The following is a 54,981-nucleotide window of genomic DNA, read 5'->3' as shown; positions in this document are numbered from 1 at the left end:
CCCGGACCACGACTCAACCTGCTCAACCGTCAGCGACTCTTCACACTGTCAGAACAACGAGCAGCAAGGCCGACCGTCACGCCACATGCGGTTGCGGTATTAGGACTCAGGGGCCCGCAACGCGGGCGCACTCGGAGCCCGGGCATCAGGTTCACCGACGTGCACAGCGATCGCCATGCGCGGTGTGGGCACGTCACCCGGTTTCTGCCCGCCTGGTCTCGAGCGGTTCGGTACTCAACCTCCGACGAGAATCGCTCAGCCTTCACTGCGACAGGTCAGGTGCGGCGGCGTGGCCGCCGTGCCGGGGTCCCAGTTTGGGAGCGTGCTTGCTGCCGTGGGATCGCGGGCCCCGGGCGGTGGACGAACTCGGTAGCCACGGTGAGGACCTGCTCCTTGATCTCAGGTCCTGTCATGATGACCACCGCCTGGGACAGCCGGGCGATGTTGGCCTCTGCACGTCCCGCACAGGGCTGCATCAGAGCAGCGGGCCCGCGAACTCGCGGCCGCTGCACGCCATCCTGTACGGAGACCCGGAACCGCTGGCCCGCGCCGCACCCACCGACTCCTTCTGACGCACGAGGGCAACGCCATCACGGAGAGGAAGTCTCCACGGCAGGCCCGGCAAGCGGTCCCGGCATCGGCGCGCTGGCCTTTGCCGCGTTCCAGTCCATGAGGAACCGGGGCACGCAGGTCCCGGCGGTCGACCAGGCGAATCGCTGTAGACGCTGTCCGCGTCCGCGCGCTCGAGGAATCCGCGCGCCGTGAGTCGCTCGATGGAATCGACGGCACAACTCGACTCACGACTACCTCCCGACAAGCCCTCCGACGGAGTGCGCGCTCTTGGCGAGCACGATGCGACAACGTGGGCGGAACCCCGAGATCACCGGTTGTCGGCCGACCGGGCACCGAAGCGGCAGCCACCGCTGCGGGCATTGCACGTGACGCCAGACGGCGATGCCGCGCTCGCGGGCTAGGGACAACCCCCGCGCGGGCGGGGACCACCGCGTCCGTGACAGGGCTGCCGCCGGCCGCTTCGGACAACCCCCGCCCGCGCGGGGGTAGTCCGGCGGACTGGGTGGACCTTCACTCGACAGCGCTGTCGTCCCCGCCCGCGCGGGGGTAGTCCCACGCTCGGCCTCCATAGCCGTCTCGCTCTTGTGTCGTCCCTGCCCACGCGGGGTGCTCCGTCGGGGCGGCGGGCTTTCCGGTCTTGGCCTGCGTCCTCCCCTCCGACGCGGGGGTGTGCGGAAGAGGAACTCGGCGGCACGGCGGCCCGCCGCGTCCACGGCCTGCTCAGCAGCCCCTTGGGCACCGCGGCCGCAACGCCGAAGGCACGCCTCGTACGCGGCGTCGGCCTTCGCCACCGCCTCTTCCGACAGGCGAACCTGGCAGTAAGTGCGGCTCGGGTAGCTACTCTTCGAACGTGGATCAGGCGTGGGTAGCGGTCATCGGGGCGGCTGTGGGTTCGGTTGGCGCAACAGGGGCCGCTTTTGTCACAGCCTGGGCAGGTCGCCGACAAGCATCCATCCAGGCAACAAGTCAACAAGAGCAGTGGCGGCGCCAGTTGAGGCGCGACACATACGGTGCTCTCCTCCGTGCCGGCGCAGAGGCCCGGGACGAACTCGGGTCTCTTTACACCAACCTGCGGGGCCAACGGACTGCGGAAGACTCAGAGCGACTCGTGACGCGCCTGAACGAGACGAAACCACTCATCAACGCCGTACGGCTCGCCACCGCCTCGGTCTTTGTTGAGGGCCCTCCCTCCGTCCTTCCAGCCGCCAAGCGCGTGGAAGAGGGATTGGTCCTTTTCCACACAGCGATGACGGCAGTCGCCACAGGAACAGCCGGCACCGGCGACGACACGGTCGCTGGATACCTCGCCATCTGCGGACGGCAGCGCGTCGGTGTCCGAACCGCTCTGATGGACTTCGCTTCGGCAGCGAGGGGGGTGCTGGACGGCGACTCCAGCCAGGAGCTCTCTACCGAGCTACCCCCAGCACAGGACTGCACCGAAGAATTGTCCTGGCTCCTGGACGGCATGGAAGAGGCACTTGGACTTCAACGGTCCCAGTTGGATGCAGATGTGACGCTCTCGGAACACGGGCTCGATTCCCTAACGGCTTTGCACCTGGGACACCATCTTCGCCAGAGACACGGCCTCGTCATGGAGGAGAGCTGGTTCCTCGGAATGGGCGATCAGACCGTGCGGCAGGTCGCAGGCCATATCGCCAAACTGCGGGCGAGCGGCAGTTGAGCATCACCTGAACTCCTCAAGGAAGACCACTGCTGCCCCATCAGACGCGCTGTACCTGCTGAACACGGCTCAGCCCGTACGAGCCGAGAGGCAGCTCTCCGTTACGCAGCGTCCACCGTCATCCTGCCTGCGGCCGGACACGCCATGGCCGCACGCTGGCGGACAGCATGCAGCTCGCCAAGGCGCTGGCGGAGGAGGAGCTCGGCAGCTCGGCGGCCCGCAGTGACCGCGGCCTGCTCAGCAACGTCTTTGGCTCTGCGGCCGCCCCGCCGCAGGCACGCCTCGTACGCGGCGTCGGCCTCCGCCACCGCCTCTTCCGATCCCAGCAGTCGGCGCAGCGCGGCTGCGTGCCGCTCGTCCCGGATCCGCTGCGCCACCTGCGGCGCGGTGAACGCGACCAGAGCCGGATCGGCGTCCGAACCGCAGGCCCGCTCGCACGCCGTCGCCAGCAGGGCGCGGGTGTCCGTCTCGCACTGCTGGGTGAGCTCGGCGACCCCGGCCGCGTCCGACAGGTCAGCCCGCACAGCGACCGCCTCCCGCACCAGTCCCTCGGTACGCCGCCGGGAGGAGCACACCGGACACAGGCCCGCGGATTCGGGCAGAGCCCGCAGTCCGCACACGGCGCCTGCCTGTGGGCCAGCTTTGCGTCCTCCTTGAGGGCACGGCGCCGAGCGATCACCTGCCGACGCTGCTCAACCTCACGCTCGGCCCGGGCCCTGCGCCCGCTGCTCCTCGAGGACGGTCTCCTCGCGCAGTCTCCGCTCGACCTCGGCCCGGCGCGCGGCCGGATCGCTGTACGGCATCTCCGCCTCCACCTGGGCCGCGACCCGAGCCCGCAGAGTGCACCGCGTGTGGACGATGTTCCCGCAGGCCGGGCAGTCGGTACCGGTGTCGAGACGGACGCTGTCATCGCACCTCAAGTCCGGGCAAGCAGGGCGCTGAACCAGCCCCCGACCTAGCAGCCGGCCCATCGGATCGCGCACCAGAGTCTCACTCCCGACCTCCTCTAGCCGGTCGGTGAGCCGAGCCGCGAGCACCCGCGGCGCTGCCTTCGGATCCACGATCCCAGACAGGGCCTCCAGGGCCCGCGCAGCAGCGCGAAGGGCGACGACCTGCTGACCGCCGCGGAGCCGCCCCCACAGGTAGGCCACCGGAGCCAAAGCGACCCGCAAACGAAGATCGCCAAGGTCAGCCACCCTCCGCCGTTGCTGCTGCCGTCCACGAGCACCATCCCACAACCGTCAGCTGCGAACAGACCCCCCGAGCGCTCCGTCGCCAATCCTCCGCCCTGACCATCTCCTCGGTTTTCCTCGCGAAGCGGGTCATCCCCATCGAGGGCCCGCTGGAACGATGCAACCAGGGCGTCCTCGGCCTGGTCCTCTCCACGCTCTCCGGCGGCGAACGGCAGCGCATCAAACTGGCCACGCGACTGCACCGGACGGGCGCGGTCTACATGCTCGACGAACCGACGACCGGCCTGCGCATGGCGGACGTGGCGGGCCTCGTCGCCCTGCTGGACCGGATCGTCGACTCGGGTAACACGGTCATCGTCGTCGAGCGCAACCTCGACGTGTCGCCCGGGCCGACTGGGTGATCGGCCTCGGTCCGGACGGCGGCGAGATCGTCTTCGAGGGGACGCCCACCAACTCCTGCAGGCAAAGGGGTCGTTCACCGGGGAGCACTTGCGGCGGGCGGTTCGGGCGGACGTCAACGTGCCGACGTGAGCTCCCCGGTGAGCGGTACGCCCGGATGTACGCGGTTGCTGACGACGGCGAGCCGGGGGCCTTCTGCGCCGTGGTGCCACTGTCCGCCGACCAGAGGGAGGAGGGCGATGTTGGGCGTCGGCCCCCGGGTCCAGTCGAGGCGCCCGGCGATGGTGTCGAGGCTAGTGCCGGCGAGGGCCTCCGCGACGGAGGCCCGGTCGGTGGGGTCGTCCGCGACGGCGAGAGCGTGGTGCGCCGTCTCCAGGAGGGCGTGGGCCAGGCCGAGGGGCTGGAGCCAGGCCGCGCCGGTGTCCTGCTGGTAGGCGTGGGCGAGCTCGGCACACGTGGTGCCGTCCAGGCTGGAGCGGTAGGGGTGGCCGGGGCTCCAGTAGACCAGGGTGGCCACGCCCGCGTCGGCGAGTTCACTGTGGACGTCGGGGGCGGGGGCGGTGTGGGTGTGCGGGTAGGTCAGCCAGCGTGAGCAGGTGATCAGCCGCGGACGCAGCCCTGCCTCGCGGGCCTGGCGGTGGAAGAGGGCGAGGTCGGTGGCGGTGGCGGCGCTGGTGATGAGGTCGGCGCCGTGCTTCCGCATGCGGCCGACCTGCGCGTGGAAGCCGTCGGCGGGTTCCCGGTAGGCGCCTAGGTCGACCAGGGTGTGCCCGCGCGGGGATGTCACCGGGGCGAAGCCGTACCGGTCGTGACGCAGCAGGCCGCCCTGCAGGTCGTCGTTCCAGAGGCACCCGACGGCGCCCCGCCCGTCGACACGATCCCACAGGTCGGCGAAGACGGCCGCGATGTCGTCCAGTCCCCACGCGAAGTGGTACGTCCACCGGAAACGGTGCCCGGGCCCGGCGCCGCGTGTGTGGACGTACGCCTGCCAGGGGAACGTGGTCGACACACAGGGGACCCGGGCCTCTTCGCAGGCGTCGGTGACGGCGGGCAGGACCCGGGTGCCGGCCATGGTGAGCACGACGTTCGCGCCGTCGGCATCGGCCAGGTCGCGCACGGCCTGCCGGGCCGCGTCAGGATCCGAACGGCTGTCGCGCACGACGATGGTCACGTCGTGGCGGCGGCCACCGTTGCGAATGTGCGCGAGCCGGGGTGCGAGCCGGCGCAGAGCGTACGACAACGGTGACCCGAGAGGGGCCAGTCGACCCGTCAAAGGCGCTACTACGCCCACACACAGGGAAGTTGACGACATCGTGCCCCTCTCTTCACTGAACCGGTGTGGCTGCTCAGTGGCCGGAGCGGTCCGCGGTGACGCAGGTGGTCTTGCTGAACACGGCCACCGTCTCATTGCCGCAGTTGTTGCTGTGTCCCGAGGCGTTCCGGGCGAAGAGCAAGTTGGACAGGACGCCGCCGCTGGGGCCCGCCTGGTCGCCGCCCCCCTTGCCGTCGTCCTCGGCCACACAGGTGCGCTCCTTGAAGAGCGCCACCTTGCCCGTCCCGCAGAGGTTGGCGTGGCCGGAGGAGTTCCGGCCGGAGAGGTTGGACAGCACACCGCCCGCCCCCACGTCGCCGTCACCGGCATGGGCCGTGGCCATGCCGGCGGGAACAGCCATGAGCATCCCCACAATCGAGGCCACTACCGTCATGCGCCGCGTGCCGTACATCTGTGTCGGTTTCCTTCCGCTGGATCGGTTGCCGGCCGTCCCGGCCGGAGCACTACGACTAACGACACGTCGGAAGATCGGCACGGTCTTAGAGGGGTGAATGATCCGCAAGACCGTTGATCAGGTACTGCGACGGGATGCCGGCCGCGTGGGCGTTGACACGTCAAGGAGCGGTCCGCACTGTGAGCCGATGGGGTGGTTTGACCGGCTGTCGGCCGATCATGCGTGCGGAGTCCGCGAACACTGGATGGGGGGGTGGCGCGGGCCACCGGGGAAGGGGGACGGCATGGCCGACGGCACAGTTTTGGTGGCGGTGGCGGAGCATCCGGAGGACGGGGCGCCACCGCTGGGCAGTTGGCGTGCATCGCCGAGGGAATCCGGGCGCGCGGCCTAGATCGGCGAGCGGGATCGGGATACTCCCGGGCCAGCGTCTCCAGTTCCTCGGCCTGCGTGGCGTACATCCGCGCGGCAGGGGCGGATTGCTGCGGTGTTGTTCGGCGGCGCTTGCGGGACGTACGGCCACGCTATCGGTGGGAGGCCGCCGGGCTCGGGCGGCGTGGCACAATGTCGGTCCATCCACGGGGGTCGGGGGCTGTTGTGGTTGAGCGTCGGACACAGCGGTACGACGCTTTCGTCACGTACGCGCATGCGGATACCTCCATCGCCGACGCCGTCGCGCGCGGCCTCCAGGTCTTCGGTAGGGCGTGGTATCAGACGCGGGTACTGCGCGTGTTCCGGGACACCACGTCCTTGGCAGCCTCGTCATCCTTGTGGTCGGCACTGGAACAGGCGCTGCTGTCGTCCCGGTACTTGATCGTTTTGCTGTCTCCGGCCGGGGCAATGTCTCCCTGGCTGAACCGGGAGGTCACCACTTTCCTGCAGCAGCATGACGCCGGGCGCATACTGCTTGTCGTCACCGACGGCGAGGTCGTGTGGGACGCCCAGACAGGCGACTTTGCTCAGGATCGGAGCAGCGCCGTTCCCCAGGCGTTGTTTGGAGTGTTCGCAGATGAGCCGAGGTGGGTGGATCTACGCTGGGCCAGAGGTGAGCACCAGCTGACCCTGCGGGACCCCAGGCTGATGGACACGCTGGCTTCGCTGGCGGCGGTCCTGCATGGCGTTCCGCTCGATGAGCTCGCTGGGGAGCACGTTCGCCAGCGCCGAAGGACCCGCTATCTGGTCTTCGGCATCGTTGCAACGCTGACGCTCCTTGTCTTGCTGAGCTCGACGTTGGGCGTGCTGCTGTGGCGGGAACAGCACAGCCGTGTGGACTGGCCTGTCCTGGTGGGAGTGGTCGCCGCAGGTGGCGGGGCGCTGCTGGCGATCGTGACGGTTCGCAGTGGCTGGCGAAGACTGGTAAGTCGCGCGCACCGCGCGCCGCCGGACACCGGGGATCCGCTGACGTACCAGGGCATGCATGCGCCGGCTCCGCCGTTCCCGCTGTTGGAGTACTTTCGCGGCCGGTTGCGCAGGTGGCGGGAGATTGACTTGTACGTCGGTCCGGTCGCCGACGCCGACCGCGATATGGCTCTTCAGCTCGCCGATACCGTACGCCGGCTTGGACAGCCTCGCCTGCGGCGCGGACAGCTGCGTGTGGTGGTCGACATGCGACCCGCTGATGAGGTCGACAACCTGTCTGACTCCTATGAGGCGGCATTGCGCGCCCGCCACTATCTTCACCTTGGCAGCCCGGATACGGTCGGTGCGGAGGCCGGGAACCTCATCCTTCAGGAGTGGTTGCGCGTCCATCCGCGAGAGCGACTTCTTCTCGGAGTGGCTCGCCTTCGTGAGGATTCGGGTCAAGAAGAGCGAGTAAATCTGGCTGCCGAGGCGGTCCTACCGCAGGTCCTGCGGGGCGGCTCAATTGACATGTCAGGCCGGGTGTTCGACCTGCGTGTATCTGCCACGGGGCGGGCCGGAGGGCAGGGCGCTCGGGACTTGTCCGAGCTCGCCCGCCTCGTTGGCCGATTGCTGGGCGTGGACCCGCATCTTGTCACCAGCGGGGGCCTGAGGGCCCTTCGAGTGGCCAGGCGCCGGTCACGGATCGAGGAGCCACTGGAGCGGTGGAACCTGTCCGAGACGGTGCAACTTCGCGCTCATGCCGAAATCGCGGTTCACCTGCCCGAGATGCAGTCGGCCATGGCCGCCCTCGGGCAGTCCCCCCTGGCCTACTTTCTCGAGATACTCGCCAATGAGGACGAGCTGATTTCGCGGGAGGTGGTCCCCCGAGCAGCAGAACTGCTCGCGCAGGCAGAGCGGAATGCGGCCCGCGAGACCTGGATCAGGATGGGACAGCCCCGTCGGCGCGGAAAGACAGCCGAATTCCTCGGGCCCTGCGCCATGACGGCGACGACGGTGGGCCTGGCAGCTCTGGCCGGCTCTGCGGTGTCCAGATCGGCTGCAGTACTCTATCCCGCCCTGGTCGTCACGGTCTCAGGCGTCAGTGCTCTGGTGGGGACACTGTTGGCGAACCGGCGGGCGGCCGGGTTCGAGGTGCGCCGGCAGAAGGCGTTCATCTCCAGGTACGCCATCGCCGTCGCCGCAGCCGTGGAAGCGCTGCAGGACGCCATGCAGGGATCCGTGCTCCTGCCGTTCCTTCGGCAACGGCTCAACGAGGAGCTAACGGTGACCGACGGCTTCGTCGCCGTACGGTACGACCCAGCGGTTCTCACCACCCAAACTCCCGACCGTTTCAGGCTGGAGACTGCCGCCTTCCAGCGAACGGCCGCGAGAATCGGCGCGCCCGGGGGTGCTGCCATCGGTCTTGCCGGCCCCCGCGGGGTCGGCAAGACCACGCTGTTGTCGTTTCTGGCCCAAACCCGGTTGTTCCATCATCCGCACTCGTCCGGAAGCCAACTCGGCGTGCAGATTTCGGCTCCAGTACGCTACGACTCTGCCGATTTCATCACACAAATCTTGGCTACGGTCTGCCGTGAGGTCATCCGCACGGGCGGTTCCTCACAGCGCCTCGCCCCGCACGGATACCTCGCCGCGGCCACATCGACCGTGAAGCGCACCGCGGCGGCCGTGCTACTGGCCATCGCGCTCACGGCGATTCCCGTCGCCGCGGGCTGGGTTGAGGCCAACGGGCGGCAGGTGGTCCTGGCCGCACTGGTCGGCCTGGCCCTCGTCTGCGCGGTCGTCGCATTCGATGCCAGCAGCACGGTGCAGCGCATGCACCGACGCCTCCGGTACACGTCCGCCACGGTCGGCGGATCGATGATCGCACGATCGTCGGGGCAGCGGATCCGCGACCTGACGGAGGCGGCCGGCGTGATCCTCAACCGACTGTATTTCCGCGAGGAACGGTCGCTGTCAGCAGGGTTGAAGCTTCCAGTACTGCTGGGGATCGAAGCAAACGGCAGCGGAAACCTGCTGTATGAGGGGCGGCCCTGGACAACACCGGAGATCGTCCAGCAGTTCCGTCAGTTCGTTGGGGCGCTCAACAACAGCGGATATCGGGTCGTCATCGCCGTCGACGAGCTCGACAAGGTCGACGACGACGAGGAGGTGATTCGGCTCCTAAACGACCTCAAGACGCTGTTCGGACTGGCCAACTGCTATTTCCTCGTTGCCGTCTCGCTCAGCGCGATGGTTCGCTTCCAGCAGCGCGGCCTGCCCTTCCAGGACGCCTTCGAGAGCGCGCTGGATGAGGTCATCTCCGTCGAGCCCCTCACCGCCACGGAAACGGTAGAACTCTTGCAACGACGACTGACGGGCATCCCAGCCCCGTCGGCGCTCCTGTGCCACATAGTCGGAGCTGGACTGCCTCGTGACGTCATCCGTGCACTGCGTCACCTCGCGGCCGCCGCTACCGAGGCCCGGCCGTCCCCACTGCTGGCGCTGGTCACCGACGACCTGCACACCCGGCTCGCGGCTGCCCGCACGCGCCTGCAGCTCACAGGAAAAGATCCCACCGAACGGGTGCGCCGCATCCTCGATCTGACACAGCTGCCGTTCGACTCCCGGCATTGGCTCGAAGTACTCGCACCCATTCTGGCCGAGGTGTGGCAGCGGCTGCGGCCCGGTTCCGTGGCACGCTCGCCCGGTGAGGCCAACGCCGAGGATCGGGAAGACGACCGGCTGATGCTTTTCATCGGCTGGGCGGTGACCACCGCAGAATTTGCTACCTCCCTGACGGACGGATCACATGGCAACAGGGCAGCCCAGACCTCAATCGCAGAAAAGCTCGCAGTCTGCCGCCGCATGCTCGCCATCGACATGCGGGACGCCTTCGTGTCCCTCACCCAGATCCGCGCCGCGCTCGACATGACGGCCCTTCATGACAACAGCACCGCACCCTAACTTGATCTTTAACGTCCGACGTCGAATGTGCGTCGAACTTGATCACTCGGACCGGTAACTGCCGTACGCGGAAGCGGCCTTCGTCTGAACATGTGCTCCGACCAAGGAACACACACGTCCAGCACGAAGGCCGTGAGGATGAGTCTGCTGCATCACGATGCCCGGCAGGAGGCGTTGGCGGAACTGTCACGCTTCCGGGGCGAGTTCTACTCCTGTCTCACTGCTCGTTCGGACGCGCTGTTCGAGTTGGCCGATGCTGTGCTGTGCGGTGACGGACCGGTGAGGTCGCTGGCCGAATTGTCGCTGGTGGGCGAACACCGCCGAGGTCACGGCGGGCTCTATGCCGCCCTCGCCCGGGGCCGGGTCGATACCGGTCGGCTGCGGCGAGCCCTGGCCGCAGTGCCACTGCCGCGGGCTGCCGACGGCCAGCTGGTCCTGGCTGTCGACATCACCTGCTGGCTGCGGCCCGACGCCCACACCTCACCGGAACGGATCCTGTGTCACACCTACGGCCGGGGCAAGGACCAGCACATTCCCATCCCCGGCTGGCCCTACTCGATCGTCTGCGTGCTCGAGCCCGGCCGCAGCTCATGGACCGCACCCCTGGACGCACTGCGTCTGGCACCCGGCGACGACAGTGCCACCGTCACCGGCCGGCAGCTGCGCGATCTGCTTCAGCGACTGATCACCGCCGGGCAGTGGCAGGCGGGTGACCCGGACATCCTCATCATCGCGGACGCCGGCTACGACGCACCCCGCCTGGCCTTCCTGCTGGGTGACCTGCCCGTGCAGGTGCTGGCCCGGATGCGCTCGGACCGCGTCCTGCGCAGGGCCGTCCCGCCCCGGCAGCCGCACACCATGGGCCGACCACCCCGGCACGGCAGCGAGTTCGTCTTCGGCCAGCCCGACACCTGGGGCACGCCGGACACCGAAACCGTCACCGACACACGCCTCTACGGCACCGCCACCGCACGCTTCTGGAACCGGCTCCGCCCAAAGCTGACCCACCGCTCTTCCTGGGCGGCAGCCGACGGCACCCTCCCGATCGTCGAGGGGACGGTGATTCGCCTGGACATCGACCACCTGCCCAGCGGAGCAACCCCAAAGCCGGTCTGGCTGTGGTGGTCAGGCACCGGCGCCACCCCGGCAGACGCCGACCGTCTGTGGCAGGCATACCTGCGGCGCCATGGCATTCGCCCGCCGCATGCAGGTCGGCCAGGTACAGATCAACGGAGCCCAGATCGACCTCCTCGCCCCCTTCGGCGGCCGCAAACAGTCAGGCAACGGCCGCGAACTCGGCCGCTACGGCCTGGAGGAGTTCCTCCAGACCAAAGCCATCCACACATGAGCGGCGGCCCGCTGCGGTTGCGGCCCGTCGGGCCGTGACCGCCGGCCCCCGCGGATCACACCCAAGCCCCGGGGTCAGGGTCGGACCCGGTACTCCCCCGACCTCGACCCCGGCTCGGGCCGACCCCGGACCCCCGGCCGAGGCCGGCCTCCCGGCGGCGCGCACACCGCGCGCCGCCGGATCGTGCCCGCTACCACCCGCCCGCCTGCCGGCACCGGTGGGGCGAAATCATCATCTCGTCCAGAAGGAACGGCATGTCCAAGTCGAAGCCCACGCGCAAAGACCTCAAGGCGGCACGCGACCGCGCCGCCGAGGCGATGCTGAAAACAGGCACCGTGCTACGACAGGACCCCCGGTTCCGCCCGCTCAGGTCACACCTGCGCCGGGCGACCGCCGCAACCGCCACACCCAGCGAGCGCGCCCACGCCAGGGAGCAGCTCATCAGTGCCGCCGTCTGGCAGGATCCCGAGTTTGAGCACGCGCTGGCCGAGCTGGACAAGATCCGCAAGCAGCTGCCGTGGTGGAAACGCATCTGGTAACAGCCGGAGAGGACCCCACACCAACCGCTGTGCCCCATCCGCGTCACTGACGCAACCGCACCTGTCAGCCTGGCGATGACCGACCAGCAAGCAACCCACCACTCAAACGCACTGGCACTGCCCACCAGACAAGCATGATCAAAACGCCCGCTGCGAGCTCAGCGGGACCTCATCGCCGAACAGCGGCCCCAGCTCGTCCCGAACCCTGGTCGCAAAGCTGCCCTTTGGGAACGACGCCCGCGACACCCGCACCGTGTCCGCCGGGATCTCCCCCGGTTCCATCGGCTGTATCGACACCTGAACCCACCCCATACGCCAACGTCGGCCTTCACGACCACAACCGGGTCGTGAAGGCCGACGTCACGCCGGGCCCCGAATTAACCAACGGCATCATTGATGTCGGCGGGGCGCGGTGCCGTACGGCTGATGTCAGGCGGCGATGACGAGGGCCGTGTGCGTGCGGTGCGGGCCGGGCGTGGTCGGTGCCGGGGCCGGCTTTCATCGCGAGCCCCCCGCGTCACCCTCGGCCTGCCCGCGGGCTGACGGCGGCCTGGGTCAGGGCGTGATCACGAGCTTGCCGCGGGTGCGGCCGGCGCGGCTGGCGTCGAAGGCGGTGCCGACCTGTTCCAGCGGGTAGGTGCCGGCGATCTCGACCGTGAGCGCGCCGCGTTCGGCGAGGGCGGCCAGTTCGGCGAGCTTGGCGCCGTCGGGTCGGACCCAGATCCAGTGGCCGCCGTGCTCCTCGACGGCGGGGTCGGCGATCGAGATGTGGCGTCCCTGGGGACCCAGCACCGCCAGGGTCGTCTCCGCCTGCCCGCCGACGAAGTCCGCCACCGCATCCACCCCGTCGGGCGCCAGCTCCCTCACCCGGTCGGCCAGCCCGTCCCCGTATGTGACGGGTTCGGCGCCCAGGCCGCGTACGAAGTCATGGTTGCGCTCGGAGGCGGTGCCGATGACCCGGGCTCCGCGGGCGACGCCGATCTGCACTCCGATGGAGCCCACCCCACCGGCCGCACCGTGGACCAGCAGCATGTCGCCCACTCCCACTGCGAGCCGGTCGAGGCTGCGCAGCGCGGTCAGCCCCGCCAGCGGCAGCCCACCGGCCTGCGGCCAGTCCAGGATGGCGGGCTTGCGGGCGGTGGCCTGGGCCGACACGGTGACGTACTGGGCGAAGGTGCCCGCATGCACCGCGTCCTTGCGGGCGTAGGCCATGACCTCGTCACCGACCGCGAACTCCGGTGTGTCCGGGCCGATTGCCGTGACGACCCCGGCGACGTCCCAGCCGGGGATGACCGGGAACACCGTGTCCATCAGCCCGTCGAGCGCTCCGGCCATCACCTTCCAGTCCACCGGATTGACCCCGGCCGCGCGCACCTCGATGAGCACAGTCCCGGGTCCGACCTTGGGGTCGGGGACCTCGCCGACCGCCAGATGGGAGTTATCGGCGGCGTAGGCGTCATAGGTGACGGCGCGCATGGAAGGGGCCTTTCTGTCGGGCAAAGCTGCCGGAAATATCCTCAATGTGTACGCGTCACGCCCGTACGCTAACCCCACCCACCGGGTCCCGCCCAGCAGGCGCCGCCGCCACGGGTGGCGGACGCTGCTTCAGGGAGCGAGCACCACGGTCCGCGGCAGTCCACCAAGCGGTCGGCTCCGCGGATGCGAAGACGTCGGAAGCCGCGTGCAGGAGCGCGATGGTCTGCTCGACCACCCACCGTCTGATGCCCAGTCCGGAGCCATGCTCGGTGCCGCGGCGGGCGATAACCGGCTTGATGCCCTTCGCCCAGACCTGACGGCGGTAGCAGTCGTGGTCGTAGCCACAGCCGGCACGCGCATGACGCACTCTTCCCCCGCGAGGTGATCCCCACAGCCGAGCTCCGCCGCCCGCTCGGCGGCAGCGGCACTATGACCTGCGGAAAGAGGTTGTGACACCGTTGCCGTATCCCCTCCTCGTGACGCCTTGCAAGGCGTGAAAATTGGGTCGGCGGCTGTCCGTTGACGTCGGCAGAAACTTGGGGGAGCGATCCCGCGACACAGTCTGATGCCGGAGCTGGTCTGAGGGGCCGTGCACTGTTGCGCTCGAGCACGCCGTTCAGCTTTCCGATGTCCCCTCCCGCTCCACGGGCAGCCGCCGCCTGGCCTGGCCGTTCGAGGAAGCGAGGTGAGGACGGTGCCGGAGCCGGAAGAACTCGGCAGGGCCGAGGACTTGGTGGAGCGGGTCGTGGCGATCGATGTCGCGAAGGCGTCGGGGATGGTGTGTATGCGCCTGCCCCATGAGAGCCGTGCCGGGCGGCGGGTGCAGGAGGTGTGGAACGTCCCGGCGACCACGGCCGCGATTCTGGAACTGGGCGACCGCCTGGTGTGCCAGGGGGTCACGCGGGTGGTCATGGAAGCGACCGGCTCGTACTGGAAGCCGTACTTCTTCCTCCTGGATGCTCAGGCCCTCGTTCATGCCGCCGAAGCCGGTGCGGCAGCTGCGCGACCTGACTCGGCTGCGAACGGTCCTCAACCAGGAACGCGCCCGGCACAAGCAGCGCGTCGAGAAGGTCCTGGAGGACGCCCAGATCTAGCTGACCAGCGTGGTCACCGACCTGTTCGGCGTCTCGGGCCGGGCCATGCTCGCCGCACTCATCGCCGGCGCGCTGCGGTCGAAGCGGCGGGACCTCGCCGCGGCCGTGGTGGAGTTCGCCGAGAGCCGAGCCCGGCGCAACCCCCGTCTCGCCCTCTTCCAGGCCGCGGCCGCTCAGGCACGAGGCCTGCTCGACGGCGATCGCGGCCGGCTGATGGACGCCGCCGGGCTGTACGGGGAGGCACGGCCGCTGCTCCGGGCCGGGGCGCTCAGGGACGCGGGGGAGCTGACGACATCGGCCGCTCGGGCACGGACCTGCTTCGAACAGGCCCTGGAGCTGTACGACAGGTGCGGGGCGCAGGAGGAGAGCGGGCGCCTGCGCAGCCGGCTGCGCAGGCTTGGCATCAGACCGGTGACGGGGGGCTGCGCGGCGGAGGCGGGCTGGCGCGGGCTGACCCCGGCGGAGCTGGGCGTCGTACGGCTGATCGCCCACGGAGCGACCAACCGTGAGGCGGCGGAACGGCTCTTCCTGTCACCGCACACGGTGAACACACATCTGCGGCACGCCTTCAGCAAACTGGGCGTTCGGTCACGTGTTCAACTGGCCCGCTTCTATCTGCGGGAAGTGGACCAGTCGGCCTGAACGTCCTGGTGACGGCAGTCCTCCCGGCGGCCGCCGGGAGCTGTGGGGTTAACCCCACAGCTCCCCTGGGGAGGCGCTCAGCTCTCTTTGGAGACGTCTCGACAGACTGTCCCGCGCCGTCTCAGCAGACTGAGGAACGCAAAGCGCGGCTCGCACCGAGTGCGCCGGCGGACGAACCCACTGGCCACGGCAACGGCGGAACCGGCTACGACACGAAAGCGAGAGACGACATGTCCCACCACCTCGACTCCCCCATCGCCCGCCAGGACCCTCGTCTGGACATCACGGACCTGTATGTCTTCCGAGGTGAGCAGGGCACCGTCTTCGTCACCGACCACAGCCACTCGCTCGCCGGGGAGGACATCCCCCGGGGTCTGCACCCGGAGGGCAAGTACGAGTTCAAGATCGACTCCAACGGCGACGCGGTCGAGGATGTGACGTACCGCTTCACCTTCGGCGAGGCCGACGCGAACGGGCTCCAGACCTACGAGGTGCGCCGGCTGTCCGGCCCCGACGCTCGGAACGACTTCGCCGAGGGCACGCTACTCGGCGAGGGCCGTACGGGTGAGACGCTGGAGCTTCCCGGCGGCAGCCGGGCCTGGGTCGGCAAGGCGGGCGACCCCTTCTGGATCGAGCCCGACGTCCTGCACGCCGTCGGCCACGCCTTCCAGGACGGCACGAAGGTCGACCTGTCCGACTGGAACCCCGCAGAGGCGACGAACCTCTTCGCGGGACACACCGTCCACTCCATCGTCCTGGAGGTCGCCGACGCGGAGCTGCTGCCGATCGCGGGCCACGACCACAGGATCGACGTGTGGGCCGTGGCCTTCCTGGCCACCGACGCCGGCGGCTGGCGTCCGATCAACCGCGCGGGTCTGCCGATGATCCACCCGCTGTTCACCCAGTACAACGAGACGCTCGGTGACCGTCTGAACGAGAACGTGCCGGCCGAGGACGTCGAGCTGTACGGCAAGGCGCTCACCGAGTCGGTGGCCGGTGTCATCCGGGCCTACGGCACTGCGGAGGACCCCGAGGCCTACGCCAGGACGGTCGTGGACCGGATCCTCCCGAACGTCCTCCCCTACGTGGTCGGTACGCCGGCGTCGTATGGCTTCGCGCGCTGGAACGGCCGGACGCTCACCGGCAACGCGCCCGACGTGATGTTCTCCTTCGCCAGCAACACCCCGGTGACGCTCAGCATCGGCAAGAAGTCGGTCACCGCCAAGCCCACCAAGACCTTCCCGTACGTGCCGCCGGCGGCGTGAACGGTCTGACGGAACAAGCCGTGCGGGCCTGAACCGGTCTGCACGGCTTTTCTCGTGGCAGCTCGCGCTCCGCGGCCGGCCGCGCCCTCATCGGAAGGAACCGATCATGCCCGCACCCGCGCCGAAACCGACCCGGACTTCGGCAAGCCGTCCTTCGTGCGCCGTTCCGTCACCGCCGCCGACTGGTCCCGGCTGGGTGCCGTCTTCGCATTCATCGCCGCCCTGCACGTCATCGGCTGGAGCATCCTCGTGGCCGTCGTCGCTTCCCAGCACTTCAGCCTGGGCCAGAAGGGCTTCGGCATGGGCGTCGGCGTGACCGCCTACCTCCTGAGGATGCGGCACGCCTTCGACACCGCGGCGGTCGCCCGCCAGGGCGGCCGCGGATTGCAACAGCGGCATGGTCGCCTACTGGGGCGAGGAAGGCGCGTGGCGGCCGCCCTGTGGCGCGGCCGAGGATCGCAAACTCCGAGTACGGGAGTCGCACCAGAATCTGTCGTCCTATGGCGGTCGCTTTCCGGGGTGTCCAGGATCGCAACCGGCGAGAGGGCGATGTCGTCCACATCCCGCACTGTGGCAGTCATCCTCCGGGACGGCCGAGAATCGCAACCGGATACACTCTCCGACTCCGAATCAGGACTGCCGGTGGCGGTCGTCCTCCAGGCCTGGACTTCGCACATGGGGTTTCAGGTTTCCAGCCAGCGGGGGCGGGTTTCGTCGATGCCGAGTAACTCGAGGAGGTGGGCTTGAACGCCGCGGCTGATCAGAATGATTGGCGGGTCGCTGGCTGTTCCGGCTCGCATCTGCAGGCTGGCGAGGTGGTAGAGGATCATGCGTCCGGTTGGGCGGACGGCCCGGTTGTCGGGGTAGAGACCGCGCATCGTCTGATTGCCGCCGAGGGCCTGGCGGACTTGGCGTTCGATGAGGCAGAACACCAGCAGGGCCAGGCAGATCACGGTGATCAGGGCGGAGATCCTGCGGTTGTGCTGCAAGAACACTGGGGCCACGGCGAGCGGGCCCTTGAAGTCGCTGTAGCGGCGCTCGACCCTCGGCTGGTCCTTGTAGCGCACCAAGACCGCCGCGTCGGCCTCGGCGGGCTCAAGGGTGCTCAGCAGCGCGTACCAGCCGTCGGCTGCGGCTTGGCGGGCCAGGATGTCCTGGTCGAAGTGCCAGGTCAGGGTGAGGCGTCCGGCTGTGTCGGCGCCGATGTCGGTGACCAGGCAGGAGGCGATGCGCCGTTTCCTGACGATGACGCCGATCCGGGCGGTGACCTTCTCGGCGGTGCTGTAGCAGCGGCCGCCGCAGGCGTGCTGGAGCTTGTCCAGTTCCTCACCAGCCTGCTGAAGGCGCCGGGCCCGGGCTGCCTGCTGGGCCGTGGCGTTGGCGGTGGAATGGACCAGGATCCGGCGCACCGCGATCTGCGGGTCGCTCTTGCGTGGGCCGGCCAGAGTCTGGGTGTCTTCGCACGCGGTAGCGTCCGCGCTGTTCATGTGGTTTCCCGGCGTCCCGCTCGGCGGTGTAGTCGACCAGAGAGGCTGTCTCGATGTCGAGGTCGGCATACAGGTCATCGGGGATCTTGGCTGCGGGCGCCGGAGCGATGAACCGCACCTGTGCTTGCGCCAGGCCAGCAGGTTGGGGTCTCCACCTGCTGGTCCTGGAAGTCAGGTAAGTGAGCGTAACCATGTATGAGTGAGTGTCGTTGTCAGAGCGTGAATCTGACGGAATGGGCGAAGACGCAGGGCGTGCATCCGCAGACCGCGTATCGCTGGTTCCGTGAGGGGGTGTTGCCGGTACCGGCTCAGCGGGTCGGGCCACGCACGATCCTGGTGAACATCGACGCGAACACCACGCCCGAGGCCATCGGAGGTCTGGGCCTGTATGCCCGCGTGTCCTCGCACGATCAGAGGACCGATCTGGAACGCCAGGTCGCTCGGCTGTCGGCGTGGGCAGCGAAGGCCGGTCACCGAGTCGTTCGTGTTGAGGTGGAGATCGCTTCCGGGATGAGCGGCTGCCGTTCCAAGGCCCGGCGTCTGCTGGCTGATCCGAACGTGACCTGCGTGGTGGTGGAGCACAAAGACCGGCTCGGCCGGATGAACGTCGAGCTTGTCGAGGCCGCCTTGTCCGCGACGGGCCGTCGCCTGCTGGTCCTGGACGACGGCGAGGTCGAAGACGACCTGGTGCGGGACATGGTGGAGGTACTGACCTCGTTCTGCGCCCGCTTGTACGGGCGCAGGTCGGCGAAGAATCGCGCCCGCAAGGCACTGGAAGCCGCCGAACATGGCTGACCTCCGCCCGATCGCCGCGCCGTTCGTGGCTCTCGGCCCGTCCGGTGTTGCGATCCGCGCCCGGCTCAAGGATCTCACGCCCGAGGATGAGAAGGTTCTGCGCTTGGTGGGGGCGCACCTGGGCTCGCTCGCCTCGAAGGACCTCAAAGCGCGTTGCATGGACGGCCTGGAGCACTCCACCGAGTCATGGGCGGCCCGTAAGCGGGACTTGACGGCCGAGTCGTCGTCCAGGTGGGCAGGGTCGATCACGAAGGCCACGCATGACCAGTGGGCGCTCGCCCGGCGCGGCCAGGCCGCACACGTGCAGTCCCTCGAAGCCGGTATCACGACGATCCGGCACCGGCTGTCGCTGCCGGTCGGGGAGAAGGGCACCAAGCGGGCTCCGGGCGGCTACCGCTGCGCGCACGAGTGGTTTAACAAGACGCGACGGCTGCATGTGCTGGAGGACCGGCTCGAGAAGGTTCGGGCCGACCGGGAAGCGGGCCGGGTGCATGTCGTGCGTGGCGGTAAACGTCTGCTCGGCACCCGCCACAACCTCGATGCGGCGCAGCTCACCGAGGCCGAGTGGCGTAAGCAATGGGAAGCCGAGCGCTGGTTCCTCCAGGCGGACGGCGAGTCGGGGAAAAGGTTCGGCAACGAGACGATCCGCATCACGCCCGAGGGCGAAGTATCGATCAAGCTCCCAGTCCCGCTCGCCGACCTGGCGAACGCCAAGCACGGCCGGTACGTACTCGCTGCGCAGGTGCGGTTCCCGCACCGGGGGCAGGAGTGGGCCGACCGCGTAGAGGCCAACCGGGCCGTGGCCTACCGCATCCACTACCACACGGGGCGCGGGCGCTGGTACGTGGACGCCTCCTGGCAGATCCCACCCACCAAGACCATCCCACTCAAAGCCGCCCTCGCCGATGGCGTGATCGGCGTGGACACCAACGCCGACCACCTCGCCGCATGGCGCCTCGACACTCACGGCAACCCGATCGGCCAGCCGCGCCGGTTCTCCTACGACTTGTCCGGCAACGCTCAGCACCGCGACGCCCAGGTACGGCACGCCCTCACACGGCTGCTGAACTGGGCCACGATCTGCGGCGTCAAGGCCATCGCGGTCGAAGACCTCGACTTCCAGGCCGAGAAAACCAGAGAGAAACACGGGCGCAAGCGCCGATTCCGGCAGCTCATCTCCGGCATGCCGACCGGCAGGCTCCGCGCCCGGCTGGCCTCCATGGCCGACGCCACAGGCATCGCGATCATCGCCGTGGACCCGGCCTACACCAGCAAGTGGGGCGCCCAGCACTGGCAAAAGCCGATGGCCACCCTCACCCGTAAGACCACCCGGCACGATGCGGCGAGCATCGCGATCGGACGACGCGCCCAGGGGCACCCGATCCGGCGACGGACGACACCGCCCCGTGCACACCAGAGCGATGTGCACGGGCATCGGACCGTCCAGGCCGACCGGCGCGCCCCGGGGCGTGAGGGACCCCGCCCACGCATTCCCGGACCACGGACACGATCCGTGCCGCCGGACGCGGCGAGTACGCGGGCGACCAGGACCTCCAAAACCGTTCGGGGTGTCCGCAGTGACCAGGTATGGGTCCAAGACTCACTCCTGCTCACTGAATAGGAACGGTAGGAGACCAGCTTCGAGTCGCCGACCATCAGGAAGTCGCGGGGTGCGGCCAGCTTGCGTAGGGACGTCATCGCCCCGACGGCCTGGGCGACTTCGCCGCTCCGCCGTCGTAGGCGCGGTGGAAGACGGGGATGCCGCCATCACCGGAGATCGCGATCCCGGCCTGGATCTGCTTGAGGTCTGTCCTGCGGTCTTTCGGATGACCGTACTTGACCTGCGGGAATCCATCCTCCAAGTCCTCGTGGGCGCCATGCAGGGAGATGCTGGTCATGTCACAGTGCAGGCGCGAGACATCGATACCGAACTCGGCGATCGCGCTCGCTCCCACACTGCCGACGATGCCGTCCAGCTGGGGCGCGATCGCGTCCAGAGCATGGGCGATACGGTCGCCGTTGAGCAGATCCGCCTCGATCCCGAAGACCTCCCCCACGGCCCATTCACGGGCCCAGTCACCGACCCGCACCAGCGGGGCGGGCGCGGACAGCCTGTTGGCCACCAGCACCTCGATGACCTGCCCATGGGTGAGATGCGCGATCGCACGGACCGGGCACAGCTCGTCGACGATCCCGGCCACGTCCAGCTGGCGCAGAAACTCGGCAGAGGCAGGCAGCGCACCCAGACGCCTCTCCACCCCGGGCGCGATCTCCACATTCATCCGTGGACGCTGCACCCGTGGCCGTTTGGCACGCGAAATCTTCGACACATCACATCAACGACTACACCGACAACCAGACACCGCTCACACCTCGATCCAACCGGACGAGGCATGTGCGGAGGACGGGTCTAGGTGAGCCGGGCCGCGCTGGCCAGGGGCGCGACGGAGGTCGTGCTGTTCACGGATCTGGCCAACCTCACCAGCAACGCCCTCTACCAGCGAATCGAGTACCGCCCGGTCGTCGGAACGCGACCGGCACGGCGAACACCTCTGCCACCAGGGAACTTCTCCGGCGACACCGCACTGCCGGGAGTCTGGTCGACGTGAACTTGTGGGCTGAGGCGGCGGGTTCACAGGTCTGTCGTACGCGTCACTCCTCGGTCTGCTGCCAGACGGAGGTGAGTGCCGTGACGGGGTCAGGGTCGGCCGGCGCCGCTGGCCACCAGTCGCCGTCATCATCCTGGCGGTAGGGGTACCAGCGGGCGTCGGGGCCCAGGCGCAGCTGGATGCCGTGATTGGTGAGAGTGAGGCGGTTGCGCCAGGCCCTGAGCGGGACCGGGGTGGTGGTCATTTCGGTGAGGGCCTCGGTCAGGAGGGTGCGGGCGGCCGTTATCGCCGTCGGGTCGGGGGTGTGGGGCTGTTCGGCGACAGTGACGCCGGTGGGGCCGCCGTGGCGCCAGGCGCGGGTGAGGCGGGCGAACGCGGTCGGTTTGGCGCCGGTGTTCTGGTTGAGGCGGTGGAACCATTCGGGTCCGGGGGTGTTCGCGGCGATGCGAAGTGCGTCCTGGTACTGGGTCAGGTGCAGGCTCGTGGTGTCGCCTGTGAGCAGCCGTGCGGCGCGTGCGGCGGTGTCGGCCATGAGGCGTTCGAGGTCCGCCGTGGACAGACCGGTGTCGGGTGGCGGGGCGGCGGGCAGTGCGGTGGCGTGCGGGGCCGGTTCGGGGAGTTCGGGAAGGAGTGGAGTGTGTTCGGCCAGGGCGGTCCAGGCTGCGTAGGCGCCTGCGGCCGGGAGGCCGGCCGGGGCCGGTGGGGTGAAGGTCGTCTGGGCGGCCGTACGGCGGGCGCGCAGCTGGGCGAGGACCTCCTCGCGACTGCGGCCGCGCAGCGTGAAGAGCACGAAGGGGTCGGTGTCGATGGTGGCGGCGATGGCGTAGCAGAGCGCGGCGGCGTGTTTGCAGGGGTAGCCCCAGTCGGGGCAGGAGCATTCGGGGTCGAGTTCGGTGGGTTGCGGGAGCAGGGGGACATCGGCATGGCGGGCGTCGTCGACGAGTTCGGCGGGCATCTCGCCGTCGAGGAGTGCGGCGAGGTGCGCGGCTCGGGCTGTGATGGTGTCGAGAACCGTGTCCCACTGGGCGTCGGTGAGGACGGGCAGCTGGACGGCGGAGCGGTAGGGGTGGGGCCTGCTGCCCTGGACGGTGGCGTTGACCTGGCCGGGGGCGATGGTGACGGGGCCGACCATGCCCTGGCGGGCGTAGGTGCGTCCGCGGGACAGTCGCCCGGCGTCCAGGGTGGAGTTCTCCAGGGCCGCTACCCATGCCTGCCCCCACCAGGTCGTGGCGAAGGCGCGCCTGCCGCGGGTGGGCGCGCGGCGCGGGCCGGGGACGGAGGGGCTCATGACTGTCTCCCCAGAGCGACGAGTTCGGCGAGATCGGCGTCGGACAGTTCGGTCAGGGCGGCCTCACCGGAGCCGACCACGGCGTCGGCGAGCGCGCGTTTGGATTCGAGAAGCTTCGCCACCTTGTCCTCCACGGTTCCCTCCGCGAGGAGTTTGTGGACCTGTACGGGTTTGTCCTGGCCGATGCGGTAGGCGCGGTCGGTGGCCTGGTCCTCGACCGCCGGGTTCCACCAGCGGTCGTAGTGCACGACGTGGGTGGCACGGGTGAGGTTGAGGCCGGTGCCCGCGGCCTTCAGGGAGAGCAGGAACACCGGTACCTCGCCGCGCTGGAAGCGGTCCACCATCTCCTCGCGCGCGGTGACGGGGGTGCCGCCGTGCAGGAAGAGGGTGGGGACCCCGCGTTCCGCGAGGTGCTTCTCCAGCAGGGTCGCCATCTGCTTGTACTGGGTGAAGACCAGCACCGACTCGCCTTCGGCGGTGATGGTGTCGACCAGTTCGTCGAGCAGCGCCAGTTTGCCGGAGCGGCCGTGCAGTGGTGTGGACTGGCGCAGGTACTGGGCGGGGTGGTTGCAGATCTGCTTCAGCGCGGTGAGGAGCTTCAGGATCAGGCCACGGCGGGCGATGCCCTCGGCTTCGGCGATCTTCGCCATGGTTTCGCGGACCACCGCCTCGTACAGGCTTGCCTGCTCGGCGGTCAGCGGCACGACACAGTCGGTCTCGGTTTTGGCGGGCAGTTCGGGCGCGATCCCCGGATCGGACTTTCTGCGGCGCAGCAGGAAGGGCCGTACGAGACGGGACAGGCGTTCGGCAGCCTGCGGATCCTCGCCCGACTCGATCGCGCGGGCGTGGCGGTCGCGGAAGGCGGTCAGCGGGCCGAGGAGTCCGGGGGTGGTCCAGTCGAGGAGCGCCCACAGTTCGGAGAGGTTGTTCTCCACGGGGGTGCCGGTGAGGGCGACGCGGGCGCGGGCGGGCAGGGCGCGCAGTGCACGGGCGGTGACGGCGTAGGGGTTCTTGACGTGCTGGGCCTCGTCGGCGGCGATCAGCGACCAGGTGTTCTCGGCGAGGGCCTCCCGGTCGCGGCGCAGCACTCCGTAGGTGACCAGAACGATCTCGTCTCCGGTCAGGTCCTTCAGGTGGCGGTCGCCGCCGTGGTAGCGGCGCACCGGCGTGGCCGGCGCGAACCGGGCCGCCTCGCGCTGCCAGTTGCCGAGCAGGGAGGCAGGGCAGATGACGAGCGTGGGTCCCGCGGTGGTGGGGTCGGTCTGGCGGTGCAGGTGCAGAGCGAGCAGGATGATGGTCTTGCCCAGGCCCATGTCGTCGGCGAGACAGCCGCCGAGACCGAGCTCGCACATCTCGGCGAGCCAGGCGAGGCCCCGTTTCTGGTAGTCGCGCAGCGTGGCCTTCAGGGCGGCGGGCTGGGCGGCGGGGGTGCGGGATTCGGGGTCGCGGATACAGGCGACGAGGTCGCCGAGTGCCCCCACCGCCGCGCAGGCGATCGTCTCCCCATCGCGCTCCGCCTCGCCGGTCAGCGCGGCGCCCAGCGCCTCCATGGGGGTGAGCGGTTCCATCCGGCGGCGCCTGGCGCGGGCCACCAGCTTCGGGTCGGCGACCACCCACTGGTCGCGCAGTCTCACGAGGGGTCGGCGTGCCTCGGCGAGGGCGTCCATCTCGGCCTCGGTAAGCGGTTCGCCGCCGAGCGAGAGTTGCCAGCGGAAGTCGAGGAGGGTGTCGGCGTCGAGCAGGCCGCCCGCGCTGGAGCCAGGCGCGGTGCGTTGCCCGATCTCCGCGACCGCGGTGAGTGCCTTGACCAGCTCGCGCGGCCAGTGCACGTCGATACCGGCGGCGCGCAGGGTGTCGGTGGCGTCGCCCAGCAGGTCGAACGCCTCGTCGTCGGTCAGCCGCAGCTGGTCCGGAGCGGCGTCCTTCAGCAGCCGGCCCAGCGGTGGCCAGACGCGGGCGCCGCGGCGCAGGGCAAGCAGCGTCTCGGTCGCGGCGCGCGGGCCGAGCAGACGCTCGGTCTCGGCTGGTTCGCTCCACAGCCGTGCGGCCTCCACCACGAGCGCCGGATCCGCCGCGGTGTGCAACTGCAGGACGGCTCGGAACTGCCGGCGCCGTCCCTCGGGTACGTCGACCCGCAGTGAAACCCTGACGTCGGCGGTGAAGGCGGCGGCGGTCTCCTCGGCCCACGCGCGCAGGGCGGGCACGGCACGTGTCTCGCGCCAGGCGTACGGCAGCGCTCCCATCGCGAGTGGTGCGGCCGGAGTGCGGGTCAGTTCATCGGCGACCGTGTCGCAGAACTGGCGTACCAGCGCGGCCGGTTCGGTGATCCGCAGCGGGGCCGAACCCGGCTCCGGCAGGCAGTGGGCGTGGGGTGGGAAGGCGGCGGCCAGGGCGTCCAGCGTCCGACGCTGGGCGGCGGTGAAGGGGCCCGCCTGCCAGGTGTCGTAGCCGGCAGGGGTGAGGGCCGGGTGGAGACGGCCGTCCGCGAGCAGCCGCAGCGACAGGCGGGCGGCGGCCTGCCAGGCGGCGGCGGACGGATGCGGCGGTTGTCCCCCGGACAGGGCGGCCACGGCGACGGCGGCGGGCAGGGCGTAGCCCTCCACCTTGCGCCGCCTGACCGAGCGGCCGTGCGGCAGCACCAGCTCCACCAACTCGGTCCCGAGGCCCGCGGGCGGCGTGCCGTCGGCGGCGGCTGCCCCGACGGGCTGCCACAGCAGCAGCCGCCCCAAGCGGGCCAGCTCGCCGGGCAGGAACACCGCCGCCCAGCCGCCGTCGAGCAGACGCTTCGCGAAGGCGGCTGCCTCCGGCACGGCCAGAGGCGGCGTACTCCTCGTGCCGGTGCTCGGCTCACGTACGACGACTCGTGCCACTCTCTTCCGCCCATCGTTTTCCAGCAGTGCCCACCGCGCCTCGCACCTCATCCACCAGCGGGGTTCGGGCCCGTCGTCACCGGCGCGAGCGCGCCTTGTTCGCCGCGGCACGCATGCGTTTGGCGAGCTGCTTGTCCACGCCGCGCAGGCCCTCACCCAGTTCGGCGAGCACCTGGGCGGTGGCCGGGTGCTCCACTCGCCACAGGTCGTCCACCCGATGCCCGAGGGCCTCCGGCATCGTGGTCCGGTGCTCCAGAAAGCCGCGGACCAGCTCCTCGCCCTCCTGGGCAGTGACGAAGAGCGAGAGCCCGTCGATGAACAGCCACAACCCGGCCGCCTCCGCCCGCGCCGGGTCAACACGGGCCTCTTGTCCGGAGCGCGCACCCAGGGTCGCGGTGGCCACCTGGCGGCATCCTTCGACGTCGGAGTCCGCTGCCTTCCGCAGTACTCGCAGTGCCCGGGGGTCGTCGAGGCCGGCCAGCACCAGCCGGGCCACGGCGCGCTTCGCCGCGGCCTCGGGGTCGTTCCCCGCGCAGGCGTCCAGGAGGCCCACCGCGGCATCGGCTGCGGAGCGATGGCGCAGCCACCCTTCGACCTCCTGGCGCATCTCCTCGGGGGAGTGGCCCCGGAGCCCCTGGAGCAGAGCGTCGGCGTCCGCTTCGGCGTACTCACCGAGCAGCGGCGCGGGCACACCGCATTCCATCAGGTAGGCACGCAGCCCGTAGCGGCCGAGCGGGGTGAGCCGCATGCGGTCCCCGCGCCTGTCGTCCCGCGACCGGTCCGACGCCGCCGCCGAAGTTCCTGAACTGCCCAGTTCCTGTCCGCCCGCGGCGTTCAGGAGTGTGCGCAGAGCCTGCTCGGCCGGATCGTCGCCATCACCGGGCTCGTACTCCACCGCGCCCAGCAGGGTGAGCTCTTTCCCCAGTTGCCGGAAGGACGCCGCGAACAGCGCCTGGAAGAGATCGAACTCCGGCCCGTTCTCGCCCGCCTCACGGGCCTTGGCGCGCAGGTCGTCGACATCCGCCCAGGCGTCGTCCGGGGCGTTGTACAGCAGCCCGACCAGTCCGTCGGCGATCCCGGCTGTCAGCTCGCCCAGCTCACCGTGCCACCCGTCCAGCACCCCCGTCTCACCGATCTCCTCCAGCAAATCGCCCATCGTGGCGGCCCAGAACTCCAGAAGGTCCTCGTCGGCGAAGTCGGTCGCCGCGCCACCCCACGCGCGGCCCCCGCTGATCGTGATCATCCCGCCGTCCACGGCGAGCCGCCATGGATCGTCGAGAACGGCCACGTCCTTGGCGCTGCGCAGCGATTTCAACGCACGAGCCCGCCCGACGGCATCAGCGTACGGTGAGTCGCCGTCGGCCAGCTTCCACAGCTGGAGCTCCTCGACGGCCTCACGGGCGAGCGCGGGCCGCAGCACGCGGCCGCCGGTGACCTGCCGTCCCTCGCGGCACCAGGCGGCGAGCCGCAGCGCCGCGTCGAAGAGCGGGACACCCCGCACGGCGGCGACAAGGTCCTCCTGCGGAGCCAAGGTCACCGGGCGCAGCACAGGCACACCCTCGGCCGGTTCGTCGACTCCGGCGCCGACCGGGCACTGCCCGCAGGTACACGGCGCCACGTCCTCGGCGGTCAGCCAACGGACGCCGCAGTGCCCGGTCCGATCACGGGCCGGGGGCTTCGCTGTACCGGACACCATGTCCGGCGTCAACTGGGCCAGCCGCGCGGTCATCCCGTCCCGGTCGAAGGCCGCCGGGTCGTAACCAGCCGCCCGCAGCTCGGCGACGAGTTCCCCGTGAGGGCCGTGCCCGGCCTTGTCCGGGGCCTCGAGCAACTCCAGCACCTCGGCCAGTCCCCACACGCCGCCGATGTCCTCGGCCGGTACATCGGCGCGACGCCCGCCGACGCAGCGCACCGTCCGCTCCGCGCCCGCCGGACGCGGCAGCGCCTTCTCCAGCGTGATCCTGTGCTCCCAGTCATCGCCGAAGTCGTAGACGTAGTGCAACCGCGCTCCCTCCTCGGCCAGCACGTCGCCGAGCGCGGTGGCGTACTCGTCACCGACCCCGCGGCCGAAGCCGGGACCGATGTCGGTGAGTCGGGCCGCATCACCGTACCCCCGGCCGAACTCGTCGGTGAACAGGTGCAGATGGCCACCGTGCCATCCGAAGGCGACCTGGATGGCGTCGTGCAGCGTCCCGAGCGAGGTGTCGGACGGCAGCACAAGGCGCCGCCACAGGGGCGGTCTCGTACCGTGCAGCACGATCTTCAACTGGAGATCGGACGGGGCCGTCTTCCCGTCTGGCCGCATCTGCTGCTCCCACCGCAACGGGGCTACTCGAACGGCCCCATCATGGCGCTGTCGGTGTGCCCTGCTCAAACCCGGCTGATCGCCCGGCGCGATGGTCTTGACGGCGCGCGGCTGCCCGCCGGGCGACGAGCCGATTCCTCCCTGCCTGGGGCCCTCGACGTACGCCTCGACAGCGGCGCAACGCAGGAGCGGTTGCGGACCAGGCTCCGCGGCGCCCGCGAGTTCTTTCGCTGAGGCCGCGATGACCAGCTGTCCCTGAGCAAAATGGCCAACCACCGTTGAGCATCGGGCGCTCACCAAGGGGCTTCCCGACGTTTTCTGTCCAGCTATCGCTGCAGGCCACAGTCGGCCCTCGCCGCCACCCTGCCCCGGGACAACTCCGGGCACTGGCAGGAGACGGCCGCCCGGGCCACCGAGGCCGACACCGTCCGGCCCGTGCATCTGGTCGGATCCGCTCAGCGCGCGGGCCAAGCCGGTACGGCGTAGATGTGGCTGTGTGGTCCTGACGCCTCCGATCGAGCCGATGCTTGCCGAAGCCCGGCGAGCACTGCCGCCCGACGGCACGCTGCCCGGCTCACTCCAGTACGAGCCGAAGTTATGGGCAGGGTTTGTTCTTGTCCGCTGTCCGAGACAGAGCGCGAGCTGGGCTTTTCGGATTCGGTACGGCAGGAGTTGGCCGCTGCAGCACGCGGCGGCGTCGGGATATGGCTGGCCGCGTCCAACGGTGCGTCACACCTCGGACCAGACCTCGGCCTTTTCGTCCAATCCGGCGCGCTTCCCTCGGTCGCCGCGAAAGCGCGGTTGCGGGGGACGAAGGACCCACAGGACCAGGTGATCAGGACCTCGTTGATCGGCAGCCCGGGCGCGTTGCACCGGCTGCCAATCCGGTCCTGTTGGCACCGGCTTCTTCTCAGGAGGGTGGCTGATGAATAGCTCCTTGGCGAACCTGCTATTGACCGGTCAATTCGCTGATTGTACGGTCTAGTTGTGCGGCGCTGCTCGCCGCGCAGCCAGGCGGGAGATCGACATGACGAATCAGGCAAGGCCCAGCCCCCTGGCACTCGACTGCCGACTGAAAAGGATCTCCACCGTCGGTACGGTGGCGGCCGCGCCGGGGGGCCCTGCGCGTCCTCCGCGAATCGGCGGAGGCGGGTCCGATCACTCGTCATCGGCGTTCCGGAACGCTCCAAAGGAACCCGCGCCGGCTCGTCTCCGGGGTCACAGCGCCCCGCCAACAAGGCGCGGACGCCGGAGAACTGGCTGGTCAGCTCGCCATCACCAGTCAATTGACTGAATGTACGGTCTAACCATGACCGTGCCACTTTACGTACAGATCAGGCGAGAGATCGAAGCGAAGATCCGGGCCGGGGATCTGCCTCCCGGTGTGCGACTGCCAACCGAGAAGGACCTCTCCACCCAGCACGGCGTCAGCCGTGCCACGGCCCAACGCGTCCTCAACGACCTGGCCGAGGCGGGGCTGGCGGTCCGCCGGCGGCGCCACGGGACGTTCGTCGCAGACGTGATGCGGCAGATCAATCTGCTCAACTTCGTTACCCCCGCGGCAGCCGCAAAAGGCGCACCGGGCAGACACGAAGTCGTTTCCGCGCGGATCGTCAGGGCCGCCGATGCCATCCTGGCCCTCCCTGGCGCCTCCGCCGACACGGCCGTAGTGGAACTGGTCCGCCGCAAGCTCGACGTGCGCGAGGAGCCACAGTCGGTCGAGCGGCACGTCGTTCTCTTTGCAGCGGCTCCCGACCTGCTGAACGAGAACCTCGAAGACCTCGTCACCCTCCCGTATCTCCAGCGCAGAGGAGTACCGATCGATGCGGTCCGGCTCTACCTCGACCCGGTGACCATCGACGACCACGACGCCGCATTGCTGCACAGCGAGATCGGAACACCCGCGCTGATGAGGCGCAGGGAGTTGCGTGCCGATGACGGAAGCACCGTCGAGGTGGTCACGACCCTCGTCCGTCCGGGAACCGCCGAGTTCTTCTTGGAGCTTCCCGTCCCTGCCCCATGAGCAGCGTGTGGCTGCCAGGAAGGAAGTGCGTGAACAATGAAGATCATCGTCATCGGTGCCGGCGTGCTGGGCGTGAGCGTCGCGAGGCACCTTGCCGTCGTCGGCGTGGACGTTCTCCTGCTCGATCAGTGGGGAGCCGGCACCGGTACGACCGCGACCACCTTCGCCTGGACCAACTCCAGCCGGAAGCTCGACCCGGACTACCACCGGCTGAACCTCGCGGGGATGGAGGAGCACGCCAGGCTCGCCGAGCAACTGCGCGGCGCGCCGTCGTACTTCCCCAGCGGGGCGCTGCAGTGGGCGGACGCCGCAAGCCAGCAGCGGCTCACCGACAACGTGGAACGACTGCAGTCCCTGGGCTACCCCGCACACTGGGTCACGCCGGACGAAGCAACTCGGATCGCAGGCGAGCTCCGCATCCCGGCGACCATCACGTCCATCGCGCACTTCTCCAGCGAGGGATACGTTCTGCCGGATCTCTTCGTGGGCAACTTGCTGGCGGATGCCGAGCAGCACGGAGCCAAGTTCGCGATCGGCGAGGTCGTGGCCATCGATGACAGGCCTGACGGAGTGTCCGTCACCCTGGCCGGAGGCCGGGTCTGTACAGGCGATCGAGTCGTCCTAGCGGCAGGCCGCTGGACAGAACGGCTCGCCGCACGGGCCGGGATCGACATTCCCATGGTGACGGATGTCGGTCGCGGAGCGCAGACCGTCGGTCTGCTCGGCTACTCCAGGTCCCCGGAACTCGACCTGCGCTGTGTGATCCACAGCCCCGGCCTCAACCTCCGCCCCACGGCCGACGGGCATACTGTGCTGCAGGCTCTCGATCTGAACGGTGACGTCGATCCGGCAGACCCTCCGTCCGCGGACGGGGACCTGGCAAGCACCCTCGTTCGGCGGTTCTCCACACTGCTGACCGACCCGAGCCGGGCACCGAAGATCGACCTGCGCGTCGGCTTCCGGTCACTGCCCGCAGACGGCCACACTGTCGCCGGCTATGCCTCCGCGCAGTCCCGCATCTACTGCCTCGTCTCGCACAGCGGGGTCACCTTGGCGCCGATCCTGGGGCGGCTGACCGCGACCGAGATCACAACCGATCAGGAACAGGACCTCCTGCGGTCCTTCCGGCCCACCCGATTCACCGGCATACAACGCTCGGACATCGAGGTGGATCAACACGCCACCAGCCTGGGTGAGCAGTAGCCGACAGCCCCACCGCGATTCCCGGAAGGCCTGATGGCATGACAGCAGTAGACACCCGCGACACCATGCGGAGGGCGTTGATCCGTCTCCGGGAACGCTGGAGCCATCTCGGTGCCGCGCCTCCACGGAAAGGACGCCAGCAACACGGAGAAGTAGCGGTTCAGTTCCACGTCACAGTCGCCCGCCGGACTGATCAGGAACGGCTGCCCCTCGGGTATGCCCAAGTCGTCCAACCGCTGATCAAGACCAACAAACAGCGCGCTGAACTCCCGCATGAACGGGGTCACTTCCTGCGACCACACCAGGTCTCGGCGAGTGAAGTGCACCCGCCATCCCGTGATCGACATGGCGCTGGACAATGGCTCCTGGACAGCTCAACAGCGCATAACCCAAGTGGGACGGCTACCGTGCCCAGCTCGCGTACGCGGGCGGGCGGGTGCTGCTGCGCTCACGGCGCGGCACGGACATGACGGCCTCGTTCCCCGAGATCCGCGCGGCCTCCCTCACGCGGGTACCGGCGGACACCGGGCTCGATGGCGAGCTGGTGGTGTGGGAGCGGGACCGGCCGGCGTTCGAGCGGCCGCAACAACGGCTCGACCGGCGCGGGGCAGCAGCTGCCGCTCAGGCGGCCCGGGAGTGGCCGGCGCACTTCCTGGCCTTCGACTTGGTCCACGCAGGCGCCGACCTCACTGGCTGGCCGTACGCCCGGCGCCGTGCGGCGTTGGAGTCGCTGTTCGCTGAGCGCGGCCTGACGGCGCCGTGGGTGCTGTGCCCGCGGTACTAGTCGTTCCGCCAGAGGAGGTAGTGCCTGCAGTGGGCTCCACGTTCACCGGGGGTCCCTTGGGCCCGCTCGGGCACGCGGGCTCTCCGCTGCCGCAGGCGAGGATCAGCCGGTGGGGTCGAAGAAGGTGACGGGGTTGTTGTTGCTGTAGGCGTAGCCGTTGATCTGCTGGGGGTCTTTCAGTCGCGGATGGGGTCGACGCTGATGAACCGTCCGTTGGCTGTGTCGTAGTCGCGGGCTCCCAGGTGAGTTACTGATCGTTTCAGAATGAGTTGAGCCGCGGGTCTTGTGCTGGACGATCTTGGTCGGCAGGGTGTCCGGAGTGCGTGCTGATCTTGTTCCTGACGACTTGTGGGAGCGGGTGGCCCCGCTGCTGCCTCCCACTCCCGAACGGCGCCGTCGCCACCCCGGGCGGCTGCGCGTTCCCGACCGAGTGGCACTCGCAGGCGTCATGTACGTGCTGCGGACCGGTGTCGCGTGGCGTGATGTTCCCGCGGGGACGGTGGGCTGCTCCGGTGTGACGGCCTGGCGCCGGCTGCGGGACTGGACCGAGGCCGGCGTGTGGCCGCGCCTGCACGCCGCCCTGCTTACCGAGCTTCGCCACGCGGGCCTGCTGGACCTGGACGACTGCTCCGTGGACGGGTCGCACGTCCGGGCTCTCAAAGGGGGATCACGTCGGCCCCTCGCCCGTCGACCGCGCCCGCCCCGGCTCGAAGCACCACCTGATCGTCGACCGGCACGGAACCCCACTCGCCGTCACGCTCACCGGCGGCAACCGGCACGACGTCACCCAGCTCCTGCCTCTGCTGGACGCCATCCCATCGATCCGGGGACTTCGGGGACGCCCCCGCCGCAAACCCCGGCGTCTGTATGCCGACCGAGGCTACGACTTCGACAAGTACCGCCGCCTGCTGTGGAAGCGCGGCATCAAACCCTTGATCGCCCGACGCGGCGTCGCCCATGGCTCCGGACTGGGCAAGGTGCGATGGGGTGGTCGAGCGCGCCTTCGCCTGGCTGCACCAGTTCAAACGGCTCCGCACCCGCTACGAACGACGCGCCGATCTCCACCAGGGCCTGCTCGAACTGGCCTGCGGCCTCATATGCCTCCGCCGCCTACGAACCGCATCCTGAAGCGATCAGTTGGCTACGCTGAACCACCCCGGCCGCACCTCGTTCAGAAGCGGTTGCAGCGACCGCACTGCGGACCGCATCTCGTGATCCGTGACGTCAAGAGGCTCCGGCAGGCTCAGCCCGTACCCGCGCAGCCGCCAGAGGTCGAAGACTTCGCTCCCGTCGGCTGCGAAGTCCACATCGACCTCAGTGCCGTTGTCGCTCACGAAGCGGCACCCTGCCCCATGAACTTTGCAGGAGTAGGTGCCGATGTGATCACTCCGGCTGATCTGGCGCGAACGGGCCAGGCCGACAATGTCCGCCAGTCGCTCAAGCGAGGGGATCGCCACCTTCATGGCCTCATCGATCGCCTTCAGAGCGCGGACGTAACCGAGCACGAGGTCTCGCGCAGCCCCAACCCGTTCCATACAGAGTCCCCCTGAGCCCGAGAATAAACGGATTGTTCCATGGGGCCGCCAGCGTCTCCGTAGGACGGCATTCTGAAACGATCAGTAAATGCGGTAGCAGCCGCCCCAAATCCCCTGAACCGCACACCCAGTAGATGCCCAGTTCGGACTGGGTACGTCACAAGATCCTCGACAGAGCCGAATTGCGTGACCGCCGACAGGCCGCAGCCTTTCAAGCGGGGTACTCAGCCAGCGCCATGCCGATCCGGCTCGGAGGGGACGGCCTCAGCTCCCTTCCGTACGCGGGCCCGAGGAGGCCTTGCGCGGCACGGTCTACCCGGCGGGGTACGCAGCCTGCTGGCGCTGGCAGTACGGCATCCGCTGGGGAAGAAGTTCCTGGTGCAGCTGGACGTCAGGAAGCATCGGCGGGTAGCCGCCATGGCGGCTACCCGCCGCCCGTGGGCCGATGTGCGGAGGTGAACGCTCCGTAAAGATCCCGGCATGACTTTTGCATCGAGACGGCGGTCCGCGCTGGCCGCGACCGCCACCGCGATCGCGCTCGGCGGCGGGCTGCTGCTGCCCCAGAGCACGGCGAACGCCGGCACGACGGGCGCGGCACAAGCATCGCGGCAGGGCAGCACCGAGTCCTACGACATCACGCTGATCACCGGTGACGTCGTGCACTACCAGGAGATCGCCGGCGGCAACGACGTGGTGACCGTCGACCGCCCCGAGGGCGCGACCGGCGGGGTGCACATCCAACGCTACGGCGAGGACACCTACGTACTGCCCGCGGACTTGCTGCCGCTGCTGGCCGCCGACCGCGTCGACCACCGGCTGTTCAATATCACCGACCTCGCAGCGATGCAGCTGGACGACGCGCACGCGGACGGCATCCCGTTGATCGCCGCAGCTCCCAAGTCCCGTTCCGCACAGCCCCCTGCCGCCCCGAAGGGCGCTGCAAAGGTCCGTACGCTCGAGTCGATCGGCGCGACGGCACTGAAGGCGGACAAGGGCCGGGCGCGCGCCTTCTGGGACGCCGTCACCCCCGCCGGGGCGAACGCGCGGACGCTGGACGGCGGGATCGGCAAGCTGTGGCTGGACGGCCGCGTGAAGGTGAACCTCGCCGAGTCCGTGCCGCAAATCGGCGCCCCACAGGCGTGGGCGAAGGGCTTCGACGGTACGGGCACCAAGGTCGCCGTACTGGACAGCGGCATCGACCCGAACCACCCGGACGTCAAGGACCGGATCGTCGGCACGAAGAGCTTCATCCCCGGTGAGGAGGTCACCGACGGGCACGGGCACGGTACGCACGTCGCGTCCACGGTCGTCGGCTCCGGCGCGGCCTCGGGCGGCGCCAACAAGGGCGTGGCGCCGGGCGCCGACCTGCTGGTCGGCAAGGTGCTCGCGAACAGCGGCTACGGCTCCGAGTCCGGCATCGTCGAGGGCATGGAGTGGGCGAAGGCGCAGGGCGCCGACGTCGTGTCGATGAGCCTGGGCACCCAGGTCGGCGACGACGGCAACACGCCGGAGTCGCAGGCGCTCAACGCCCTGTCTGCGAACGGCGGTCCGCTGTTCGTCGTCGCCGCCGGCAACAGCTCCTCCCCGGGCACCATCGGCTCTCCGGGTTCCGCCGCCGCGGCGCTGACGGTGGCCGCGGTGGACAAGACCGACAAACGTGCCTCGTTCTCCAGCCAGGGCCCGCTGACGGGCTCCTATGCCCTGAAGCCGGACATCTCCGCGCCGGGTGTGGGCGTCAGCGCGGCCGCCTCGCAGGCGGTGCCGGGCTGGACGGGCGGCATGTACCGCTCGATGAACGGCACCTCGATGGCCACCCCGCACGTCGCGGGCGCCGCGGCGATCCTCAAGCAGCGCCACCCAGACTGGGACGGTCGGCGCATCAAGGACGCGCTGATGTCCACGTCGAAGAAGCTGGACGCGCACAGCCCGTACTCCATGGGTACCGGCCGGCTCGACGTCCCGGCGACGCTGGACACCACCATCGGTGCCACCGGCTCCGTTCCCGCCGCCGTCTACAAGTGGCCGCACGCGGACGCGACGGCCACCGAGCGCACCATCACCTACCGCAACACCGGCACGGCGGACATCACGCTGGACCTGGCGCTGGACACCCAGGACGCGGCGTATTCCCTGTCGGTGGACACGGTCACCGTCCCCGCGGGCGGCACCGCCGACGTAAAGCTGACCCTCGACCCGGCGAACGTGCCGGCCAACACGTCCTTCTCGGGCCAGGTCGTCGCGAGCAGCGGCGGCGCCGTCGTCGCGCACACCGGCTTCGCGCTGTACAAGGAGCGCGAGCTGTATGACTACACGCTGGAGTTGAAGGACCGCGCGGGGAAGCCCGCCACCGGCGTCATCGCCCTCACCTGGGAGGGCAGGTCGGCCCCTTACAGCGTGCTCGTCCCGGGGAAGACGACCCTGCGCCTGCCCCCGGGCACGTACACCGCCTGGTCCTACCTGGACGTCGCGGGTGAGCGCCCCGACTCCCTCGGCGTGGCGTTCCTGACCGCCCCCGAGACCGTGGTGGACGGTCCGACGACGGTGACGCTGGACGCGAGCAAGGCGCACGCGGCAAACGTGCGCGCGCCGAAGGAGACCGAGGTCTCGCAGACGATCCTCGACTACCACCGTATGTACCCGGGCGGCACGGGCACCAGTGGCATCGGCTTCGACTCGCAGTTCGTGCTGCTGCCGTACTACGACACCGTGTACCTGAGCCCGACCAAGGAGATCACCAAGGGCGAGTTCAGCTACATGACCCGCTGGCGGCTGCGCGAGGAGTTCCTCGACGCGGAGACCGGCAGCGGCCACGAGGTAGAGCTGACCGGCCAGAACGGCACCGCGTACAAGGACGGCAGCAGCAAGCTCGCCACCGTCTACGCGGGCAAGGGCGCCACCGCCGACTACGACGGCATCGACGCCCGCGGCAAGGCCGTGATCGTCGAGCGCAGCGACGAGGTGGACGCGAAGACCCGCGCCCAGAACGCGACGGCGGCCGGCGCGGCGATGCTGGTCACCGTCAACGACGCCCGCGGCCGCCTGTACGAGGGCTACGGCGCCCAGGAGATCACGGTGGCCTCCGCCCGGGCTGGCGACGGCGCCCGGCTGATCGCCGAGGCCAAGTCGGGCCGCGGCATCCTGCGCGTGGATCAGAAGCGCTTCCCGGACTACCTCTACGACCTGGTGCGGGTGTACCGGGACGCGATCCCCGACCGGGCGCTGGACTACCGCCCGTCCGAGGAGGACCTGGCGAAGATCACCAGCAAGTACTACGGGCACAAGGACACACTGGGCGGCGGCTTCCGCTACTACGTCCCGGTCCGCGAGATCGGCCGCGGCCGGGGCGTGGGCCTGCAGGAGTACGAGAAGTTCCCGGCCGTGCGCACCGAGTACGTCACCCCGCAGTACGGCGACAGCTTCTGGTACGAGAACCACCGCATCGGTTTCGACTACTTCGCCGATCACGAGATGCGCGGTGACAACGACCGCTACCGGGCCGACCGCACCTACACCGCCGAGTGGTTCGCCCCGGTGCACCACCCGCGCTTCGGCCCCGGGTACGTGAGCACGATCACCGACAACCGCGGGGTGCAGGTCAACGTCCCCATGTGGTCGGACTCGGGCCGCGGCCACTCCGGTGCGATGCCCGACGACGAGTACGACGCCGGCACCATCGCCTTCTACGACGGCGGCACGCTGCTCAAGCAGTCGCCGGGCCGGGCCTTCTCGGTCACCCTGCCGCGCGAGACCAAGCCCTACCGCGTGGTGGCACAGGCCACCCGTGACGACGACGTCTGGCGTACCTCGACGAAGGTCCGCACCGAGTACGGGTTCACCCACCACCCGAACGCGGCGAACGACTACGGCCGTTACGACCTGAAGCTGCTGAACCTGTCCCTCGACGTCCCCACGGACCTGCGGGGCGACGCCGAGGGGGGCCGGGCGCTGACGATCGGCCTGGGCGCGGAGACCCAGCACTGGTTCGCCGGCGAGCAGTTCAAGGGCGAGGCGGCCACGCTGGCCGTGTCGTACGACGATGGCGCGACGTGGCGGGAGGTGCCGCTGTCGAAGACGGCCGACGGGCGCTGGACGGCGAAGTTCTCCACCCCGGACACCCCCGGTTCGTTCGTCTCGCTGCGGGCCTCCGCCAAGGGTCCCGACGGCCTGAGCGTCAGCCAGGAGATCATCCGGGCATTCGGGCTGAAGTAGCCCATAGCGGCAGTACCCAACCGAGTGCCCCTGCCCTGCGGCGGGGGCCACTCGCGTCCTACGCCGAGGGCCCGGGGATCTGCAGCGGTTCGTCCGGTGGGTGCTTCACGGATAGATGGCGATGACATACGCAGGGGTGAAAGCAAGCATGTCCAGCAACAAATCAGCCCTGATCCACCTCAGGACCAGTGCCTTCCCATCGCTCACTTTCAGCTCCCCGGCGGCACCCGCCCACACGGCGACGGCACCAACACGCTGGTCATCCTGGAGAAAGTTGAAGCCGGGCCAGCCGCTCAGCGCACCAGCAGGGAAGGCGGGTTTGTCCGCCACTGTCAGCGCGGCCAGCAACCGGGAGATCTTGATCATCACCAGGAAGGTCGCCGCACACAGCCCCAAGCCGCTGCAAAGAACCACCCAAACGAGCGCATACCAGACGCGGAGACGCGCAAGATCATTGTCGACGGCATGGGTCGCCACTCGCCATGGTACGCGCCGGATCGCGCTGGCCGCGTACCTGATCAACGCACACGTCGCTCACCCCGCGGAAGGTCGCGAGATTGCCTCGCTGACTCCCCCTCCTTGACCAGTTGCCCGTCACTGGGCGCCTGACTGCCTGCTACCGCCTGATTGGACCACCGCCTGCGCCGGTGAATAGCGCACGGTTGGAACACTGCCTCTTCACCAGTACGGCACTCCCGATCCGGGCCGCCAGGTCGCCGCCGGCATCGCCGTCCTCGCCTGGATAGCCCTGTCCGTCCTCGCCTGCGCGGCATCAGCTTCACCCGGCCCGTGTTCGTCGACGTCGAAGTCCCGGCCCCTGAGGTGCACGCCGAGATCCACATGCCGCCCCAGCCCGTACCAGCCGTACGACCCCCACCCGGCAGCCGCCGTCGCTGAACTGACCCTGACCGCTGCCCGTCCGGCCCGCCCCCCTCGGTGCGGACCGGGCGGAGAGCGGTCAGACGGCCCAGCGCCCCGTAGAAAGCCCAGGAAGTCGGTTTCTCTTGGTGGGTGAGCCTCGGCATCGTGGTCGTCGGTAGGTTCATACGCGAGAGGACGAGTGCGGCGGGTGTCTGGAGGCGGACAGGCGGCTTTGACGGAGCTGTGGCAGCAGCGTTGGCCCAGTTGCCCTCCGGTTGGGTACAAACTCCGTGGCCCGTATCGGGATGTCTGGGTGCGCTTTCACAGCCTGCCGGAGTCGAAGCGGTACGCGGAGAACGAGAGCGAGTACACCGTTGCCCTGGAGCGTTACAACACCATCCTCGATGAGTTGTTCGCTGGTGCGGACGTATACGTGATCACTCCGCTCTGGACGACCGAAGCCGAGGTTCCGTCATTCCAACCCGACGCGGGGTATTGGCAGAGTCTGCTGGTGGAGGACGATCCTGATCCTGAGTTCCGCACGTACTGCCACCTCTCCGCCGCGCGCCGGCCCTGGCGGCGTGGCTGCATCGACGAGTTGCTCCGAGACATCGCCGACGACAAGGTGGCGGGAGTTCTCATCACCGACACCCGGATGCAGCGCATCCACCACCCCTACGACGGTGGCGCCGACGTCTTCTTCGCCACGTCCGAGGAACGGGACCGGATGCGCGATCGGCATGCCGACTGGCTTTCCAGTCATCCGTCGGGTCTCTGACCGGGCCCAGATGTTCGGGCTTCAGGCACGTGGCTGTGGTCTTGTTTCTCCGGCGAGCGGCGGCGAGGAGGTGTTCGGCTGGTCAGTCCCAGTCGGATGCCGGCTGGTCGACTTGGCCGCCCTTGTGTGGTGTAGGGACGTAGTCGCGAGCACTGCCGGGCAGCGCGGCGACACACACCGATGAGCAGGCGCTGACCAGAAGGGGCAATACGTCAGTGGCCACGCGCAGTGAGATCCACACCTGATGGAGTCTGCTCTGCTCGATCGGGCGGTCGCAGACACTGCAGCTGCGGATGGCGGTGGCGCCCCAGTGCCGGGGATCCAGGTTTCCCAGATCGAGGTCCGCGACGGAGTCCAAGGAAGGCTGTAGCTGCGGGAACGGCGGTCGCATCTTGTAGTTGCCAAACAATGCGCGCGTGCTCACCGTGCTGCGAGTCAGCTTCCGGCATCGGGTGATTTCGTAGGGAAACCAGTGCAGCCGGTAGGAGGTGTAGGGGGTGAACTCCTCCAGACTGGTCATGGCCCCGATCTCGGGCGGGATCCGGACCAGATTGCTGCCGTAGAGCACGAGGTGCTTGACCGCCGTCAGCCTGGCGATGCTCGGTGGCAGGGTGATGATCTGCCGCCGCTCTTCTGGGCTGAGCACGGTGAGGGGACGGAACTCTTCGCGCCTGTCGGCGGCGGCCTCGTCGATCAGCTCCAGCAGGTGCTGCCAGCCCGGAGCGGAGGTGTCCTGCCGCTCGGCGTGAAATCCAACTCGGGCTCGCGGATGAGGCCTGGACTGGTCAAAGCACGAGCAGATGTCCCTGTAGGACCCGCGCTGCCCTGGGGCCGGGTCCGACGTGTCGCCCCAGCGGTTCACATAGAGCCTCGGCTCTCCCTCGTCCGTCATGGCGCCAAGATACGGAGGTTGCCGCAGGCCGTCTCAGTGATTATTGGGGCGAGAGCACAGACGGCACCCGTCGCCATGCTCGAATGTTTGGCTGGGGAAGCTGACGCTGCTGATGGGGAATTACGTGACGTTCCACAGCCGGCCAGCCAGGACACCGTCCAAGGCGCCGACTCGGGCTTGCAGCCCACAGTCAGTGGGTCTGACGGGGCGCACCATGTCGAATGGTCTCCACAGCAAGCACCGGGTTGAGAGGCTCCACGAGTTCCTTGGTGGCGACGGCCACGAGGCGCGCTGGTGCATCACCGTCCAGCAACGCGCTCACGTACTCGATGGCCTCCGCAGGCGACAGTACCGGCAGCCTCTGGCGCAGGGCCCGCACAGCATGCATGCGTCCGCGCGTAGCGGCGACTCCGCGTATCGCATCGTGTAGATCGTCTACTGCGGTGCGTACCGGCAGCCCACGTATACGGGCTCGGTAGTCGACCTCCCACTCTCCGGTTACCGCGGAGACGACGCCGATCTGGTGCAGTCCTCCGTCGACACGGTCGACCAAGTACGGCCCATTGCCGGCCAGCATGAACTCCGAGTTCCGAGTGCGTACGAACTCCTCGGACTGCCAGGAGACAATCCACACCAGCTCGTGCTCCTCGACATGGACCACAGCCATGCGCATCGCGTCCACACCCGCAGCTCGCCACTTCTGATAGTCGCGCTCCAGCTGTTCTTCGACAGCCTGAACCGCGGCTTCTCGCTCAATCACGCCTGCAGCATCCTGTACGGGCCCCGGTCTCGACCAGCGAATTCTCACAGCCCAGGGCCATGCGAAGGGGCTGACGGACCTTCTTGCTCCGGAATACGACAGCTGCGGAACAAGTGCTCTGTGCCAGTACCGCTGCGCACCCAGGGCTGCTGCGACCCGTGCCACCACGGCTTCGAGCCCAGCCCCGATACCTACATGACCTCCCCGGCCACGCACCGGCGGGCCGCCTGACCAACGACCATCCCGAAGGAAAAGTCACCCGTGACACTCAGCAGCCTGTTCGCCCGCCGCCCCGGCGTGCAGGACCGGCGACCTGGACGCCGGACGGCACGACCGTCGTCCAGCGCTACCGCAACATCCTGGGAGAGGGGGAGGGCGCGATCGTTCTCGTCTACACCGCCGCCCAGGAACGCAACTCCTACTACGCCGCCGCCTGCCTCGGCTGCACCTACCGACCTCATTGTCCGGGACTTCGCTCCCCACCCGGACGGCCTCGACACCCGCTGGTGCGGTGACATCACCTACGTTGCCACCGAGAAGGGCTGGCTCTATCTGGCCGCCGTCATCGACATCGCCTTCCGCCGCGTGGTCGGCTGGTCCACCGCCGACCACCTGCGGACCGAACTGGTCGCGGACGCTCTCGGGTCCGCCTGCCGAAGGCGTCGTCCCACCCGGCCGGTGATCTTCCACTCGGATCGTGGCTGTCAGTACACCAGTCAGCAATTCGCCGCTCTGGCAGCGGAGTTCGATGTCCGTCTGTCCGTCGGCCGCACCGGGCAGTGCTGGGACAACGCGCTCGCCGAGTCGTTCTTCGCCACCATCAAACGGGAGTTGCTCGACACGGGCCCCTGGCCAAGCCGGGCCGCCGCCCGCACTGCGATCTTCGACTTCATGAGGGCTGGTACAACTTGCACCGTCTGCACAGCAGCCTCGGCTACCGCAGTCCCGCCGAATACGAGACCACACTCGCAGCCTGACCACCACACCAATGGTGTCCGTCAAAGCGGAACAAGCTCAGGCTGCAGTCGCATGACGTGCAGGATATGGTCCCGTACAGCGGCGTTGCGCAAGCTGCCGGACTGCTTGCTGCGCAGAATGTCGAGCAGGCTGGGACCAGATGCCTCCTGCAGAGCCTCGATCATTTCCAGTTCTTCGATGTCGACGATTTCCGCTGGATCGGTGTCTGGTTTCTCGAACAGCCCGGGGCTGTCATGGCAACGCCCGGGGTCTTGTGCATGGCCTTCTGTCGCTCAGGCGATGACGCTGGGGAGGAAGACCAGGATGGCTCCTGCCGCGAAGAGCCCGAAGGACCACTGAACTCTCAATCGACACCTCGTCATCTCTTCACACGACTGCGCACGGCAAGAACCGCAAGCCCGAGCAGAGCCGGCTCGACGAGGCGGGTGGTCATCTCGACGTACGTTCCGGCGGTGGTCAGGTCCTGTCCGGAGGCACGGAAGATCACCGAATTGGCCACCACTCTCAAGGACTTCTCGAACCGCGCAGTCGACAGACGCCGACGGTACGGTCCTTCCGGGTTGGTCGGGTCGGGCTTCTTCGTGGTCAAGGTCACGCTGCGGCCGTCGATCCTGCCCTTGCTCACCGGGTCCGGATCGTCCTGCGGCAGACCCCACAGCATCATGGCCAGCACGGTGGCCGTCATGGCCAGACCCAGCCACGCCAGAGCGCGGATGGCCCGCAGGCCGTACCCGGACACCGCCCAGTACAGCCCCAGGATCATCCGTTCGCCACGGGGCGCCTCGAGGTCGTGCCGGCGCATTTCCATCTCGCCGTAGTAGAAGTCGGCCGCGCCCGGCTCGTTCTTACCATCCTCCAGCGCCTTGCGCAGCTGCCGGTAGACCGGTGCGAGAACGGCGGGTTCGTGCGTCTCGACGCCCTCCGGGGCAGGCGTCCACCCGACCGCGCCGTACCGGGTCGCACGCCAGTGGTGCTCCTCGGCCAAGGTCCGGCGACGCGTCCAGCGCACCGGGAACCAGCCCCGCCGGGACACCCCCGCGGGCGGCAGCGGCAGAACACACCGGCCCTCGAGCCTCAGCTGGTCCAGGTGGACCGTCTCCACGAAGCGACAGCCCGTCAGATCGACGTCGGCCAGCACCAGGTGTGCGACGTCCACACCGCTCACCGACATCACGCACACCCGGGCGTCGGTCAGGCCCAGCTCGTCGATCTGCTCATCCACGGGGGAGACGAACGGGCTGGACCGACCCGCGACGGTCACCGGGAACTCGAGTACGGCGTCGCTGATGTCGACAGCGGCATAGCGCAGCCGAAGCGCGGCGGTGGACGCCCAACGCGTCCGTCGGCAACGGAGATCGCCCGCGGCGACCTCCAACGTCACCGCGGATTCAAACACCGCGTCAGACAGGTCCACCAGCCCCGGGCAGACCAGGGGGCCGATCATGGCCGTGCCGCGGAATACCGCTCTCCGAAAGCTCACGTCACCTTCCAGGCGAGCCTGGCAGAACGACACATCGCCGCCGACCTTCGCCCCGGCGAAGGTGGCTCCCGTCTGGAAGTGAGCCTCGGAGAACAGGACCTCCTCACCCAATTCCGCTCCGTCGAAGCACGCTCTACTCCGATGGAAGTGCGTCCCGTCGAAACAGGCAGGGCCGGCGATCATCGCCTTTTCGAAATCTGCGCCGTCCTCGAAGAAGGCACCGTCGAAGTACGCCGTGCCATTGATGACAACCCCGTCGAAGCGCGCGACACCCAAGAAGCGCACCCCCGTGAAGTGGGCCTCCCCGGTGGTGACGCTTTTGAACATCGCACTGCCGCCAACGCGGTCGACGCAGAACCGAAGCACACCCCCTATGCGGGCTCCGTAGAACCAGGCATCGGCGTCTATGGCGGTGTCTTCGAGCCACAGTTCGTCGGCGACTTCCACGTTCCCGAACCTGAGGTCCTGCCCGAAATTCGTATCGCGGAAATAGGCGCTCCCACCGAACACCGCCGTACCGAAGGAGCAGAAGCCGGAGAAGTCGATCTGCTCGAACGTCACGTCGCCGGCGAACCGGGCCTCGTCGAACTCCGCCTGACCGAGCAGAGCACGCCCCGTTGCCGGCTCCCGGAGCCGGGTGAGCACTTCGTTCAGAAGACCCTGCGTGAGGGGAGTGCCACGGTGGTCGACGTCGGCACCAGGAGCCAGACCGGCAAGATACGCAGCCCGCTCCCCGGCGTCCAGATGCGCCAGGCAGGCCGCATAGGTCCCGACCCTGCGACCTCGGCAGCGCTTGCCGGCGTCACTGTGCCCGCACTGCGGCCAGTCGGGAGCGTCGTGCGCACCAGCCTCGGATGAAGGTGTGATGGCTTGTTCCCTTCCTGTCTCACACGGCGAAAACTGTGACGTCCTTCCGGTCGAAGCGCTTCGGGCTGTCGACCACCGCCTCGACCCACCAGCGGCCGGGTGTCGCTTCCAGCTCCGCCCGGTACCGGTCGGTTCCGTGTTCCTCGAAGACGACGGGCTGCTTGGCCGTCCTGCCCGACCGCCACATGAAGGTCCGCAGATTGCGTCCCTGAAGGTTGTGTCCCAGCAACTCAACCGCAAACGGCCGACCGGCGACGACGGCGGGGGCAGGGAAGTGCAGAGCGATGCCCTCGTCCCCGGCGAGCATGCCGCCCGGATGGCTTCCCCTCCGGACCGCGATGAGCACGTCTCGCAGAGCGGCGGAGCTCGCCATGTCCGCGTTCCGGAAACCGGTCCAGAGCATCGGGCTCTGATCCCCGACGGCCCAGTCCGCGAGGGCGGACAGTCGCGGCACCGTTCCGTCCCCCGGCCCCAGGGGGCTGTTGTCGCCGGAGGTGAGGTATGACCCGTCGGGGGAGAGAGTGATGGCCTCGGGCGTCGGATAGTCACCGCTGCCCAGGCAGTGCACCGTGTACGGCAGCTGGCCGTCGGGGTCGGTGCGACGGTGCCCGTCCCTTGCCGACCTGAACTTCTCATGGAAGCCCAGGACATCACGGACCGCGGCGGCAGGCAGGCCGGGAACCGGATACCGGTGGTCGGCGACCGTCCGCGGCCGGCTCTTCCCCTCGACCCGGACGGCGGCGTACACCGGCAGCATCTCGGCAACCGCGGGCAGGTCGAGGGCCCAGTCGCGCAGCACCTCGTTCAGCCTGGCGCGTGCGCCCTCGCCCGGACCGCCGGTGCCGGGAATCGCGTGACCGGCCAGAAGACGGGCGGCCTGCGCCAGACCCTTCTGAGGGGTGCCGAGAGTGACCAGGGCTCGGGCGGTCTTACGGCCGTCCTCGCACTCAAGGTAGTGACGCCCGATCAGGCCACCCGTCGAGTGGCAGACCAGAATGACGCCCGGATCGTCGGGACGGTCCGGGTAATGCGCGTCGACCTGCTCGCCCCATCGGTCGAGCTCCCTCGCCACCCGTGTCCTCAACTGCCTGGCGACCAGCCGGTGGGAGAGTCGCCAGTCATAGGTGAAGGAAACGAACTGCGCCGTGAGCGGGTCGCCGAGCGCGGCACGGATGTCGGGATAGCCCATACAGGACATCAGCCCGGGCACCGAATCCGGAGAAGTGAGCAATTCGCCGGCGTCCAGACGGAAACGGTTCTCGGGCAGCGCGTCGCCGAGTCCCGGTGGCAGGGCCACCTCGGCCAGCGTCCCGGCCGTGGGCGACGAATGGATCAGGGACTCGCTGCATCTCGCCCAGACGTCCTGGCCGTCGCGGCACAGTCGGGTGCCGAGAAAACCCGGTACGAAGACCACAAGGTCATGTTCCACTCCGCTCTCTCCCTCGCCAGTTCCTGCGTTGTCGCACGGCTGCCACTCGGTCCACGGTCACCGCGCATCGGCCGTGAAGAAGGTGTGCGGCAGTCGGATCAGGTCGCATCGGTCCTTGCCCTGCAGCGCCACCACCAGACCCTCCGGGTCGGGAGCGGTGTCGACGGCCTGGACGTCATAGCCGCGCGAGGGGATCCCGGGCCCGTCCAGCCATCTTTTGGACCAGACGTCCCACGCGGGTGAGATCGTCCGCTCGGTACAGAGCAGGAGCACGGGCCTCTCCACGGGACCTGCGAACACGAGCGAGGTCACTTGGGGGAAGAATCCCTCGAGTCGTTCTGGCGGGTGGAGGCCCTCACCGGAGCAGTCCTTCACATACACGCTGCCGCTGTCCGCCCAGGCCAGCAGGGGCAGGGATTCGGCGTCCTCCTCGTCGTACAGCTCCCCCAGGGCAAGACAGGTGGGAGTGGCGCCCATACGGATGCGCTGCTCCACGCCTTCCTTGTGCTCCCGCCATACCCTCAGCTGGTCTCCCAGGTCTCCGGCAAGCCAGTACGTGCCGTCCCTCATGATCCTGGCGTCGATGCCGCAGAAGCCGGAGTCGGTGCTGATCTCGCCCGTCGTATTCTCGGCAGACGGGATGCCGACCGGGATCTCGTAGCGGGTCAGGCGCCGGCCGTCCGGTACGCACAGACGCAGCGTCGCCCGGGACGGGTCTGCGACGAGGCTCAGCGCGCGGGCCGGCTGCCCGGCATCACCGCCCAGCGCGATGTCCTGATGGGCCACCACGGACAAGTCCTCGTCGAGCCGCCACAGTCGTACGGTTCGTCCCGCCGCGGCGGCCACCGCCCAACCGTCCGCCACCCGTACCGAGTCCACTGCTGTCACCATTCTTTCGTGGGGGAGCTCGGTGGCAGGGTGGCTGGCCGGGGCCCCCCGCTCAGGGCGGGACACGCGAACCCGGTCGCCCCAGGTCCGGCACAGCAGGGGCGGCCCGCCGGGTGCCGGGGCCAGGGCGACCGCGGGGCGCTCGTTGCTCGGCCGCCGAAGAGTCTCGTGGCCTGCTTCCAGGGCCGGAACTACGTCCACGAAGCGGATGTCCGGGCCGTCGGCCACCGCGAGCAGCCCTTGTCCGCGGGGCTCGAAGGCCATGGCGCCCTGCCGGGGGGCGTCCAGCTGGAACGCCGCCTCACGTCCGGGTTCCTCGACGGACCAGATCCGTACAACGACTTCTTCGTAGCCGGCGAGCAGCAGTTCGTCGCCGTGACGGCCGAAGGCCAGCCCCTGTGCCTTGGAGCGGAATTGCGCCACGCGTCGCACGGCCGGTGGAGCGCCGTGGACGGCGTTGTCGATCTCGCAGCACCAGACGCGCACCTGGTGTCCGTCGGACACGGCGAGCCAGCCTCGCTCCGGAGTCGTACCGCGGCGTGGTGTGCGGGCCGCGGCCGCAGCCAGAGCGGGATAGTCGAGTGCACCGAGTTCCACCTGCTCGGCGCGTAGACCGCCGACTCTGTTGACAGGTCGGTCCACCTCGAACAGTTCGGCACGTTCCCCCGCAGCCAGGACGAACAGGCGTGTCCCCATGGTGAGAGCGGCGAGATGCCGCACGTCCACCGTGCGGATATCCGCCAGGTGGGTGCCCAACTGCTGCATGCCGCTCTTCCAGAACCACACCCAGATGCGGGACCCGTCGGCTGCCAGGGCAACGGTCTCCGTGGCCATCTCAGCTGTGGCCAGGGCACGTACGGCGCCGCCCCACCGGTATTCCTGATCAGGGACGCGGGCACCGGCGCGCCAGAAGTACACGGCTTGGTCGTCACGGGCGACGGTGGCCCAGCGGGGCCCGGCGCCCACCTCCCGCACCTCGCTGAGAATGCTTCCGCGTTCACCTCCGGACCTGGGAAGCCGGCGAGTCAGCAGCCGGGCGCCCGACTCCGGATGCAGGACCTGGATCTCCCCCAGTCCGCCGGCAGTCAGCGTGTCCCCGGGCGGCAGCGCCGCCACTGCGGTCCCCGCACGCCAGCTCAGCGCTCTTGCTCCTCCCACAGGCGCCGCACGACGCCATTCCGGAGGGGCCGGCCGCACGTCGGTCCAGTACTCCTGCCAGGGCAGGAAGCCGACAATGCGCTGCAGTGCCCGGTAGGTGGCGTCCCGGTGGCTGACAAAGGCCGTGGCACTGGTCAGAGCCTTCCGTGCGAGCAGGGCTGACAGCGACAACGGGGAGGGCATGCGGGGGAACGAACCCGCGACCCGGCCGTACAGCGCGGCCCCGTCACAGTTGCGGGCGAGGCCTGCCGCGAGCGGCAGCATGACATCGGGGTTCGTCCTCATGAGAAAGTGCACGTCCTGGAAGAGTTCTCGCAGGACGGCCGGCCCGACCTGGGCGGCATGGGCACCCAGGTACTCCAAGGTGTAGTCGTCGGCCTCGCTCCAGTCGGTCCCGGCCTGGGCGCGCAGGGTTTCGACCACCCTACGGTGTGCCTCTTGTGTGCTCAGTCCGGCATCGGAGAGAAAGAAATCGCCGTAACTGGGATGGGCCAGCTGGTGGCGAACACGGTTCGCCGCCTCCCGTCCGCCGTCCTTCCGCGTGGCGACGATACCGCCGTCGGCGTTCCGGCAGACCTGCCGCAAGTCCTCGAGGGTGAGCTCGGGTGTGCCGTCATCGCGCAGCGCGTTGGACAGTGTGAGCCAGGTCGAATCCGGTGTCAGCCCGGGTCCCTGGATCACCGCCAGCGCCCGCAGTACCTCACGGGCACGCTTCGCACCTGGCTGCCTCTCAAGATGTCCTGTCTCCTCCGCGAGTCGCCTGCGCAGGTCCATGCCGCCGTTACGCATCCACGACAGGAGATCGGCCTCGGTAACAACCTGGGGCCGACGGGAGAGTTCGGTCGCGGCCAGGCGGGCCACCAGAAACGATCCCTGACTTTGCGCCGCGATGGTCTCGGCCGTCCAGTCACGGTCCTCCTTCCGCCGCCCGTTCCCCCGGTACGGAGAGTGCTCCGCGTCCAGGACCGACATCGCCATACCGGTGATGCTCGCGCGCGCCTCCTCGTCGTCTCCCAGCACCACGGGTTCGACGCTCTGCTCGAGTGTGTCCAGGAGCGACTCCTCCTCCGTGGGCGCGGTGGTACGTCTGCGGGGCTGGGGGCGTGTACCGACGATCACGCGGACGCCCGGCAGCCCGGACAGCGGGTTGAGGAGGTGACGAGCGATGTCGTGTGCCTGGTCCGGGAGAGCCTCATCCAGTGCGTCGAAGAGCAGGTTCACCGAACCGGCCCGATCGACCAGCTCCTTGAAGGCGTCGGCGTACGTCTTCGATGTCACCCGTTCCTCCGGCAGGAGTGGCGCTCCGTCGACGTGCGCCAGCACCTCGCGAAGGGACGCGGCCAGCGAATGGGCGGACTGCCCCCTGCAGCTCAGCGCCGCGTGCACGGTTCCTGCTCGGGGTAACGTCGCAGGATCGAGCTTCGGACCGAGCGTCTCCCGCCAGCTCTGCAAAGAGGTGAGGGCCAGGCGGCCGAGCAGTGCCGTCTTCCCCGTCCCCGCCAGGCCAGTTACGGCGAGAAGCCCTTTCGGGTGGGTCTCCATCCATCGCACGATCCTGCTCAGGGCGTCCCGTCTGCCCGCGAAGTGGCGGCTGAGGTGGCTTCCTTCCTCCAGACCGAACTGCTCGGCCTCGATCCACGGCTTCCGTCGTGTCAGCACGGCCGGCCTGTACTCCGGCCGGTCCGACGCATGGAAATACGGGTTGTCCAGGAAGCTGTTCGGCAGCGCGCGTACCTCGATGTAACCCGGTCGCTGTGCGGGGTCGTCGAGACCGGCGGCCGCGGCTTCCGCGTCCACGGCGTCCCGCAGGTAGGGCAGGGGAAGGTAGAGAGCGGACGGTTCGAACGGGCGCGCGTGGTCGGGCGCCACGAAGTCCGGTTTGGCCAGTGCTTCCTCCAGCCATTGAACCCAGCGGCCCTCGGGTACCTGCGCATCGGCCCCCGACGTGCCGATGACGGCGAAACCCGCCCGCCGGGTTTCCCTCGCCCTGTACACCGCCGTGTTCCGCTCCAGGTCCAGGGCGTGACGCAGCGCCTCGTTGAGGGAGTTGTAGCCGTGCGAGGAGCATGCGTCGACGATCAGAAGGGTGTCGGTCTCGTACTCGGGCCGAAGGAGACGGCCCACGAGCTCGACCAGGGAGACGGCTCGCTCGGGTTGAAAATCTCCTGACTGCCAGGAGTCGGAGCAGGCGAGGAAGTAGCCCTCGTCTCCTCGCTGGACGCCGTGGCCCGTCCAGTAGAGGATCTTGCGTTCGGCGCTGTCGGCCAGGAACTCCTCCAGACCGGCCCACAGTTGCCGCTGCGTGGAACCGCCCCGGTCGACGGGGAGGCTCTCCCCGAATCCCAGTTCCTCGCGCACGGTCTTTGTGAACCGGCGCCGTACCTCCGTCAGCCGTGGCCGGCGCAGCCGCTGCCGCGTGCCGTCGTCGGGATGCGTGTAGTCGGATACCGCGATTGTGCCCACCAGGGAAGAGGAGCGCCGCTCGGTCTTCAGAAGCGTCAGCTGATCGCCCACATCGCTCCGTATCATGCAGTCGACGACATCCCCATCATTCCATCAAACCCTATTTCCAGCGGAGTTGACGATGCGTGACAGATTCACCGTGGTCGGCCGGGCAACAGGATGCCATCTCTTCGAGGGGGACGGGACGCGGCCCATCCGCGAGGAGAACGTCCGCGTCCGGTACACCCCGGAGCGGGTGGAGTTCCCGGAGGAGATCGGGGCCTGGCGGCGTTCCATCGAGGCGGAGGAGGAGCGCAAGGAGGCCAGCGGCCTGCCGCACCGCTGGAACAACGAGCGCTTCGCGGTCGAGCGGGTCGTGGTGACTCGCACTCACCTGGCCGAGGAGCCCGTGGTCTCCCTCTCCCTGCGGGACGCCGACTACTTCGACTTCCTCACCACGTCGCTCAATCTGGAGCGGCAGCAGGAAAACGGCCTCACGCTGCGCAAGCAGTATCTCGAGGACAAAGATCCGGCCGAGGCACCGGCTTGGATGAACTGCAGTTTCGGTGTCAATGTGGCCCTGGAGACGCGCAAGGACGGCAAGATGCTGTTCTCCCGGCGCAGCGCCCAGGTAGCTGGGCCGAACAGCGCGCGGTGGAACTCCTCGGCCAACGAAGGCCTGGCCCGCGAGCACGACCTGCCCAAGGACGGCAGCCCGATCAGCCTGCATGCGGTGGCCCGCCGCGCTCTGTACGAGGAACTCGCCGTTCACAGCACGGACAAGCTTCGTCTGGAGCTTCTCGGTTTTGGGCTCGACCTGGTCAACCACCAGTGGGCGGGCTTTTTCCGAGCGGTCCTGCCCGATCTGGACGAACCGACGCTGCGCCTTCGCTGGACGCGAGGCGTCACCGACAAATGGGAACACGACCGCTTCGAGTTCGTGGACGCAAACCCGGAGTCGGTGCTCGGCTTCATCGCGGACGAGCCAGAGGACAGGTGGACGCCCTGTGCACCGACGCTCTTCTACCTCGCCCTCGTACGCGGTGCCGTGGAGCGCGGCAACGGCGACCCGTCCGGCCGGTTCGATGTGGAGCAGGCCGAACAGAGCGTCATGTCGGCCAGAGGTCTCTGAGCCGAGGGGCCGGGCCGAGACGTCTCAACGGATTGCCCACCCAGACCTCCCCCGAGGGACGTAGCCGAGGACGAGTGACCCCATACCGACGACGGACCACGGACCCACGGCGGCGTACTCCCGGACCTTGGCCCCGGCACCGACATAGGCATTCTCCTCGACCACGGCATGTCGTCCGAGGAACACCTGCGCGGCGACGGTGGCATAGTCCTGGACCACGACGTCGGCCGCCATCATGGCGTGAGGCCTCACGATCACGTGATCGCCGATGGCCGCTCCCGGCAACACGCACACCATCGGCATCACCACCGTCCCGTGCCCGATCCTGCAGCTGGGATCGACCACCGCGGTGCGATGGACGATCGCCGGGTACCGGGCAGACTGGGTTCTTGACGACGACGGCCGCGCAAGCTTCGCCCGAGCATGCGTGGAACCGGGCGCGGTACGCCCGCTGTTCCCCGCACACTTCGCCGGCTCGGGGGAGGAACTGGGCTTCCTCAACGGCGGTGTACTGGCCGGTGTCCGGCAGGTCCTCACCCCAGTACCCGGCCCTACACTCTCGATCTGCTACTCGTCTCCAACATCCGGGATCTGGAACAGAGCGACTACAGCGGCGCCGAGGAGATCCTCGGCGCACGCCCCTTCCCCGCTGCGACCTCACCAGACAGGACCGCAGTTCTGGAGCTCCTGACCTCCGGGCCGCAGGCTCTGGACTGGACTGCGGCGCGGCAGCGGTGGGCGCTCGAACAGGTACGGCTCAGCATGTCGGGTCGCTCCATCGCGACGGTCACCACCGAAGGTCAGCGCCGACCAGCAGACGTAGCCCTGGCCCGCGTCGTGGACAGCTCGGGAAAGATTTCGGCAAGGGGCCTGCTGGTGATCGACGGTCACGGCCGGGTCGCCGCCAAGCTGGACGCGCTGTGCCGGTTCTGCCAGGAAACCGACCTCCCCTATGACGTCCTGGCATTCACGACCCTGCCCGCCCAGGAGCAGATCCTCATTCTGGACCACCTCGGCGCGGCGGTACGCGCCGCGCGAGCCGCCCTGAACAAGACGGATACGTCGTCCGGCACCGTCGACTTCACCGTCCGGCACAAGGGCCGGGACCGGGAGGTCAGTATCCCGGCCAGGCTCGCTCTGGAGGCGGTGAACAGCTGGACCACCACGGTCTCCGTGGTGATCGCCGGTTACCGGGAGCAGGACCGCGCGGACTTCTCCGCGTCCATCACCCGGCGCTACGAGTCGATCCACAACGACGCCGCCTCGCTGCCGGGCGGGACCGGGGCGGCGCGGCTCGCGGAGCAGGCCGTGGACCAACTCGCCGACGCCGGAGTCCTGGATGCCGTCCCCGGTTACGGCCGGGCGATCGCGCGGTACCTCAAGCTTCCCTCCGACCGCCCCGACGGACTAGAGCTGGAGTACCTGGCCCTGCTCGCGGTGTGGGCGAAAGTCGCCGAGATGCGCCCCGTACCGACGCCGATTCCTCCCGAGCGGTCGGCTCCGCTGGCCGCGGCGATGCACCGCCTGATGACCCTCGCCATGGCCGCCCACGCCTGCCTGACCGTCCTGCGCGCCCGTGAGCTGGACAAGGAGAAAGCAGAAACGGATCCATTCGTGGCCATGGGGTTCATGTGACCACTTGTGCGGCACTGATCATTTCGCGCCACAGGGCCAAACCCTTCCCCCTACGTCGGCTTGTCCTTCCGCCGGCGCACAACACGGAAAGTCCCCCATGAACCACAGAACCGAAGTCGTGCCCCCGCCCACCTTCACGCCGAGCGGTCGCCACGGGCACCGCAAGCCGAAACAGTTCGGCGCGGGCGCCCGCCGCGCCCTGGTCCTGGCCATGGCCGTGCCCGTCGCGTCGGTGGCGCTCGTCGGCCCCTCGGTCTTCGCCGCCGACGGGAACACCACCGCGACGAACCCCGACACGGCCCCGGACACGAACGAAGGCCTCGACTCCGCCGACCAGGCGATCGCCGCGAACCTCAACACCCGCGTCCTCGACGAGCGCCTGGGCGGCAACGTCAGCGGCGTGGTGCTGGACGCCGAGTCGGACGGCACCGTCTGGGACCACAACAGCGCCACCGCGCTGATGCCGGCATCCAACACCAAGCTTGCCACCGCGACCGCCGCCCTGACCGTGCTCGGCCCGAACCACCGGTTCAAGACGAACGTCGTCTACGGCGACGGCACCCTCACCCTCGTCGGCGGCGGCGACCGGACCCTGACCAGCGCCGATCTCGGCGAAATGGCCAAGGACGCGGTGGCCGGGCTGAAGGCCGCGGGCCTCACCGGCGTGAAAGTCGCCGTGGACGACAGCCTCTTCCCCGAACCGACCCTGGCCCCCGGCTGGAACGACGGCTACTACCCCGACTCCGTCGCTCCGGTCCGCGCCCTCGTCGTTGACGGACACGGCGTCAACGACACCTCGATCAACGCCGGACAGGTCTTCGCCAAGCAACTCGCCGCCGACGGCATCACCGTGGACGGCGAGGTCACACGCCGGACGGCAGGCATCACCGACGTACCGGTGGCCCGCCACAAGTCCGCCAAGCTGTCGGACATCATCCACCACATGATCAAGGTCAGCGACAACAACATCGCCGAGACCCTGCTGCGGATGACCGCGCTGCGCGCCGGGCAGCCCGCCACGTTCGAGGGCGGCACGGCGGTCGTACGCGATGTGCTGAGCCGGCGGTACGGAGTGTCGCTGGAGAACTTCGAGATGTACGACGGGAGCGGCCTCTCCCGTGCCAACCGCATCCCGGCCCGGACCCTGGCGGAGATCCTCGACCTGCTGACGGAGAAGCGCTATGAGCACCGGCTGAGCTCGATCCGTGACGGCCTCCCGGTCGCGGGCGAGGCCGGCAGCACTCTCGGCCCGGAGTGGGGCCGCTTCGACGACGCGAACTCGCAGTGCGCCCTCGGCAAGGTGCACGCGAAGACCGGCACCCTCACCGGCGCCATCGCACTGAGCGGCCTGACCCAGGGCAAGGACGGCCGGTGGAAGGTCTTCTCCTTCGTGGAGAACGGCTCCACGGCCGACGGCAGCGCCATCAAGGACGCGATGGACGGCCTCGCCGCGACCGTGAACGGCTGCCGGGCCTGACGCGAACGTGCGCCCCGGGTGCGGATGCCCGGGGCGCACGCTCTGTGTGAATGCTGTTTCCACCGTGCTGTTTCCGTCGCCTGCTGTCAGCGCGTCAGAAGACCGGCTTCCAGCTGTTGATGCAGCCCGTGTCCACGCTGTAGACGTCCCACGCTGATGAGCGTGCCCGAGGACGCCGCCGAGGTCAGCGCCGAGGAGGCCTGGGACGCTGGACAATCCGATGGACCTCGCGGAGGACCTGCGGATCGGCAAGCTCTCCCTCCCCTGGAGGACCCTCGACACCGCGGTCTGCGGCGCGAGGACGCGATGGCAGGCCGGTACGGCACCGCGAGGCTGCGTCGGCTCGTCGGTCTGCAGACCGACCGGGGGACGGCTACTTCGATCGCGAAGCCGTTGATCCCACCGTCGAAGGTGCGGCCGCAGGGCGGCGGAACGCAGGACACGCCTGATGAGACGCTGTTCGCGGCGATCATCTACGTGCTGGTGAGCGGCTGTGCCTGGCGGGCTCTGCCGCCGTGCTTCGGGATTTCGAAGTCGACGGCCCACCGGCGGTTCCTGATCTGGTCGCGGGCAGGGGTGTGGGGCCGGCTGCACGAGGCGGTCCTGCACCGGCTCGACGACGCCGGCCTCATCGATGTCTCCCGCGTCGTTCTCGACTCCGCCCATGTGCGCGCTAAAAAAGTGCCTCTATGGGCTTCGTCAGGCCGTGGCGGGTGTCGGGGGCTCGTAGAAGGTGCCGTCTCGGAGCATGGCGAAGAGCACGTCGATGCGTCGTCGGGCGAGAGCGATCAGGGCTGCAACGTGGTGCTTGCCCTCGTGGCGTTTCCTGTCGTAGTAGGCCCGTGACTCCGGTTGTG

33 protein-coding genes and 13 pseudogenes are annotated in these 54,981 nt (G+C 69.0%); 23 read left to right on the top strand and 23 right to left on the bottom strand.

The genetic code is table 11. The features are described from left to right. Positions 1-1,681 precede the first annotated feature (1,681 nt). The gene (locus ACFVJQ_RS38450; protein WP_385790390.1) at positions 1,682-2,254 is read left to right on the top strand and encodes an acyl carrier protein; all 573 of its coding nucleotides are present in this window, start codon (positions 1,682-1,684) and stop codon (positions 2,252-2,254) included. 101 nt (positions 2,255-2,355) lie between these two features. Here the strand turns inward: ACFVJQ_RS38450 and ACFVJQ_RS38445 are convergent, their stop codons facing one another. Beyond that, the gene (locus ACFVJQ_RS38445) at positions 2,356-2,778 is read right to left on the bottom strand and encodes a hypothetical protein (protein WP_385790388.1); all 423 of its coding nucleotides are present in this window, start codon (positions 2,776-2,778) and stop codon (positions 2,356-2,358) included. Positions 2,779-3,620: 842 nt separating this feature from the next. Between ACFVJQ_RS38445 and ACFVJQ_RS38440 the strand changes: the two are divergent. Then, positions 3,621-3,978: pseudogene (locus tag ACFVJQ_RS38440) on the top strand (ATP-binding cassette domain-containing protein); the annotation flags it as partial. Here the strand turns inward: ACFVJQ_RS38440 and ACFVJQ_RS38435 are convergent. Together ACFVJQ_RS38435 and ACFVJQ_RS38430 are read right to left on the bottom strand one after the other, a co-directional pair. Beyond that, complete coding sequence (locus ACFVJQ_RS38435) at positions 3,962-5,158, bottom strand: ABC transporter substrate-binding protein (RefSeq protein WP_385517848.1); 1,197 nt, start codon at positions 5,156-5,158, stop codon at positions 3,962-3,964. The pseudogene ACFVJQ_RS38440 and the gene ACFVJQ_RS38435 overlap by 17 nt on opposite strands. Before the next feature lie 34 nt (positions 5,159-5,192). Then, the gene (locus ACFVJQ_RS38430; RefSeq protein ID WP_385790386.1) at positions 5,193-5,519 is read right to left on the bottom strand and encodes a hypothetical protein; all 327 of its coding nucleotides are present in this window, start codon (positions 5,517-5,519) and stop codon (positions 5,193-5,195) included. Positions 5,520-6,167: 648 nt separating this feature from the next. On the opposite strand from ACFVJQ_RS38430, the gene ACFVJQ_RS38425 reads away from it, so the two are divergent. The 4 genes and pseudogenes from ACFVJQ_RS38425 (at position 6,168) to ACFVJQ_RS38410 (ending at position 11,762) form a co-directional block, all read left to right on the top strand. Continuing rightward, positions 6,168-9,875, top strand: coding sequence for a toll/interleukin-1 receptor domain-containing protein (locus ACFVJQ_RS38425; protein WP_385790384.1), 3,708 nt, complete (start codon positions 6,168-6,170; stop codon positions 9,873-9,875). A gap of 90 nt (positions 9,876-9,965) precedes the next feature. Then, positions 9,966-10,760 (top strand): annotated as a pseudogene (locus ACFVJQ_RS38420) (transposase); the annotation flags it as partial. Between the two features lie 298 nt (positions 10,761-11,058). Continuing rightward, positions 11,059-11,223: pseudogene (locus ACFVJQ_RS38415) on the top strand (aldehyde dehydrogenase family protein); the annotation flags it as partial. 254 nt (positions 11,224-11,477) lie between these two features. Further along, positions 11,478-11,762: a hypothetical protein gene (locus ACFVJQ_RS38410; protein WP_385517837.1), complete on the top strand. Its 285-nt coding sequence runs from the start codon at positions 11,478-11,480 to the stop codon at positions 11,760-11,762. 555 nt (positions 11,763-12,317) lie between these two features. Here ACFVJQ_RS38410 and ACFVJQ_RS38405 read toward each other — a convergent pair. Together ACFVJQ_RS38405 and ACFVJQ_RS38400 are read right to left on the bottom strand one after the other, a co-directional pair. After that, entirely contained in the window at positions 12,318-13,238 is a 921-nt protein-coding gene (locus ACFVJQ_RS38405; RefSeq protein ID WP_385517561.1) for an NADP-dependent oxidoreductase, read from the bottom strand. A gap of 68 nt (positions 13,239-13,306) precedes the next feature. After that, a pseudogene (locus ACFVJQ_RS38400) lies at positions 13,307-13,542 on the bottom strand (hypothetical protein); the annotation flags it as partial. 799 nt (positions 13,543-14,341) lie between these two features. On the opposite strand from ACFVJQ_RS38400, the gene ACFVJQ_RS38395 reads away from it, so the two are divergent. Continuing rightward, the gene (locus ACFVJQ_RS38395; protein WP_385790382.1) at positions 14,342-14,974 is read left to right on the top strand and encodes a response regulator transcription factor; all 633 of its coding nucleotides are present in this window, start codon (positions 14,342-14,344) and stop codon (positions 14,972-14,974) included. A gap of 230 nt (positions 14,975-15,204) precedes the next feature. Continuing rightward, entirely contained in the window at positions 15,205-16,239 is a 1,035-nt protein-coding gene (locus ACFVJQ_RS38390; protein WP_385790380.1) for a DUF4331 family protein, read from the top strand. A gap of 87 nt (positions 16,240-16,326) precedes the next feature. On the opposite strand, the gene ACFVJQ_RS38385 is transcribed toward ACFVJQ_RS38390, so the two are convergent. Next, positions 16,327-16,638 carry a hypothetical protein gene (locus ACFVJQ_RS38385; protein WP_385517551.1) on the bottom strand — a complete coding sequence of 104 codons (312 nt, stop codon included), beginning with the start codon at positions 16,636-16,638 and terminating at the stop codon, positions 16,327-16,329. Between the two features lie 284 nt (positions 16,639-16,922). Beyond that, on the bottom strand, positions 16,923-17,726 hold the full coding sequence (locus ACFVJQ_RS38380; RefSeq protein WP_385790378.1) for a hypothetical protein: 804 nt from the start codon (positions 17,724-17,726) through the stop codon (positions 16,923-16,925). Between the two features lie 219 nt (positions 17,727-17,945). Here ACFVJQ_RS38380 and ACFVJQ_RS38375 point away from each other — a divergent pair, with 219 nt between their 5' ends. Together ACFVJQ_RS38375 and ACFVJQ_RS38370 are read left to right on the top strand one after the other, a co-directional pair. Continuing rightward, a complete protein-coding gene (locus tag ACFVJQ_RS38375) occupies positions 17,946-18,521 on the top strand; it encodes an IS607 family transposase (protein WP_385517547.1) in 576 nt (191 codons plus the stop codon). Then, on the top strand, positions 18,514-20,142 hold the full coding sequence (locus ACFVJQ_RS38370; RefSeq protein WP_385790376.1) for an IS200/IS605 family accessory protein TnpB-related protein: 1,629 nt from the start codon (positions 18,514-18,516) through the stop codon (positions 20,140-20,142). Before ACFVJQ_RS38375 ends, ACFVJQ_RS38370 begins: the two co-directional genes overlap by 8 nt. Before the next feature lie 73 nt (positions 20,143-20,215). On the opposite strand, the gene ACFVJQ_RS38365 is transcribed toward ACFVJQ_RS38370, so the two are convergent. After that, a complete protein-coding gene (locus tag ACFVJQ_RS38365) occupies positions 20,216-20,803 on the bottom strand; it encodes a DUF4277 domain-containing protein (protein WP_385790374.1) in 588 nt (195 codons plus the stop codon). A gap of 132 nt (positions 20,804-20,935) precedes the next feature. Here ACFVJQ_RS38365 and ACFVJQ_RS38360 point away from each other — a divergent pair. Further along, positions 20,936-21,130 (top strand): annotated as a pseudogene (locus ACFVJQ_RS38360) (GNAT family N-acetyltransferase); the annotation flags it as partial. A gap of 43 nt (positions 21,131-21,173) precedes the next feature. On the opposite strand, the gene ACFVJQ_RS38355 reads toward ACFVJQ_RS38360, so the two are convergent. From ACFVJQ_RS38355 to ACFVJQ_RS38345, 3 genes are read right to left on the bottom strand one after another with little or no spacing between them, the layout of a single operon-like run. After that, positions 21,174-22,418 carry an SWIM zinc finger family protein gene (locus ACFVJQ_RS38355; protein WP_385790372.1) on the bottom strand — a complete coding sequence of 415 codons (1,245 nt, stop codon included), beginning with the start codon at positions 22,416-22,418 and terminating at the stop codon, positions 21,174-21,176. Then, entirely contained in the window at positions 22,415-25,339 is a 2,925-nt protein-coding gene (locus tag ACFVJQ_RS38350; protein WP_385790370.1) for a DEAD/DEAH box helicase, read from the bottom strand. Before ACFVJQ_RS38350 ends, ACFVJQ_RS38355 begins: the two co-directional genes overlap by 4 nt. Before the next feature lie 25 nt (positions 25,340-25,364). Continuing rightward, on the bottom strand, positions 25,365-27,593 hold the full coding sequence (locus ACFVJQ_RS38345) for a plasmid pRiA4b ORF-3 family protein (RefSeq protein ID WP_385790368.1): 2,229 nt from the start codon (positions 27,591-27,593) through the stop codon (positions 25,365-25,367). A gap of 75 nt (positions 27,594-27,668) precedes the next feature. On the opposite strand from ACFVJQ_RS38345, the pseudogene ACFVJQ_RS38340 reads away from it, so the two are divergent. The 4 genes and pseudogenes from ACFVJQ_RS38340 to ACFVJQ_RS38325 all read left to right on the top strand — a co-directional run. Further along, positions 27,669-27,827: pseudogene (locus tag ACFVJQ_RS38340) on the top strand (dTDP-4-dehydrorhamnose reductase); the annotation flags it as partial. 1,075 nt (positions 27,828-28,902) lie between these two features. Further along, the gene (locus ACFVJQ_RS38335) at positions 28,903-29,616 is read left to right on the top strand and encodes a GntR family transcriptional regulator (protein ID WP_385517534.1); all 714 of its coding nucleotides are present in this window, start codon (positions 28,903-28,905) and stop codon (positions 29,614-29,616) included. A 36-nt stretch (positions 29,617-29,652) separates the two neighbouring features. After that, positions 29,653-30,819 carry an NAD(P)/FAD-dependent oxidoreductase gene (locus ACFVJQ_RS38330; RefSeq protein ID WP_385790366.1) on the top strand — a complete coding sequence of 389 codons (1,167 nt, stop codon included), beginning with the start codon at positions 29,653-29,655 and terminating at the stop codon, positions 30,817-30,819. Positions 30,820-31,222: 403 nt separating this feature from the next. Continuing rightward, positions 31,223-31,603 (top strand): annotated as a pseudogene (locus ACFVJQ_RS38325) (ATP-dependent DNA ligase); the annotation flags it as partial. Between the two features lie 105 nt (positions 31,604-31,708). On the opposite strand, the pseudogene ACFVJQ_RS38320 reads toward ACFVJQ_RS38325, so the two are convergent. After that, positions 31,709-31,854 (bottom strand): annotated as a pseudogene (locus tag ACFVJQ_RS38320) (RHS repeat-associated core domain-containing protein); the annotation flags it as partial. Between the two features lie 68 nt (positions 31,855-31,922). On the opposite strand from ACFVJQ_RS38320, the pseudogene ACFVJQ_RS38315 reads away from it, so the two are divergent. Next, positions 31,923-32,731, top strand: a pseudogene (locus ACFVJQ_RS38315) (IS5 family transposase). A gap of 5 nt (positions 32,732-32,736) precedes the next feature. Here the strand turns inward: ACFVJQ_RS38315 and ACFVJQ_RS38310 are convergent. Next, positions 32,737-33,108 carry a DUF6896 domain-containing protein gene (locus tag ACFVJQ_RS38310; protein WP_385518310.1) on the bottom strand — a complete coding sequence of 124 codons (372 nt, stop codon included), beginning with the start codon at positions 33,106-33,108 and terminating at the stop codon, positions 32,737-32,739. 510 nt (positions 33,109-33,618) lie between these two features. Between ACFVJQ_RS38310 and ACFVJQ_RS38305 the strand changes: the two genes are divergently transcribed. Further along, complete coding sequence (locus ACFVJQ_RS38305; protein ID WP_385790364.1) at positions 33,619-37,347, top strand: S8 family serine peptidase; 3,729 nt, start codon at positions 33,619-33,621, stop codon at positions 37,345-37,347. A gap of 105 nt (positions 37,348-37,452) precedes the next feature. Here ACFVJQ_RS38305 and ACFVJQ_RS38300 read toward each other — a convergent pair whose 3' ends face one another. Then, entirely contained in the window at positions 37,453-37,824 is a 372-nt protein-coding gene (locus tag ACFVJQ_RS38300) for a hypothetical protein (RefSeq protein WP_385790362.1), read from the bottom strand. A gap of 697 nt (positions 37,825-38,521) precedes the next feature. On the opposite strand from ACFVJQ_RS38300, the gene ACFVJQ_RS38295 reads away from it, so the two are divergent. Beyond that, positions 38,522-38,986, top strand: a complete 465-nt coding sequence (locus ACFVJQ_RS38295) for a hypothetical protein (protein ID WP_385790360.1) — start codon at positions 38,522-38,524, stop codon at positions 38,984-38,986. Between the two features lie 82 nt (positions 38,987-39,068). On the opposite strand, the gene ACFVJQ_RS38290 is transcribed toward ACFVJQ_RS38295, so the two are convergent. Beyond that, entirely contained in the window at positions 39,069-39,878 is an 810-nt protein-coding gene (locus ACFVJQ_RS38290) for a leucine-rich repeat domain-containing protein (protein WP_385790358.1), read from the bottom strand. Between the two features lie 190 nt (positions 39,879-40,068). Next, complete coding sequence (locus ACFVJQ_RS38285; RefSeq protein ID WP_385790356.1) at positions 40,069-40,638, bottom strand: YrhB domain-containing protein; 570 nt, start codon at positions 40,636-40,638, stop codon at positions 40,069-40,071. Positions 40,639-40,899: 261 nt separating this feature from the next. On the opposite strand from ACFVJQ_RS38285, the pseudogene ACFVJQ_RS38280 reads away from it, so the two are divergent. Continuing rightward, positions 40,900-41,475, top strand: a pseudogene (locus ACFVJQ_RS38280) (IS3 family transposase); the annotation flags it as partial. Positions 41,476-41,636: 161 nt separating this feature from the next. Here ACFVJQ_RS38280 and ACFVJQ_RS38275 read toward each other — a convergent pair. From ACFVJQ_RS38275 to ACFVJQ_RS38255, 5 genes and pseudogenes are all read right to left on the bottom strand, one after another. Then, complete coding sequence (locus ACFVJQ_RS38275) at positions 41,637-41,780, bottom strand: hypothetical protein (RefSeq protein ID WP_385515138.1); 144 nt, start codon at positions 41,778-41,780, stop codon at positions 41,637-41,639. A 194-nt stretch (positions 41,781-41,974) separates the two neighbouring features. Continuing rightward, positions 41,975-43,423, bottom strand: a complete 1,449-nt coding sequence (locus tag ACFVJQ_RS38270) for a pentapeptide repeat-containing protein (protein WP_385790392.1) — start codon at positions 43,421-43,423, stop codon at positions 41,975-41,977. A 108-nt stretch (positions 43,424-43,531) separates the two neighbouring features. Then, positions 43,532-43,606 (bottom strand): annotated as a pseudogene (locus ACFVJQ_RS38265) (hypothetical protein); the annotation flags it as partial. 376 nt (positions 43,607-43,982) lie between these two features. Continuing rightward, positions 43,983-45,392 (bottom strand): esterase/lipase family protein, encoded by a 1,410-nt coding sequence (locus tag ACFVJQ_RS38260; RefSeq protein ID WP_385790354.1) that lies wholly within the window; start codon positions 45,390-45,392, stop codon positions 43,983-43,985. A 57-nt stretch (positions 45,393-45,449) separates the two neighbouring features. Next, the gene (locus ACFVJQ_RS38255; protein ID WP_385790352.1) at positions 45,450-49,967 is read right to left on the bottom strand and encodes an NACHT domain-containing protein; all 4,518 of its coding nucleotides are present in this window, start codon (positions 49,965-49,967) and stop codon (positions 45,450-45,452) included. 55 nt (positions 49,968-50,022) lie between these two features. On the opposite strand from ACFVJQ_RS38255, the gene ACFVJQ_RS38250 reads away from it, so the two are divergent. Further along, a complete protein-coding gene (locus ACFVJQ_RS38250; protein ID WP_385515135.1) occupies positions 50,023-51,012 on the top strand; it encodes a translation initiation factor 2 in 990 nt (329 codons plus the stop codon). 24 nt (positions 51,013-51,036) lie between these two features. Here the strand turns inward: ACFVJQ_RS38250 and ACFVJQ_RS38245 are convergent, their stop codons facing one another. Continuing rightward, entirely contained in the window at positions 51,037-51,357 is a 321-nt protein-coding gene (locus tag ACFVJQ_RS38245; RefSeq protein WP_385515134.1) for a hypothetical protein, read from the bottom strand. 417 nt (positions 51,358-51,774) lie between these two features. Between ACFVJQ_RS38245 and ACFVJQ_RS38240 the strand changes: the two genes are divergently transcribed. The 3 genes and pseudogenes from ACFVJQ_RS38240 to ACFVJQ_RS38230 all read left to right on the top strand — a co-directional run. Continuing rightward, complete coding sequence (locus tag ACFVJQ_RS38240) at positions 51,775-52,647, top strand: hypothetical protein (protein WP_385790394.1); 873 nt, start codon at positions 51,775-51,777, stop codon at positions 52,645-52,647. Between the two features lie 97 nt (positions 52,648-52,744). Then, the gene (gene dacB / locus ACFVJQ_RS38235; RefSeq protein ID WP_385790350.1) at positions 52,745-54,124 is read left to right on the top strand and encodes a D-alanyl-D-alanine carboxypeptidase/D-alanyl-D-alanine-endopeptidase; all 1,380 of its coding nucleotides are present in this window, start codon (positions 52,745-52,747) and stop codon (positions 54,122-54,124) included. A gap of 333 nt (positions 54,125-54,457) precedes the next feature. Then, a pseudogene (locus ACFVJQ_RS38230) lies at positions 54,458-54,805 on the top strand (transposase); the annotation flags it as partial. A gap of 18 nt (positions 54,806-54,823) precedes the next feature. On the opposite strand, the pseudogene ACFVJQ_RS38225 reads toward ACFVJQ_RS38230, so the two are convergent. Beyond that, positions 54,824-54,981, bottom strand: a pseudogene (locus tag ACFVJQ_RS38225) (IS110 family transposase); the annotation flags it as partial.

It is taken from the genome of Streptomyces sp. NPDC127197 (genome assembly GCF_042672405.1).
Taxonomy (GTDB): Bacteria; Actinomycetota; Actinomycetes; order Streptomycetales; family Streptomycetaceae; genus Streptomyces; species Streptomyces flavusporus.
The sequence above is the reverse complement of the archived record's forward strand: the minus strand, read 5'-3'. Positions and strand labels throughout refer to the sequence as shown.

Excerpts from the sequence above, each read along its gene's own strand:
- ACFVJQ_RS38435 (WP_385517848.1), bottom strand. The coding sequence starts at position 5,158 with ATGTCGTCAACTTCCCTGTGTGTGGGCGTAGTAGCGCCTTTGACGGGT.
- ACFVJQ_RS38430 (WP_385790386.1), bottom strand. The coding sequence starts at position 5,519 with ATGGCTGTTCCCGCCGGCATGGCCACGGCCCATGCCGGTGACGGCGAC.
- ACFVJQ_RS38410 (WP_385517837.1), top strand. The coding sequence starts at position 11,478 with ATGTCCAAGTCGAAGCCCACGCGCAAAGACCTCAAGGCGGCACGCGAC.
- ACFVJQ_RS38405 (WP_385517561.1), bottom strand. The coding sequence starts at position 13,238 with ATGCGCGCCGTCACCTATGACGCCTACGCCGCCGATAACTCCCATCTG.
- ACFVJQ_RS38390 (WP_385790380.1), top strand. The coding sequence starts at position 15,205 with ATGTCCCACCACCTCGACTCCCCCATCGCCCGCCAGGACCCTCGTCTG.
- ACFVJQ_RS38385 (WP_385517551.1), bottom strand. The coding sequence starts at position 16,638 with ATGCCGCTGTTGCAATCCGCGGCCGCCCTGGCGGGCGACCGCCGCGGT.
- ACFVJQ_RS38380 (WP_385790378.1), bottom strand. The coding sequence starts at position 17,726 with ATGAACAGCGCGGACGCTACCGCGTGCGAAGACACCCAGACTCTGGCC.
- ACFVJQ_RS38370 (WP_385790376.1), top strand. The coding sequence starts at position 18,514 with ATGGCTGACCTCCGCCCGATCGCCGCGCCGTTCGTGGCTCTCGGCCCG.
- ACFVJQ_RS38365 (WP_385790374.1), bottom strand. The coding sequence starts at position 20,803 with ATGAATGTGGAGATCGCGCCCGGGGTGGAGAGGCGTCTGGGTGCGCTG.
- ACFVJQ_RS38355 (WP_385790372.1), bottom strand. The coding sequence starts at position 22,418 with ATGAGCCCCTCCGTCCCCGGCCCGCGCCGCGCGCCCACCCGCGGCAGG.
- ACFVJQ_RS38350 (WP_385790370.1), bottom strand. The coding sequence starts at position 25,339 with ATGAGGTGCGAGGCGCGGTGGGCACTGCTGGAAAACGATGGGCGGAAG.
- ACFVJQ_RS38345 (WP_385790368.1), bottom strand. The coding sequence starts at position 27,593 with ATGCGGCCAGACGGGAAGACGGCCCCGTCCGATCTCCAGTTGAAGATC.
- ACFVJQ_RS38335 (WP_385517534.1), top strand. The coding sequence starts at position 28,903 with ATGACCGTGCCACTTTACGTACAGATCAGGCGAGAGATCGAAGCGAAG.
- ACFVJQ_RS38330 (WP_385790366.1), top strand. The coding sequence starts at position 29,653 with ATGAAGATCATCGTCATCGGTGCCGGCGTGCTGGGCGTGAGCGTCGCG.
- ACFVJQ_RS38305 (WP_385790364.1), top strand. The coding sequence starts at position 33,619 with ATGACTTTTGCATCGAGACGGCGGTCCGCGCTGGCCGCGACCGCCACC.
- ACFVJQ_RS38290 (WP_385790358.1), bottom strand. The coding sequence starts at position 39,878 with ATGACGGACGAGGGAGAGCCGAGGCTCTATGTGAACCGCTGGGGCGAC.
- ACFVJQ_RS38275 (WP_385515138.1), bottom strand. The coding sequence starts at position 41,780 with ATGATCGAGGCTCTGCAGGAGGCATCTGGTCCCAGCCTGCTCGACATT.
- ACFVJQ_RS38270 (WP_385790392.1), bottom strand. The coding sequence starts at position 43,423 with ATGTTCAAAAGCGTCACCACCGGGGAGGCCCACTTCACGGGGGTGCGC.
- ACFVJQ_RS38255 (WP_385790352.1), bottom strand. The coding sequence starts at position 49,967 with ATGATACGGAGCGATGTGGGCGATCAGCTGACGCTTCTGAAGACCGAG.
- ACFVJQ_RS38250 (WP_385515135.1), top strand. The coding sequence starts at position 50,023 with ATGCGTGACAGATTCACCGTGGTCGGCCGGGCAACAGGATGCCATCTC.
- ACFVJQ_RS38240 (WP_385790394.1), top strand. The coding sequence starts at position 51,775 with ATGTCGGGTCGCTCCATCGCGACGGTCACCACCGAAGGTCAGCGCCGA.
- dacB (WP_385790350.1), top strand. The coding sequence starts at position 52,745 with ATGAACCACAGAACCGAAGTCGTGCCCCCGCCCACCTTCACGCCGAGC.